This is a genomic window from Psychrobacter sp. (genome assembly GCF_030454045.1).
Taxonomy (GTDB): Bacteria; Pseudomonadota; Gammaproteobacteria; order Pseudomonadales; family Moraxellaceae; genus Psychrobacter.
Genome location: NZ_JAKDJE010000015.1, coordinates 1 through 50342, shown reverse-complemented (window position 1 = coordinate 50342; position 50342 = coordinate 1). Strand labels below are relative to the sequence as shown.

Here is a 50342-nt window from a genome sequence, read left to right as displayed (position 1 = left end):
GGAAATCTAGTGAGTAAGTCATGGTCTTTATAATAACAATTGAATTTGTTAATTAGTTTATAACATTTTTAAGTAGGATTGACTATAGTTCACTCTTAGATAAATGGATAAACGATGGTTAAAGACTCATTGCCTATACAATGAGCCTGGCTATTAAGTAATATGACGTGAAGGCAAATAAAATAAGAGAGACGATCAATAACCTATGGTTTCTTATGTTTATCGTTACGCATTTATTAAATCCAACCTTCTTCCAAAAGATGCTCAGTATTACTGATTTTAAACTCACTACATAAGTCATAAAAGGTCATTGGATCTTCAACATTATCGAGCATCTCACGTTTATTGAGCGCCACAAATAACGCCAGTGCATAAGCCGCACTATGGATAGATTTTTTGGGATTAAAGGTGATATCGGTAAAGGCTTGATATTGCATTACTTCCTCATGTAACTGAGGGTTTTGTTTTAGGGCATTCACATATAGCCAATCATAAAACACAGTCAACGGCTCCGTGCCCCACTCCATACCAAAATAATTGTAGCCGATGATTTCACCCGAGGTCATTAATCGCTCGTCCTTTCTGGCTTGTCTTGGCGGTGCTGTCAGCAAATCAATGTAAGGGCCACCATCTTCAAAGACCATGCTGGATTGAAAAGCATTTTCGACACTATATTGATTACCGTCATGCTCATCAGTGATCTTTAAGCTGAACGGACTCAGCGGAAAACTCAGCTTATTGCCAGATTTGCTGGATAATTCCAAAACATGGTTAAAGCCATACTTTTTGCGAATGACTTGATGCATATCATTGATAGATTTTTTCTTTTGTCTGGTCGCAAATCCCACATGACGCTCAAATCGAACCATATCTGTTTTTACCAGATTGTCGCTGTTGACTCTCGGCATAAAGACAGGCTTATGCTCTACCCCATTTTGTCTGTGTGGCATAGGGTGATCTTTTTGTTCCATAATAGGCTGCCTTATATCCATCGTCTTTTATAAATTTTCAGTTATCTTTTCGGTTATCACTACTTCGTCGATAAGCGCGGAATCTAAACACCGCGCGCGAGGCAGTGTATCTTATTATGCCGCATTTATCTGCCTTATTTTAGAGCTGATATTTCCCTGTGAATGCTACTCAATAAAAAATCGACAATAAATGCCAAAATAACTCGAATATAAGACTCTTTAAATTTGCACAGAACAGTACTATGACCCTGATTTTTATATTCTATGCACGTACAAGGTGATAATTTTTGTCATTATTTCTCTACATCCCTTGCCAATTAATTGATACAGACAGAAAAAATAAATTTTTATGTGTCCAAAAAATCTGTAAAAACGAGTTTAGGGGTCATATCAGGGCTATGATCGTATGACCTACTCTATATTTACTCGTTATGTGCTATAATTATCCCCAAGTGAGCCTTGGGGATAATTGTCACATAAATCCTTTTATATAAAAGGCCTGTAATATTACCATCACAAATATCGGTGTCCATATCAGTGTCCAAATACTCTTTGGCTTTTTACAGGAGAGTATTTTCATAAGTTATCGAATTTGCATAAACCATCACGCATTTACCTCATAAAAATTACGGATAAGAACATGGCTGTCGACAACATAAATGATATCAATAAACTTGAATGTCGAGATAAGGATTACTCGGTCAGTGTCTCAGGTATCGCGGGCCTAAGTCTACGTGTCTATCCAAACGGTAAAAAAGAATACTACCTGCGCTACTCTCATCCACATGTCGATGGTAAGCGACCTAGAATGATGCTAGGCAAGGTTGAGAACATCAGTCTATATGAGGTCAAGTACAAAGCAGAGACCATACTTAATACGGTCGCAAACGGCTCTGACCCCAAAGCCATACAGCAAAAAGAGCAAGTGAATAAGTATGCCCATCTAAAGAACGCCACGTTCGCTGACATTGCGCAAGCATGGCGAGATCACAAAACATCCAGTCGTCAGCAAAGCAAATCAAAAAAACCTGCGTTTAGTGAGTCGACACTCAAATTTTGGGATTTGTGCTTGGGATACATGTGCCGTGATATTGGCGATTTAAGGATGAATGATATCACCAGTGAGATGATATTAAGTGTGTGTGAAGCAATCCAACATAACGACAATCAAGCGACTTTCGTTGGCGCCAGTACGCGGCTTTATACGGAAAAAGTATTTTCATTCGCTGTCGCACGAGGATTATGCGATAAAAATGTAGCGATTGACACCCGTGGCGAGTTGGCACCTGCCAATTCAGGCAATCACTTGCCAGCTATTACCAAGGCCGATCAGTTTGCGACGCTGTTACATGATATGTCCAATTTTAAAGGGGCAAGCAAGCTCACATTAGAAGCCATGAATTTATTGCCTTATGTGTTTGTACGTAGTATTGATTTACGCTCTATGCGCTGGCAGGATATCGACTGGGATAATAATACATGGGCATTCTCCCCGACCAAAGGCGAAGGTCGCGACGACATGGTATCGCACTTAGTCGTGCCATTAGCGACGCAAGTGATTGCACGATTACGAAACATTCAATCTATCACAGGACATAAAGAGTATGTCTTTGCCTCAATGCGCGGCTCAAGCAATGCTTATATTAGCAAAGCCACACTGGTACAGATATTTCACCGGCTTGGCTACAAAGACGTGCAATGCGCGCATGGCTTTCGGGCCTCGGCCAAAACCTTGCTTATGGAACAGCCAGAGTTACGCTACTCAGACATCGTCACAGAATTACAGCTGGGTCACAGGATAAAAGACACGCATGGCGGGGCTTACAACAGACTTGATGAAATCGATACTAGGGTACAGATGATGCAAGATTGGGCGGATTATATAGATAAGCTGCGAGATTACGCTAAGACGTAAGCCAAGTGAGCTCGCGCTAAGAATTGTTTGAAAAATAGACGGGGCGTTAAATACACTATAATATGACGAATATCAATTGATAAAAAATTGCTTTGAGCGTCAGACATAACTACCCATTCATGTTAAATTGTAAAAAACGGTAGGGATATCTGTAGAGATAAAAAGTCTATGATAGCCCTAATATTATACTCGTTAACACTGTACTCACTCATTTAATAAGAAGGTTAAGGATGACTTTAGATAATAACGTACTACGTAAACGCACCAGCTTATTGGGTTCATTGCTAGGCGATGCTATTTCTCGCCAATCTGGAGAGCAGACAATAGAGACCATTGAGACCCTGCGTAAAGGTTTCATTCAACAGCGCCGTGAGCCAAATGAGGCACATAAACAGCAGCTTATCGACTTTATTGCGTCTTTGGACAATCAAACTTTAAAAAACGTCATACGCGGATTTTCTATCTATTTTTTCCTAGCCAATCTAAGCGAAGAGAATTACTTGCGTGAGCAGCGTCATAAGCTGCGTATGCAATCGGAGCAAAGCTGGGAGGGGTCATTTCGCCGTACCTTACTTGAGTGCCGTGAGCGCAATATCGAGCCGGCTCAAATGCAGGAGCTTATTGATCAGCTCAAATTTACACCTGTATTTACGGCGCATCCTACCGAAGCGCGCCGTCGTACCACAATGAATATCTTACAAAGTCTATTCACGCACAGCGATGCTTTAAATAACCTAACAGAAAACAGCTTCGCCTATGAGCAAGCCAAAGAGCAAACCGCGCAAACGATTGACTTATTATGGTCGTCAGATGAAGTGCGCACGCGCAAGCCATTGGTCTATGACGAGATTAACAACGGCCTGCATTACTTTAACGCCAGTTTGTTCAATGCCATTCCCAAAGTATATCGCAATATCAAAAAAGCCATTGTCGATATCTATCCAGAGCTGACCGACTATCCACTGCCTGCCTTTATGAGCTTCGGTTCATGGATTGGCGGTGATAGAGATGGCAATCCTTTTGTGACGTTTGAGACCACAGAACTTGCCGTGTTGATGCATGCTGATACCGTACTGCGTCACTATCAAGTGCTACTCAAAAAACTGCGCCGCCAGCTGATTCATAGTGACACTATTGTCACCGTGTCTCCCGACGTATATGCCAAGATCAAAAGTTATGATGAGCTCGATCAGCGTGTATTTGACTATAATCTAGATGACTATGGCAACGAGCCGTATCGTCGATTGCTTTCTTTAATACTCACTAAGGTCAATGCCACCAATCGCCGCATTCAAAGTAAAGGGACTGATATTGAGGCTGAAAAAGACGCCTATGCCAATCCAGAAGATCTATTAGAAGACCTACGCATTATCCGCCAAAGTGTCGCTACTCACGACAAGGCGCATGCAGATGGGCTGTTGCTCGATGTGATTCGCCTGGTAAAAACTTGCGGCTTTCATTTGGCGGCGCTCGATATCCGTCAAGAGTCGTCTTATCATGGTGAAGTGATTGCAGATATCTTTGCGAGTGCCTCCAATCTGCCTGATTATCAAACGCTAAGCGAAACCGAACGTCAAGAGTGGCTCACACGCTTGTTAGAAAAACCGGGTACGCCGCTCATCTATACCGATAATTTAACAGACAAAACGCGTGAGCAATTGTCACTGATGAATTCGGTCGCCACCTTACGCAAACTGGTGGGACAGGCGACTTTTGGCAGCTATGTTATCTCAATGACGAACAATGCCAGCCAGCTACTAGAAGTGTTGCTGTTAATGCGATTTGCAGGCTTATGTACGATTGATGCTGACGGTCAATTGTCTGCTGACCTACCTGTCGCACCGTTGTTCGAAACCATCGAAGATCTTAAAAACATCGATAAAATCTTGCCTGCCGTGTTAGACAATCCACTATATCGCGGATTGCTACAGAATACAGATAATACGCAAGAGATCATGCTAGGTTATTCGGATTCATCAAAAGATGGCGGTATCATCACCTCGGCTTGGCAGCTGTATAGTGCGCAGCAAACCATTAATAGTATTGCTGAGCAATATGGTATAAAAACACGATTATTCCACGGACGCGGCGGTTCGGTGAGTCGTGGCGGCGGCTCAACGCACAAAGCCATTGCGGCACAGCCGGCTGGCACGTTACATGGTCAGATTAAAGTGACCGAACAAGGCGAAGTGCTTTATGCCAAATATGCCAATACGGATACTGCCGTGTTTGAGCTGACCATGGCAATCACGGGTACACTCAAAGCCTGCTCGACAAGATTTGTCGTGCAACCGACTGAGTTGCCAGAGTATGAAGCCTTGTTTGCACGGTTAGCAGAAGCAGGCGAACAACGTTATCGAGAGCTGACCGATCATACAGAAGGGTTTTATAAATTCTACTCACAAGTGACCCCAGTACAAGAAATCTCTTTACTGAACATTGGCTCACGTCCTGCCCATCGCAAAAAAGGCTTGCCAAGTAAAACCACATTGCGAGCGATTCCTTGGGTATTTGGCTGGTCGTTAGCACGCTTTACCCTACCTGCTTGGTATGGCGTTGGTAGTGCTCTGCATAGTGTCAGAGACAACGAGATTTTGATGAAAGAGATGAATGCGCGCTGGCCATTTTTTAGTGTCTTTATCAGTAATATTGAGATGGCTTTCACCAAATCTGAGATGAATATTGCACAAGCATATAGCCAGTTGTGTGATGACGAGGCGCTACGCGAACAGATCATGAGTGAGGTGCTCGATGAGCATGAGCTGACTTCTTCCGGTCTGAATTCTTTGCTAGATCAAGAAACGCTTTTATCTGGTCAGCGAAACCTTGCGGCATCTCTGCAGTGGCGAGACGCTTATCTAGACCCGATTAACTATATACAGATTGAGCTGTTGAAGCGTGCTAGACAACAAAATGAAGATACGACAGATAACCATAAAGATGGCGATCTCAATGTAGAAGACCCATTAATCCGTAGTATTAACGCACTGGCAGCGGGTTTACGTAATACGGGGTAAGAGACGATACGACTGACCAACCAACGAGAATATTCTGATAGATTGCTACTGTCATAGTTATTTCAGTGTGCTTGCCAGCACGATGGTGATAAAAAAATGTACCGTCGCCTATTATTTTTCCGTGGCACGGTATAAGGTACTATATGTCTCTGCTTTAATTAAAATGCGCCTAAACCTAACTATTCTAATCGTTAGTCTCACGATACAACGTGGTTTGTGACTCTTGCCTAAAGTCTTCATAGGTAATGGCAGCATCACTCTCTGGAGCTGGAGAGGGTTCTATAGGCTCAACTTCAGCTGCGGGCACGTTTTGTTCGCTATTGTCTGCATTAATCGATTGTGCTGACACTAACGGCTCCTCGACCGTATTGGCGTCATTAGGTAATGGATCGTCATCGCTATTCACTACAGGTTCGGCGCCGACCACTGGCGTGCTAGTGGTAGCCGCAGGCGCTGTCTCATTTAAGCCACTATCATTGCTAACAGTAGTATCAGAAATAGAAGTCGATAAAAATCCTGTAAAAATAAGGGCAAGTACGACAATAGCAATAAGTAGTAAACCAAAAATCATACCAATAATGAGCGGTTTTTTACTACTGGCCGCTTTCTTTTGTGGTTTTATAGCATCCCTATGATCTGGTTCCAATGGGTTGGATTTAGTATCTAAAGGGTCATCGATCGTTGTGTTAGATAAAGGCATCGCTTGATCGAGAACGACAGAAGATGGCTTTTTTTCTTCATTATTCTTACTTAAATCACTATTTAAGTTATGGTCAACACCAGCATAATTATCCATTCGTGTATCTGACACCTTGTTTTGTGTCGATGCATTTTGACCTGAAAAATCAAAAGTAGCGTTTGTTGTGCCGATGTCGGCAAACTCTAATCTTGGCTCTTTATCGTTATTTTCATCTTCGAATAGTTGCAACTCTTCTACGCTTAGAGGCTCAAAAGCAGGTAACTTACTGGCCGTTTTTAAGGATGTTGAATCATCATTATCATTTTGGGTATCATTTTCAGCGCTTTGGACTCGACTGATAAAACGTTCGTAAATATTGTTTTTGACACGCTTACGCGATTTTTTCTGAACGAGTTGAGACAACTCTTCGTCAAAATCAGTACCGATGTCTTTTTTTTCGTCGTTCATAAAATAAAACCAAGCCAGTTTATGCTACTGACAGTAAATGACTGATAAAATGAAGTTGTGATTTTTATTGCTAAAATGTAACAGCATCACTAGTCCCCAATATAGTTGCTCACTCCCCTATCTTCAAGCACAATTTATTTTAGGTCGCTAATATTTGCGCAGCTCGTCTTAAGTTAAGTAGTGAGGTAGAAGCTTATTAAAAACGGCTTGTATAGAGACAACATATACCATAACAGGCTTAATAACATGGATTTAAAACAGCTTAATGCATTTATTGCTGTCGCGAATTTGCGCAGCTTTAGTGCAGCCGCAGAAAAGACAGGACTGTCACAGCCAAGTTTGAGCCGCCTGCTTAAACAGCTTGAGACCGATATGGATGTCGTGCTTATCGATCGTTACCACAGGCCGTTACATCTGACTGAAGCGGGCGAATTTTTTTACGATAAGATAAGCACCATACTGACAGAAATCGAGACCGTCACGAGTATGACCCAGCGTTTATCAACGCCAAGTAGTGCGCTAAACATCGGCTTTGTGCCGTCAGTATTATATGGGTTACTCCCTGAAATCATCGCCATGCTCAAGCAGTCCAATTCTGATATAGAGGTCAACCTCAAAGATATCAGCTCTTATCAGCAAATGGAGGCACTCAAATCTGGTGAGATTGATATCGGTTTTGGGCGTTTTGCCCATCAAGATCCATGGATTCAACAAATATTACTGCGTCATGAGCGCTACGTGGTGGCCTTACCAAAGTCGCATCCTCTTGCCCATGTAAAGGAGCAGCGATTGATAGATTTGGCAAATAATCGCTTGATTTTATACCATCAAACGCATTTGCCGATTGCCACCACACTACCAACATCAGAGTCCATCAAAGCAAAGCAGGAAACTAATACAAAAACCAGACGTGTCACCAATAAAAAATCTGCACTTAGCGAGCCGATTACGGAGCCATTGTTACATTTGTTTGCACAATACGGTATCTCACCCTTTATGACTACCACGGTGAGTGACTTGCAAGTAGCTCTAGGCTTAGTCGCTGCGGGCGAAGGTATCACGCTTGTACCTGCCAGCTTAACCACAGTACGTACAGAACAAATCAGCTATCAGCGTTTGGTACACGAAAACGTCACCTCTCCTATTTATTTGCATACTCTCAAAGATTTTGTGCATCCAAGTATCTCTGAGTTATTGAATGCTATCTATCAGGTCTATGAAGAACGAGGCATCACCTACCGGCGACAAAAATTTGTGTAACGTCCTTAAATGACCAGATATTGCGTGGATATTGTGTTATAAAGAAACGCCAAAAATAATCTGCCCTAATACTTGATATTATCAGATTAATATGCTAACCAAAAAGAATGGCAATGCAAACAAATAGTAATAACTATCACTGTTAATAAATAGAATAATCATTCTCCTGAATCGTATTGGTGTGCTAAAGTCGATACAAGACTAATCGTTTTATAAAAAAGCATGTATAAAGCGATTGTCTAATGATCACTGGCAAACTGACACAGGTAAGTGATGATTTGCCGTTTTAACCATTTCGAGGTATTCATGTCCACACAACCACTCAACAACCCAAGTACCACTGACGATATCGTTACTGAACAGCAAGAAGGCTTTAGTTGGCGTATCTTTGGCCCAGGTATTTTGATGGCGACCGCTGCAATCGGTGGCTCGCATCTGATTTCATCGACGCAGGCTGGTGCTATATATGGCTGGCAGTTGGCGATTATGATTGTTTTAGCCAACGTTTTTAAATATCCATTTTTTCGCTTTGCAACCGACTACGTTTACGATACGGGTGAGAGCTTGATTGCAGGCTACGCCAAACGCTCAAAGGTGTATCTTTGGGTATATTTTATCCTCTCTATCTTATCAGCGGTCATCAGTACGGGTGCGGTATCGCTAATTGCAGCGGTGATTTTGGGCTTTATGCTACCCGCCTCTCTTGAGTTATCGACGATGGTGCTGTCGATGATTATCGTGGCCGTCTCTTGGTTCTTTTTGATCGCTGGTCATTATAAATTGCTCGATGGCGTGACTAAGTGGATTATGATTGCCTTGACGGCAGCCACCGTTGCTGCGGTCGTGATTGCTGCTGGCAAGCCCACGGTTATGGCAGCAGATTTTATTGCTGTGTCTCCTTGGAACCTAGCGACATTAGGTTTCATCGTCGCATTGATGGGCTGGATGCCAGCACCGATTGAGTTTGCCGCAATTACTTCTATGTGGACCTCTGCCAAAGTCAAAGCTGATCACACCACACACAAGCAAGGCTTGCTCGACTTCAACGTTGGTTATGCCGTTTCAGCGATTCTAGCCTTGTTTTTCTTATCGCTTGGTGTGTTTGTCCAGTATGGTTCAGGGCAAGAGATTGAGTTGGTCGGCGGTGCTTATATCAACCAGTTAATCAATATGTATACGACAACCATCGGTGAATGGTCACGATTGCTGGTGGCCTTCGTCGCCTTCATGTGTATGTTTGGCACGACAATCACCTGTGCTGACGGCTATGGACGCGCTAATGCTGAGTGCTGGCGTTTGCTAAAAGGTGAAAGCGAAATCAATAAAAAGCAAATCGCTTTTTGGACGACATACGCTATCGGTGGCGGGCTGGTGATTATTACGTTCTTCACGGGACAATTGGGCGCGATGCTTAAGTTTGCCATGATATCCGCGTTTGTTTCTGCGCCTATTTTTGGTTGGTTAAACTACTCATTGGTTAAGAAACATAAAAAACTGTCAGCAGGTATGAACGCTCTGTCTATCGCAGGCTTGGTATTCTTGGCAGGATTTGCTTTATTGTTCTTAGCCAATTTGGCAGGTTTATTTGCTTAAATTTAGTCTTTTTTAAGCTCATGATAAATAAAGCCCTAATAGCTCAGCTGTTAGGGCTTTTTGGTGGAACAGGGAAATTTGTAGAGCCATGTATCTATTGTAATTGTAACTAAATGTAAAAATATACCGTATAAAAATTTGGCAATTTGAGTAATATGAATACTTACTCTAGCCAAATGTTAAAAAATACATAATGCTATTCATTTTATGAATACTATTAAATTAACTACAATTAATCATTAAATTTAATAAATAATAATCTACAAGCCAACCTTTGCAGACGTGGATAATTGGGTATAATCAGTGACAACAATAAGATTATTTTCTATCCATACAAGCTCATGAAAGGATACTCACATGACCTCACTCTCAGCAGGTGCACGCTTTCGCAGTGCGCTTAAACAAAAAAATGATAATAACCAGCCACTACAAATTGCAGGCGCGATCAACGCCTATACCGCGATGATGGCGACCCAAGTCGGTCACCAAGCGCTGTATCTCTCTGGTGGCGGCGTGGCAAACGCGTCATTTGGTTTGCCTGACTTGGGTATGACCAGCCTTGATAATGTGCTAGAAGACGCTCGCCGTATTACGGATGCAGTCGATACGCCATTATTGGTTGATATCGATACGGGTTTTGGCGGCGCGTTTAACATTGCCCAAACTATCAGAAAAATGGAAAAGGCAGGCGTGGCAGCGGTACACATCGAAGACCAAGTGGCGCAAAAGCGCTGTGGTCATCGTCCTAACAAAGAAATCGTCAGTATCTCAGAAATGGTCGATCGCCTAAAAGCGGCATTGGATGCCAAAACAGATCCTGATTTTGTGGTGATGGCTCGTACTGATGCGCTATCGGTCGAAGGCTTAGATGCTGCTGTCGAGCGTGCCGTTGCTTTCCAAGAAGCGGGCGCAGACATGATTTTTGCAGAAGCGCTGACCGATATCGAGATGTACCACAAGTTTACCGACGTACTCGATATTCCATTGCTCGCTAACATGACCGAATTTGGTCAGACTGATCTGTACACTACTGATCAGCTGCATGGTGTGGGCGTTGATATGGTGCTCTACCCGCTGTCTGCCTTTCGCGCCATGAATAAAGCGGCACTGAATGTCTATCAACATCTATTAGATGACGGCACGCAAGAAAAAGTCGTCGATACCATGCAGACACGCATGGAGCTTTATGATTTCTTAAACTATCACGAGTTTGAGCAAACCTTAGACAAGCTGTTTGCAGATAATAAATAACCATAATAAGCAGCATTTTTCACTGTAATAACTTATAAAACGCTACCCACAAAAGGAATGTAAACATGGCAGCACAAAACCAATCAACAAAAGTATTGTCAGGCGCAGGACTTCGCGGACAAGTTGCTGGCAAGACAGCATTATCAACCGTTGGCAAATCGGGCTCTGGTCTGACCTATCGCGGCTATGATGTATCAGAGCTGGCGGATAAATGCATCTTTGAAGAAGTCGCGTATTTACTGCTATACGGTAATTTACCTACGCAAAGCGAGCTTGATGCTTATCAGGGCAAGCTCAAAAGCCTTCGCGGCCTACCACAAGCATTAAAAGACGTGCTTGAACGTATCCCAAGCGAGGCGCATCCAATGGATGTGTTACGTACAGGCTGCTCTATGCTTGGCAACCTTGAGAGCGAAACGGACTTCGCTGAGCAAAACGATAAAACCGACCGTATGCTGGCAGCTTTCCCATCTATCATTAACTACTGGTATCGCTTTAGCCATGACAACGTGCGTATCGAGACTGAGACGGATGATGCGACCATCGGCGGTCATTTCTTGCATCTGCTCAAAGGCGAAAAGCCAAACGAGCTACACGAAAAGGTCATGAACGTGTCGCTTATCCTTTATGCAGAGCATGAGTTCAACGCATCAACCTTTACTGCGCGTGTCTGTGCGTCTACTTTATCTGACATCCATTCTTGTATCACTGGCGCAATCGGTTCACTACGTGGTCCATTGCATGGCGGCGCGAATGAAGCGGCGATGGATATGATTGAGGGCTTTAGCTCAGCTGACGAAGCCGAGACAGAGATGATGGCCATGCTGGCACGTAAAGATAAAATCATGGGCTTTGGTCATGCCATCTATAGCGAATCAGATCCACGTAACGTCGTCATCAAACAGTGGTCTGAAAAACTGGCTGCTGATGTTGGTGACGAGGTGCTCTACCCTGTATCTGTGCGTGTTGAAGACGTGATGTGGCGCGAGAAAAAATTGTTTGCCAATGCTGATTTTTTCCATGCGTCAGCCTATCACTTTATGGGTATCCCGACCAAACTATTCACACCTATCTTTGTCTGCTCACGCTTGACTGGCTGGGCCGCTCACGTGTTTGAGCAACGTGCTAACAACCGTATCATTCGCCCAAGTGCTGAATATACCGGTGAAGAGCTGCGTCCAGTACCAGAGATGAGTGCGCGTTAAGTTGATTTCTTTTAAGTAGCTATTGTTACGTACTTATTATCAGCTAGCGGCAGTGCTAGCTGATACAGGTATGTCGATTGAGCCTAGCTATTATATTTTTAGGTTTGATCGTCATACGCTATTTTTTTTATAGATCATGCCATCTTAACTTTCAATATCGATTCTTTAGCAAAGCCTGCAATAACGAACGATGATTTTGCTAAAGGAATGAATTTTTATCTAATATCGACGTTTAACTACTTATTATAATTAGCCAACCGCCAAAGGTGACTTATGGACAACGCCCTCGTACAACCCATGAATGACGAATTCAAAAAACAGCTTCCTGATACTGACCTTTACTACTTTGACACCCGCGAAGCGGTCGAGCGTATCGAGGAAGGTGCTTATGACAAGCTACCATTTTGCTCAAAAGTATTGTGTGAAAACCTCGTACGCCGTTGCCCACCAGAGGATTTAACGGCAGCACTAAAGCAGCATATCGAAGGCAAGCAAGATCTTGATTTTCCGTGGTACCCTGCCCGCGTCGTTTGTCATGATATCTTGGGTCAGACGGCCTTTGTTGATTTGGCAGGCTTGCGTGATGCCATTGCTGAGCAAGGCGGTGATCCTTCTAAAGTAAACCCTATCGTGCCGACTCAGCTTATTGTTGACCATTCATTGGCCGTTGAGCACGCAGGCTTCGAAGACGACGCCTTTGAGAAAAACCGCGCGATTGAAGAGCGCCGCAACGATGACCGTTTTCACTTTATCAACTGGTGCCAGTATGCCTTTGACAATGTCAACGTCGTACCACCGGGTAACGGCATCATGCATCAGATTAACCTAGAGAAAATGTCACCTGTCGTACAAGTCGTACACAATAAAGCGGGTGAAGAAGTCGCGTTTGCCGATACGTTGGTCGGTACGGATAGTCACACGCCGATGGTGGATGCGCTAGGCGTTATCTCAATCGGTGTTGGCGGTCTAGAAGCCGAAAGCGTGATGCTGGGTAACCCTTCTTATATGCGCCTGCCTGATTATGTGGGTGTTAAATTAACAGGCAAACTGCAAAAAGGCATCACTGGTACGGATCTCGTACTGGCGATGACTGAGTTCTTACGTGATGCAGGCGTGGTCTCTACTTATATCGAATTCTTCGGTGACGGTGCACGCCAGCTAAGTGTCGGTGACCGCGCCTCTATCTCAAACATGACGCCTGAATATGGCGCCACTGCTGCGATGTTCTATATCGATGAGCAAACCATTGACTATCTGCGTCTGACGGGTCGTTCTGAGGAACAGATTAAACTGGTTGAGCAGTATGCTAAGCAGACAGGTCTATGGGCTGATGGCATGGAAAAAGCCGAATATGCACGCGTCCTTGAGTTTGATTTATCATCAGTCGGTCGTAACATGGCAGGCCCGTCGCGTCCCCATGCGCGTGTATCTACTGATGATTTGGTGGCCAAAGGCATCGCCCACGCGCCTGATCAAAAACTCCCTGAACCAAAAGATGGTCTCATGCCAGATGGCGCAGTGATTATCGCGGCGATTACCAGCTGTACCAATACCTCAAACCCTCGCAACATGGTTGCCGCAGGTCTTGTCGCCCGTAACGCGAATGCCAAAGGACTATTGCGTAAACCGTGGGTTAAGTCATCACTCGCACCCGGATCAAAAACGGTCAAGATGTACTTAGAAGAAGCAGGCCTGATGCCAGAGTTGCAAGAGATTGGCTTTGACGTGGTTGGCTTTGCCTGTACGACGTGTAACGGCATGAGCGGTGCACTTGATCCTGACATCGAAAAAGAAATCATCGACAATGATTTGTTCACTACGGCAGTGCTATCAGGTAACCGTAACTTTGATGGTCGTATCCATCCGTATGCCAAGCAAGCATTTTTGGCATCGCCGCCACTGGTTATCGCTTATGCCATCGCTGGTAACATTCGTTTTGATATCGAAAAAGACTCATTGGGCAAAGACCAAGACGGCAATGATGTGTATCTAAAAGACATCTGGTTTGATGATGAAGAAGTGGATGCCATTGTTGCTTCTGCTGTTAAGCCTGAGCAGTTTAATGCCGTATATATCCCAATGTTTGATGAAGCCAAAAAGGATACGGGCAAGGCGTTAAGCCCATTGTACGACTGGCGTGAAATGACCACGTATATTCGCCGTCCGCCGTATTGGGAAGGTCAAATGGCAGCGATGAACAAACTAAAAGGTATGCGTCCGCTTGCCGTATTAGGTGATAACATCACAACCGATCATATGTCGCCATCAAATGCTATTCTTGGTACGTCCGCAGCTGGCGAGTATTTGGACACTATGGGCTTGCCTGCCGAAGACTATAACTCATACGCGACCCATCGCGGCGACCATTTAACCGCGCAACGTGCCACCTTTGCCAACCCTAAACTATTGAACGAGATGGTACGCGATGAAGATGGTGAAGTTATCCAAGGCTCACTGGCGCGTGTTGAGCCAGAAGGTCAAGTCATGCGTATGTGGGAGGCGATTGAGACCTACATGAACCGTGAGCAGCCGCTGATCATCATCGCAGGTGATGGCTATGGTCAAGGCTCAAGCCGTGACTGGGCGGCCAAAGGCGTCCGTCTCGCTGGTGTGGAAGCGGTTGTCGCTGAAGACTTTGAGCGTATTCATCGTCAAAACTTAGTTGGCATGGGCGCGCTACCTTTACAGTTTGAGGAAGGCACGACTCGCCATACGTTAAATATCGATGGTACAGAAACCTTTGATGTCACAGGTGAAGTCTCGGCTGGCGGGTTGATGACTTTAATCATTCATCGTGCCGATGGTAGTACCACTGAGACACCTATTATCTGCCGCTTAGATACGGCTGATGAAGTAAAAATGTACAATGCTGGCGGTATGCTACAACGCTTTGCCAAAGAGTTTATCGAAGGTACGCTTGATATTGTCTAAGGCTATCCTGTAGGTTTTAACGTGATAAATAGCAGAGTACAAAATTCGCCGATGTTGTATAGCCTTATATGACATCGGCTTTTATTTGCTTTTACGTTCTATACACTGAGTTTTATCACTTACTCCTAAGTACTAGATAGTAGCTAAATATTGAGTTTACTTAACCAATGGCGTAATATGTACTATATATTGTACAAGTCATACATAATGTCATGAAAGGAGTAAGCCATGAGAGTCGTTAGTTTTTCAGAAGCCAGAAAGCACCTAAAGTCTGTTCTAGACACGGTAAACGATGATGCCAACGCCACTATCGTGACCCGCCGTGATGCCGATGATGCCGTCGTTATGTCGCTTGATTACTACAATAGCCTGATGGAAACCGTCTATTTGCTAAAATCTCCTGCCAATGCAGCGCACTTAGCGGACTCTATTGCCCAATATAAAGCTGGCAAAACGGTTACGCGTGAGCTAATTGATACGGCAGAAGATAGTGATAAAGGTGATGGTAGCAGCGATAATAATGAACATACGGATAGCGATATTGAAAGTGCTTGAGCTCAAAGACTGTAATCCATCCAAAGGCAAAGGGTCTAACAATGAGTGAACAACTAGCATGGACAGACGCTGCGTGGAAAGACTATCTGTACTGGCAAACACAAGATAAGAAGACACTCAAGCGTATTAACAAACTCATCACCGAATGTAAGCGTAATCCGTTTGAAGGCATTGGCAAACCTGAACCCCTAAAAGAAAACCTATCCGGATTTTGGTCAAGACGTATCGACGACGCCAATCGTTTGGTATATGCCGTCGATGATAACTATCTGACGATTATCTCTTGTCGCTATCATTATTAATGAGCGTTCTTAGTCGTTCGTGTTTACTTGCTGATGACGCCATACCCAATCTTATAATAATATAAAAAGGACTCAATACAGTGACCCAAACCAACTCTCAATCAAAAGCTTCTTTCGCCCCGCAAATATCCGTCCCCGCTACCTATATGCGTGGCGGCACTTCAAAAGGCACATTCTTTAAATTGTCTGATTTACCTGAGCGTTGCCAAGTTGCTGGCGAGTCACGTGATAAGTTTCTGCTACGGGTCATCGGTAGCCCTGATCCTTATGGTAAGCAAATTGACGGTCTCGGCAATGGCAGCTCTAGTACCTCAAAGACCGTTATCTTATCGGCCTCAGACAGATCCAATCACGATGTGAATTATCTGTTTGGCCAAGTTAATATCGCAAAGCCCATGATTGACTGGGCGGGCAATTGTGGCAACTTAACTGCAGCCGTTGGTGCCTGTGCCATTAATATGGGACTAGTCGCTGCCGACAAGATTGCTAATAGCATCGATGAGCATGCAGATAGCGGCATTTGTGAAGTACGCATTTGGCAAGAAAATATCGGTAAAACGATTATTGCCCATGTGCCCCTCTATAAAGATGCAAATGACAAAGTACAGGTTCAAGAGACGGGCGACTTTGAATTAGACGGTGTGACCTTCCCAGCGGCTGAAGTCAAAATTGAGTTTATCGATCCTGTAGATGCCACCAGCGACATGTTCCCTACTGGTAACTTGGTCGATGATTTCGATGTGACGGGCTGTGGTCTAAATTCTGACAGCGTCAAAGCCACCTTTATCAGCGCTGGTATCCCGACCATATTTATGAACGCAGAAGATCTGGGTTTTACCGGTACTGAGTTGCAAGGCGACATCAATAGCGATGGTGATCTACTCGCCAAGCTTGAGAAAATCCGTGCTACAGGCGGCGTAGCGATGGGATTGTTCCAAGATATCTCTGAAGCACAGACTAGCCAGCATATTCCCAAAATCGCTTGGGTAGGTGCAGCACAAAGTTATACGGCCTCTAGTGGTAAGTCGGTCGATGCAAGCGAGATTGATTTAGTCGTACGTGCCATGAGTATGGGCCAACTGCATCACGCCATGATGGGGACAGCAGCAGTCGCTATTGCCGCTGCCGCGACCACGCAAGGCACGCTTGTTAACAAAGCTGCTGGTGGTGGCGAGCTGACAGAGGTACGTTTTGGTCATCCATCAGGGGCATTGCTCGTCGGTGGTAAGACTGAGTTGGTCGATGGGCGCTGGCAAGCCAAAAAAGTGTCGATGAGTCGTTCAGCAAGGCGTATCATGGTTGGTGAAGTTTTTGTGCCTTCGGATGCGTTTTAAGCGTCGTCATGGCTTGCTTTAATTTGTGATAGAGTTTTATGCCGACATCTCCCCAACCACGCCGCGCACAGTTAGACAAAAAACCGCCAGTCGAGAAAAAAGAACGGCGGGCGCTGCTGTGGGATATCCTCAAAAAACTGGCGGTATTTGCTAAGCCTTATCGCTTGCTTATCATCGCCACCTTAGCGCTGACTGCTCTAGGCTCCTTTACCGCGCAAGTTAATGCCTTTGTACTACGTTATGCCGTTGATACCTTGACCGAAGTCGCTACCCTCGCTGAGCCTTGGGAAGCTGGCGTGCGCATGCTGACCATTATCAGTGCGGTACTCTTAACCAAAGAGATATTATCGATATTCATCTCGTTTGGGCAACGCTTCTTCGGCGAAAAGATTCGTATCAGTCTATCACGTGATTTATCGCAAAAAATCATTGAGCGCATCTTGACCTATCGGATGGCATTTTATACCAGTAGTGAAAACGACAGTGGCAAGTTGCAAACCCGTATTGACTATGGGGTTAGCAGCTTAACCAGTCTGGTACAGAACTTTTTTATCGATATGCTACCGCTGTTTGCCAATGCGATCGTGGCGCTTATCATTATGTTTTCGACCAATTTTTGGATAGGCTTGGTCGGTCTTATTATTATTCCCATTTACTTTTTTATCAGTCAAAAACAAGCCAAGCGCCTACAAGGTTTTCGTCGGCAGATGCGTGGGTTTCGAGAAGCCAAAAGCGGTTTGGTGATCTCTTTGATTAATTCGATCAGCGTGGTGAAATCCTTCGTCCGTGAGTCCATTGAGGCTGAGAAGCACTTAGCCATTCAAAAGGAAATGACTGATAATCAGCTGCGTATTCGCAGTATTGGGTTTGTTTATGATGCCATCAAAACCTTTATCGAGCAGATTGGTGTGGTAGTTATTATCTTGCTCACCGCTTATTTTGTCCTACAAGGTGAGATGACCATTGGTATGATTTTGTTTCATGTCATGCTGTTCCAAAACGTTGCCGCCCCTATCCGTCAATTACACCGCATCTACGACCAGATAAATAATGCATTGACCTATGCCGAAGGGTTTTTTGATATTTTAGAAGATGACAGCCAAGTTGAGAGCATCGCTGGTATCAGTAGCGACAACCTAAAAGGCCATATTGAACTTAAAAACGTCGATTTCACTTATCCAAACGGCACACAAGCGCTCAAAGACGTTAGCTTCACTATCAAGCCCAACCGTATCACGGCACTGGTTGGTCTCTCTGGTGCTGGCAAAAGCACTATCATCAACCTATTGGTTAAATTCTACGCGCCAGACGCTGGCACGATATGCTTGGATGGGCATGATTTGACCGATTGTGACACCCATGAGCTGCGTCAGCGTATCGGCTTGGTATTACAGAGCAATCATATTTTTTCAGGGACAATCAGTGAAAATATCCGCTACGGCGATATGAATGCCAGCAACGATGACATCATCGTTGCTGCAAAAAAAGCCTCTATACACGAGCAAATCATGTCGCTAGCAGAGGGTTACGAGAGTACGGCCAAATCTTTATCAGGCGGTCAGCAGCAGCGTATCGCGCTGGCAAGGATGTTTTTAAAAGATCCGCCCATTGTGTTTTTGGATGAGCCGACCGCCAGCCTCGACGCTATCGCCAGTCAACAAGTAAAAAAGAGCCTAGATCTGATCAAAAAAGACCGTACCGTGATTATGGTCTCGCACAATATCGCGCAAATCATCGATGCCGATGATCTGGTGGTCATAGAAAATGGCGAAGTGGTTGAGACAGGTACACATGAGGTACTTTATGCCCAACGCGGCAAATACTTTGAAATATTTAGTGCCATGTCTGATAGCTTAAATTTAGACAAAATCAGCCAAACCATCAACAGTTGATAAGTAATGAAATAATAGTATTATAGAGCGCTTTTACATACCCTCTTTAGAGTATCAGAAGATTATATCCATATTAAGGAATAGTGAGTAATGGCACAATCGATAGAACCCAATATTGCAGATTTAGCGAATGGTTGGCTCAAGACCTACAAATTAGACTATAAATTAGAGCAAGAGTTTTTAAACACTGAGATAGAAAAGGCGCTGTCTGATTACTTCACTAAAAATGGTGGAACAGGTGCAAATCGTCCTGATGCTAAGCTGCTATTACAAGATAAAAATTTGAATTATTTTCCAATACTTATTGAGTATAAAGGTTATAAAGGGAAACTAGAAAAACTCAACACTGACGGTCAAGTTGAAAATCAAACTGCTAAAAACCAGCCAAATTTTAAGAATATTAACTCATTCGCAGTGAATGGCGCAGTACATTATGCTAACGCCTTATTACATCATACCAGTTACACCGATATTATTGCTATTGGTATGACGGGCTATAAAGATGAAGGTGGAGAGATACAGCATGAAATTGGGGTCTACTATGTCTCAAAAAGCAATCTTGGCGCAGGCCAAAAAGTTGGAGAGTTTTCGGATCTATCGTTTTTAGCACCGCAAAATTTTGATAGTTTCATAGAAAAAGTAAAAACACTGACCCTATCGCAAGTAGAAATTGATAAATTAAAGGCTCAAAGAGAAAAAGAGATTGATACGAGTTTAGTCCGACTTAATAATGATATTTATCAAAATGAAAAAGGCTTAGGTGAAAATGACCGCGTTTATTTGGTTGCAGCTTCAATCATCGCAACGCTCGGCATACCAGGAAAAGTCACTCCACTTGAAAAGTCTGATTTAAAGTCTTCTATCGAAGAAGGTAGTCGTGATGGTGACATCATCCTAAGAAAGATAAAGGCTTTTTTGAATGAAAAAAAGATACCTAAGGAAAAGAAAGATCTGATTGTTAGAACATTAGAGAATACTTTAACCACAGAAAATATTAATAAAGTCATCAATGGTGAAAGCCAGCTCAAGCGAGTGTTTACTAAAATTGTCGATGACTTAGGCATATATTATAAAATTGGCTTAACCACTGACTTTACAGGTAAGCTATTTAATGAGATGTATGGCTGGCTTGGTTTTTCACAAGATAAGCTCAATGATGTGGTACTTACACCGTCTTATGTAGCAAATCTATTGGTCAAGCTGGCTCGCGTCAATAAAGATTCTTATGTGTGGGATTTTGCTACGGGTTCAGCAGGTCTACTAGTTGCTGCCATGAACGAGATGCTAGACGACGCTAAGCGCACTATTACTTCACCTGATGAGCTGGCGCAAAAAGAAATCGTAATTAAAGCGGAACAATTGCTAGGGTTAGAATTATTATCAAGCGTGTACATGCTCGCTATTCTTAATATGATCCTAATGGGTGACGGTAGCTCCAATATCTTAAATATGGATTCATTAGCTGATTTTGATGGTAATTATGGCTTTGGTAAGACCGAGGACAAATTCCCTGCTGATGCGTTTGTACTCAATCCGCCCTACTCGGCAAATGGCAATGGTATGAACTTTGTAGAGCGTGCACTTGGCATGATGAATAAGGGCTACGCGGCTATCATTATTCAAAACTCAGCAGGCTCAGGTAAAGCTATAACTTATACAAAGAAGATACTAGCCAAGCATACGCTCATCGCCAGCATCAAAATGCCAATAGATATATTTATAGGTAAAGCCAGCGTACAAACTAATATCTACGTGTTCAAAGTCAATGAACCGCATCACAAAGATGAGCCAGTCAAGTTTATTGATTTCTCAAACGATGGTTACACGCGCACCAATCGTAAAAAGGCGAGCAATAACTTAAAAGATACCAATCAAGCAAAAGAGCGTTATGAAGAGCTTGTCAACCTCGTCCGTTTTGGTAAAAGCCAACTCAATATCTTTACTGAGCAAGAGTATTATGAAGGTACAGTTGACCCCAATAATGGTGCAGATTGGAATCAATCCGCTCCTATAGATACTAAGCCTACTTTGCAAGACTTCAAAAAAACGGTCAGCGATTATCTAGCGTGGGAAGTGAGCAATATTATCAAGCAACAAAACGAGGATGATGCACCGGGAAAGTAGATACCTCACTTAACGAGCAATTAGATAATGTTGAGTGGGGTGAGTTTAAAATTGGTGATTTATTTACGGTCAGCACTGTCAAAAGCTTTGATGAAGGTAAATTGGATATTATTAAGGAGAAAAAAAAAGGTTTAATTGAATTTGTAGGCAGAACTAGGGTGAATAATGGAATAAAAGGCTATGTAAATGAGTTGAATATTAAACCTAATCCTAAAAACATTATATCTGTAAGTCAGATTGGAGCTATTGTTGCACAAATTAGAAAGCAAGAATGGTATGCAAGCCAAAATATTTTTTCGTTAAAAGCAAAAAATGATGAGAGCAATTTGATTTCTTTATATGGCGTAACAGCTATTAATAAATCTCTTAAAAACAGTTTTTCTGACGGTTATGGAAACTATCCTACACTTGCAAAGCTAATTAAAATAATAATAAAGCTACCAGTTAAAAATAATAAACCAGATTTTGAATTTATGGATAGTTTTATAGCTGATATTGAAGCTGAGCGTATGTCAAAGCTAAACTCTTATCTTGTGGCGACAGGACTTAAAGACTACACTTTAACAGCTAAAGAACAAAAAGCATTAATTGATTTTGAGCAAGCAGAATTTAAAGAATTTAAAGTCACTGATATATTTGATGTAAATAACTCTAAAAGCATTTTATCAAGAGATATTATTGCAGATAGTGGCACTACGCCGTATCTTTGCGCCAGTGCTGATAACAATGCGGTAAGTACCTATATTGCTTACGATAAACAGCATATAGATACAGGTAATTGCGTGTTTATTGGTGGGAAAACCTTTGTAGTGACCTATCAAGAACATGATTTTTATTCTAATGATAGTCACAATCTAATTTTACATCTAAAAGATGCTGAAAAAAGTAAATCAAATCAGTTGTATCTTGCAACCTGCGTCAAAAAAGGCTTGTCACATAAATACTCTTGGGGAGATAGCATCAGTAATAGAAAAATTCAAAAAGATATAATATCCTTGCCAGTAAAAAACGAACAGCCCGATTACGCAATCATGGAGACGCTCATATCCGCCATGAAAAAACTGGTGATAAAAGACGTAATTTTATACGTGAACAATAAAACGCAGCAGTATTCTCCAAATATTTTGAATAACTCGTCAGAAGCTAGACCATTATGAATTGTGAATTTTCTATCAAAACCTTTGATGAGCTGACCTCAGTTGACCTTTACCATATCCTAAAAGCACGCTCGCAGGTTTTTGTCGTCGAACAAAACTGCGCCTACCAAGATATGGATGAGGTCGACTTTGACTGCTTGCATCTGATTGCCCATCAAAACGCTGCCTTGGTCGGCTATTGCCGCATTGTCCCGCCTGAATTCAACACCCTAAAATCCAATCTATCGGTCGCCGACCCTACGATCAAGACCAACCACACTGCCATGCCTGCCATCGGTAGAGTGCTTGTGTTATCAGAGCACAGAGGTGACGGCCTAGCACGCCAAATAATGACTCAGGCTATTGCTCATTGCCGCAAAAAATACGGTAAAAAGCGTCCGATTATTATCTCGGCACAGGCCTACCTGCTTAGTTTTTATGAGTCTTTGGGTTTTGTACCTGAAGGTGAGCATTATCTTGAAGATAATATCGAGCATGTGAAGATGGTGCTATACGTTGCTAAGAAAAAAAAAGTAAGAAAAGAAAGTGTGGATACTGCGTCAACCACGACCAAAGTTTTAAGCTTCCTGCTGTTTATTATAGCAGCGCTGTTTATTTTAGGTCTGCTCTATTTGATGATTTAAACGGCCTACAAAGTTTTACTTCTTAACACAATTCAGTCTGGTTGTTCCATATTGAGTATGCTACTTTTGAATGATAACCGCTTTAAAAGGATGACTGCGAGCATGGGTCAACAAAGCGAAAAATTAGCACACTCAAGGAAGAGGAACCACTATGTCCACGACAAATGACGCCACCGTAGAGAGCAATATCCGTCCAGAATATGACGATGAAATCCAAAAAATCGCCGATTATGTGCTCAATTATTCCATAGATAACGAGTCACCAAAACCCACTGATGCATGGCGTACTGCACGCCATTGTCTCATGGATACCATCGGCTGCGGACTACTGGCACTGCGCTTCCCTGAGTGTACCAAGCATTTGGGGCCTGATTGCCCTGATCAAATAACGCCGCATGGCGCTCGCGTCCCTGGCACCTCCTATAGACTAGACCCCATTAAAGCCGCTTTTGACATCGGCTGTATGGTGCGCTGGCTTGACTATAATGATACGTGGCTCGCTGCTGAGTGGGGTCATCCGTCTGATAACTTGGGCGGCATCTTGGCGGTCGCCGACTATATCAGTCAAAAAAATATCAGCCAAGGGCAAGCATCTCTGACCATGAGGGCCGTGCTTGAGGCGATGATCATGGCGCATGAGATCCAAGGCGTCATGGCACTCGAAAACTCATTCAACCGTGTGGGTCTTGATCATGTGTTCTTGGTAAAGTTGGCCTCAACTGCGGTGGTCGCCAAACTCTATCAGCTGCCACGCGAGCGCATCATGGCAGCGATCTCACAAGCCATCGTCGATGGTCAGGCACTGCGCACCTATCGTCATGCACCCAACGCGGGCAGCCGAAAATCATGGGCGGCAGGTGATGCAACCAGCCGTGCGGTACGTCTGGTAGATATCACCGCACGTGGTGAAATGGGTGTCCCTGGCGCACTAACCGCACCGCAATGGGGGTTTTATGATGTGCTGTTTAGCCATACCAATAAAGATCTTGCAACCAAACCTGAAGACGAGCGTCGATTTACCTTTCAGCGTGACTTTGGCAGTTATGTGATGGAAAACATCTTATTTAAAATCAGCTTTCCCGCTGAATTTCATGCGCAGACTGCTTGTGAAGCGGCGGTTATTTTGCATCCACATGTGAGAGGTCGAATTGATGAGATCGAAAAAATTGTCCTAACCACGCATGATTCAGCAATTCGCATCATCTCAAAAGAGGGCGCGCTTGCTAACCCAGCTGATCGGGATCACTGCTTACAATATATGGTGGCTGTGCCACTATTGACAGGCGATTTGATGGCGGAGAACTATGAGGATGACTATCACGAAGAGCATTTATCAATCGATGAGCTACGCGAAAAAATGGTGGTAGAAGAAGACGCACAGTATTCAAAAGATTACCATGACCCCAGTAAGCGCTCTATTGCCAATGCCATTCAAATATTCTTCAAAGATGGTAGTAGCACAGAAAAAGTCGCCATCGAGTATCCTATCGGTCATAAACGCCGCCGTGCCGAGGGCATTCCTATACTTGAGGCAAAGTTCCGAGCCAGCTTGGCTACTCGCTTTATCGACAGTCGGTGTCAGCAAATCATTGAGCTGTGTGACGATCAAGAAAAATTGGAGCAAACGCCAGTGAATGAGTTTATGGACTTATTTATGGCTTATTAGTGTTTTAACAAGATAACCACCCTATCATTTGTATCATTACCAAGGTATCGACTCTCCTGCCCAATCGACAAAACTGCCTGATTGGGCAGCCGTCATTCCTGATAGCACTTCCAATAAACACTCGGCGCTATACGCTGGCGAGAATAGATGTCCTTCAGCGACGTTGCCTTGAAACGGCGCGGACAGTTGGGTATTCACGGTACCCGGTTGCATAACGACTACGCACACCTCTTTGAGTGATCGGCCCCATTCGATACTCAAGTTTTTCATCCCCATATTGAGTGCCGCCTTGCTCATTCTATAACTATACCAGCCGCCAAGTTGATTGTCCGTGATACTACCGACACGAGCTGATATGGTCGCAAAAATAGCTGGATGCTCAGCGCTGCGTTCAGCTTTGGCGAGCAACGGTTTGATATGCTTGGCTATCAGCAAGCTTGCTAGTGCATTGATTTGCATGTTCTGTAAAAAGAACTCCGTTTCAATCTGCCTCAAGGCCTTTTCTGGCTGCGCAGTCTTGGTATGTAATAATCCTACGCAGTTGATTACCCAATCGACATGACCCATTGTCTGCTTGATGGTGTCGGCCGCTTTTTGGATACTTTCTTCATCACTGATATTCATGGGTAACCAGTGTAGATTTTCTGCTTCAAAGTTCGGCTCACTGCGATGATAAGTGGCGAATACTTGTGTACTATGTCTTTTAGCAGATGCGCCGTCAGTTTGATCGGCCGCTGACTCTTGTACCAGCTGCTTGACCATGGCCTGACCAATACCGCCCGTTCCGCCGATGATAAGATAGGTTTTATTATTCATGTCGTTATTCATATGCTACCCTCACTCTTTTTATACAGCTCTTAGCACGTGTTGGTTTGTTTATTCATTTTGGCTGATTTTACGAGTGTTTGCTATGATAAAAATAATAGACATTATTCTCATTCTATATACGCTACAATAATTTTTAGCGATTAAACCCGCATTTTTTGCTTTCCATTACTTATATTGACGTTCTTATACGGATATCAGCGCCTTATGCTATCACCCCAAGACCAACTGACCGAGCTGGTACGTGCCTTAGAGACTGATCAGCACGTCTTTGCCACTGACCCGTTACTGATCACGGAAAAGCTACAGAGCGAGGATGGCACACCTATCCAAAAGCTGCATCGACGGGCCTCACGCATTGATAGCAATGGGGCGCTTGCGCGGGTACTGGGTAAGATTGAGGGTCGCATAAAAGGCCTCGTGATTGTGATGAGTGTGGTGTGGTGTATCTCAGGGTTTTTGGGATTGTTCACGCTATTGCAGTCCAATGTGGTGAACTTCTTTTATGTATTGGTTTGCTTGCTTGGTTTTCATACCATTATGCTTGGTGGCTGGCTGGTGATGACACTCATCAATCGAGACCAGCAATCGCCCAGTTGGTTTGCCAGCTTTGTCAGTCCCAGCTATCTCATACGCGGTAAAGACGATGTGACCAAGGCGGCCGTCGATCTGTATGAGCGCCAATTGCAGCACAGCGGTATGCGCTGGTATTTGGGCCGGTTTAGCCATCAGTTATGGCTTGCGACGTTGACTGGCATGCTGCTTGCGATTATATTCTTGTTGGTTGTGCGTCAGTATAGCTTTAGCTGGGAGTCGACCCTACTCTCTGATCAGGCGCTGGTGAGCTTAACGCAAATACTCGGCTGGCTACCAGGCATGGTTGGTTTTGATGTGCCAGACAGCACAGCGATTGCACAAAGCAGGTTGGTCACAGAAGCGATGCCATTGTCTGTGGCGCGGCAGTGGGCAGGATTGCTAGTCGGTAGCTTGCTGATGTACGGTATTGTCCCGCGTGCGATAGCATGGGTATTTTGTGCCTTGATGTTCCGCCGCAAAAAGATGCGCTTGGATATCAAGCAACCGTATTACCAAAAGATCATAAATTTTTGGCAGCGTCAGGTGGTTGATGCCGATGACTTTACGGAAGCACCCGCACCTGTCGCGCCCAAAGCGGCGGTAAGTGCAGGCAAGAAACTGGTCGCCTTGCTTGAATATCCTTCAAATCAGGATAACTGGTGGCAGTCAGGGCTTGATGGCAGTCATCATGGTTTTCAACAATCAAGTGAGGTTGAGGATTTTGGTATTGTCGATGACCGTGATGATATGGCACGGCTAAAAAACTACTTAGACGAGCACCCTGTGCAAGTCCTATTAGGTATCCATAGCAAAGCGCTGCCTGACCGAGGTACGCTACGCAAACTTGATCAAATCGCCGCTCATGCAAAAGATGGTCTTATTGTACAGCTGCTTAGTGATGCTGATTTGACACATGAGGATGAACCAGTGGATAAGCAAGCTGTACGCTATCAGCAGTGGCAAACAGCGCTCTCTGCGCGAAAAATTGGCTTGGTAGATATTGATTCTTAAAGTTTTTGAATGCGATACTTAATAGTAATTATTTTTATAAAAGGGACGAAATAAACCAGTAATATAGAAAGTAGTTATCTCTTGGGTAACAAGGATGTTTTATAGTGGCTAGGAGCCAAATATGTCAACAGACAACACCCTCTTAACATCAGGTGAGTATGGTCAGATATTGGATAATTACAAAGAGGCGTTAAACCAAAGTATCTTAACCGCTGCACCAGAGTCATGGCAGCCAATGCTGGCAAGTATCTTACCTGCTCACTGGCAAGAATGGCTGTTACCGCTGGCTGGTGGCCCATTTTTCTTATTGTTTTTGGCAGAGTGGTTTTATCAGTCTAAGCGTGGGAAAAATGAAAGCTTTAGCTGGCGCCGTGCGATGACCAATTTTAGCCTGGGCGGCTCTTATCTCGGATTTGAATTGATTGTCCAAGCACTTATTGTGCTGCCTATTTGCTTGTGGCTATATCAATACCGACTATTCACTATTGAGGTGACATGGCTGACGGCCATACCCATATTTGTCGCGGTTGAGTTCAGCTATTACTGGTTTCACCGTGCCTCACACCGCATGAATTGGTTTTGGTCAGCGCATGTTGTGCACCATTCAGATGATAAGATGAATTTATCCACCGCCATGCGCCAAAGCCTGCTGTACTCGGTGACAGGTTGGTGGTTATTTTTCGTCCCGCTGATGATATTGGGTGTGCATCCTATCTGGGTATTTTTCTTTTATGCATTAGATTTGATTTATCAGTTCTTTATTCATACCGAGACGGTGGTGAAATTTCCAAAATGGGTTGAGTATATCTTTGACACCCCATCCAATCACCGCGCCCATCATGGTACCAATAGTGAATATATTGACCAAAATTATGGCGGCGTTCTTATTATTTTTGATCGTTGGTTTGGCACTTATGTAGAAGAAGACGCCGTCAATAATCCCGTCAAATATGGGGCTGTTGGTGAGACCAGTCACGATAATATTGTTGGTCTGATATTTGGGGTGTTTTACCGAATGTGGCAGCGGTTTTTTCGTGCCAAGGGTATTAAGAAAAAAATCAAGGTACTACTGCGACCACCTACAGCAATCTCATAGCGTATCATGGATACATAAAATACAGTTTACGATATGGACACTACGCATCCAGAACCAACATGCCACCAGATTTGTTTTACAATAAATGGCTAAAGTTTGATCATCAATAACAATAAGACGCGACTATGAATAATGACAATAAAAACCAAAATCACGAGCATCACACGCCTACAGGTCTTTTTGCAGACAAGGCGTTGCCCAGCGACTCAAATAATAACGCCAAGACCTCGCATTCGACAGTGTCAAAAACGGCCGCCCAGTCTAGGGTAACTCATGATAATCAATCTATATCAACTGAATCAGTACCGCCAGCCACCACCAATGTGACAAAAAAAACCATCGCCAGTGGTGAGGCGCTAAAATTGGCGGTCGTGGGACACACCAATACCGGTAAGACCTCCATATTGCGCACGTTACTGCGTGATGTCTATTTTGGTGAAGTCAAAAACGAAGCGGCCACCACGCGTCATGTGGAACAAGCCAAACTCACAGACAGCCAAACGGGTGAGGTGCTAGTAGCACTATACGACACACCAGGCCTAGAGGACGCTTCAGGGCTGATGGACTGGTTGGAGGACAACACCGCCAGTCGCCGTGATGGTATTGAGCGTTTGCAGCAGTTTTTGGCATCAGATATCGCTCAAGGTGCAGATAGCGGTGTTCTAGACAGCTATGATTATAGCCAAGAAGCAAAAGTGATTCGTCAGCTGCTGGCAAGTGATATGGCCATTTATGTCGTCGATGCGCGTGAGCCGGTATTGGGCAAGTATAAAGATGAGCTAGCGATTTTATCGTGGGCTGCCATTCCGGTGATGCCTGTCTTTAACTTTACCGACAGTCAGAATGCCAATATTGATGATTGGCAAACCATGCTGGCAAGACGCAATCTACATATTTCCACACGTTTTGATTCCGTTGCTTTTGAATTTGAAGATGAGATGCATCTTTGGCAAAACCTAGCCACTATGCTCACTCATTCTGAGATGCTTGAGCAATTGATGCAGCGCCGGACTGAAGATTGGGCGCAGTTGTATGATGAGGCCAATATTATTATTGCTGACTTTTTATTGAATGTCGCTTCTTTTGTACGCGAGATCAATGAAGATGACGACCCGATGCCTGTATTAGAACAAATGCAAGAAGCAGTTAGACAAAGTGAGCGTGCAATGCAGCACAATTTACTTAACCTCTATAAGTTTTATGACAATGCCGTTGCAGCCACCCCACTTGAATTACAAGCCTATCAGCAAGATCCATTCGACCCTGAGCTACTCAAGAGCTATGGTATCCGTACCACTTCTGGCGCAGCAGCGGGCGCGCTGTTAGGGTTGGGTATTGATGCAGCAGCGCTAGGTACGACATTGGGCTTGGGTGCAGCGATAGGCGGTATCGCAGGCGGGTTATTGTCTAATACCAGTAGTATTGCCGATAGAATCACTGGGGTAAAACGCTTATATATCGATCCTGCCACTCTAACCTTACTCGCCACGCGCGCGATAGATTTGCTTACCGCGCTGCGCCATCGTGGTCATGCAGCAACTGATGCCACGCAATTGCTATATAAAGGGGAAAAAACCAATATTGAGCAAGCGTTAGATGACGACGGCCATACCGTCACGCCATGGCCGACACACAAACTACCAAGCGAGCTCAAAAAAGCGCGCGGCAAACCGCAGTGGTCATCGCTTAGTAGCGGTAAATCCGAGCAGGCTCAGCTATTACGTGCCGATATGGCGTGGTCGCTGGCGAGCAAATTACAATCACGTGAGTCTGAGTGACCAGCTAGCATGAAGCCTCTAGCAAGGTACTTAATGCATCTGTACCGCGTACGTCTGTTTTTTGCAAATAGATTGGGTATAGCGAATAATTGGGAAAACTGCTTTCAATATCTTGCAGTAGCTGTTGCTGGCGCTCGGCGCGATGCTGCCAAAACGCATCCGCCTGCGTCGGTTTGATTAGTTGATTGACTACTATCGCCGCTGGCGGCAGTTTACTGTCCTCTAATTGTGAGACAGCGCGTTTGGTCTCAGCCAGTGGTAACACGTCGGCCGTCATAACCAACACAATTGCCGTTTGTGTACGATCATGCAGCAGCAGTCCTGCTTGACGAAATAACTGCTTGCGCTTTTCTAGCACGGATACCGCTTGCTCCCAGCGATCAGGCTTTTTTGCGGCAAACGGATTGGCCACATGGTTCTTTTGAGCGCTATCCGTTTGACTGCTTTTTTGATTGTGACTGTCTAAATGGTTCGCCACCGAGCGCAATTTGGCTTGCCGCCTTTGCTGTGCCAATAATCCATCTGTCCACGCGCCCATCATCTCAGGCAATACCAACAAACGCAATGTATGGCCAGTTGGCGCGGTATCAAATATGATATGTTCATATTTCTTATCAGAGTTGGCATCTGCGGCGCAGACGAGATGCTGACACATGGACTCGAGCATCGCTGCTTCTTGGGCGCCGGGTGCTGATTTTGATAGCCTCAGATGCTCACGAATTTTGGGCATCATATCTGGATTGGCATAGGATTTAATCGTACGCTCAACTTGAGAAAAGTGCTCGTCAACGATTACATCAGGATTTAACTCAATGGCATCTAAATAAGGTGATATTGCTGTTTTTGCGTTATTAAGCTGTGTATCCAACACGTCGCCCAAGCTGTGTGCTGGATCGGTTGAGACAATCAGCGTCTTTTGCTGCTGGCTTGCGTAATAACTGGCAAGTGCGGCGGCAGTAGTGGTTTTTCCCACACCGCCCTTACCGCCGATAAATATAATCGGTTGTGCTTTTAGTTGTTCTACTAATGTATGTAGAGGATGTAATGCCATATTTTTATCTCATTTCTTATATTATTTTTATTTTTCAATCATAAATAAACGATTAGCAGCAGCCAACATGGTCAAATGGGCATCTATCCATACCCATGCGCGTGTGCCATTCGTGAAAGTTTTCTAAAAATAACGGCTGTAACTCTAAGGTATAAAAGCTGGCAGGATTATCAATGCCTAAGCTTTCAGCAAACATCAGCAGCATAAAGAAATCTTCTTCATCACGGGCAGCACGTGCCATCGTTTGGCGATAAGGTGCATGATAAAACTCATTGAGTCCTGCCACAAATCGTTGCCACCATGGCTGAGTACTCTCTAGTGGTTGGGCGTTTTCTATATCATTTGATGTGTTTTTATTTTCCATAATTCGCTTATACCCTACTTATTTCTTATTACCTATCATGCCTATGTGATACAAAAAACGCCAGCAATTGCTGCTAGCGCTTTTTATTTGATAGAAGGTTTTGATGTAATAGACACTCAAATCTGTTTAGCGTTTAAATGTCACCGCTTTTACCTTTGTGTATTGACCACTCTTTACGCAGTACCGACAGACTCTCAAACGTCACCAAAATCGTTGCGATCAAGATAATGATGTCCATAATGATCAGCAGCCAATTGCCATCAGTGAAGAAAGTTTTGAGCTGAATAAGTAGTGCAAATACCGTCATGACTAGCAAGAACGACAATGGCGCTAAAGTGTACCAAACTGGTTTGCCTTTACGTAACAAGATAACCGTTACGATCATTAGTGTTAACGCCGCCATTAGCTGGTTAGTCGTACCAAATAGTGGCCAGATAATCATACCACCAGCACCATCAATACCGCCCGCGCCGAATGCTAATAGCAAGCAGCTGCCGACAGCAAGCAGGGTTGCAACGAAGCCTTTGTTCAATGCAGGCAAGTTATAAAACTCACCAAACTCTTGGAAAATATAGCGTTGCAGGCGTACACCAGTATCCATCGTGGTACCAGCAAACAATGCTGCCATTACTGTAAGCATCGTCTGTGATAGCACGATATCGATACCGACACCAGCGTTTAGAATGGTTGCACCGCCATCAATAAACGCGCCAATAGAGCCGTCGCCAAATTTTTGATAAACCGCTTGCCAGTCTCCAAGGGTCGCAAAACCTGCCGTGGCTGCCAAAATCGCGCCAAGTGCTAGCATACCTTCGCCCAGCGCCCCAAAGTAACCAACAAAACGTGCGTCTTCTTCTTTGTCAATCTGCTTAGAGGTCGTCCCTGTCGCCACCAATCCGTGAAATCCTGAGATTGCACCGCAAGCAATGGTCACAAACAACAATGGCATGAGTGATGGTGTGCCAGCTGGCAGCGCTGTGTTTACTGCTGGCGCGACAATATTTGGCGTACCAATGAAAATCGCGGCGTACAATAGAATCAAGCCAACGAACAACTGCAAGCCATTGATATAATCGCGCGGTTGCAGCAGCATCCAGACAGGCAACAATGATGCAATTGCCGCATAAGTAAACAAAATGAGAATCCAAACCGCATTATCAGGCAAGCCAAAGACCGTTTCAGGCAACACAATTGGGAACATAGGGCCAAGATAGATCAGACCGTATAAAGCACTGACCCCGATAAGAGAGACCCAAATCAGATTCATCTTGTAGCGATAGATACACTGACCAATGACAAAGGCCACCACCAATGCGCCCCAAACAGGCAATACAGCAGATGGCGTTTTGATCATCATGTTAGCGATAGCAACACCAAACACCGCGTTGACCATCAATAGTAATAAGAAAATAACCACCATCATCAAGCTACGGACACGGGTCCCCATGACCGTACCAGCAATAGAGCCAATTGACTGACCTCGATTGCGCATACTTGCCCAAATGGCCGACATATCATGCACACCCGCCATAAAAATCGTACCGAGCACCACCCAAATGATGGCTGGTACCCAGCCCCAAATCACGGCAATGGCAGGACCAATAATCGGTGCAGCGCCTGCCACCGAGGTAAAATGGTGCCCCCATAGTACATATTTATTGGTAGGAACATAATCGACCCCGTCTTTCATCGTATGCGCTGGCGTGGGACGGCTGTTATCCAATGCTAAAATTTTAGTGGCAATGAATTTTGAGTAAAATAGGTAGCCGCAAAGCATGGCAGCTACACCGAATAAAAGTACAATAGCACTATTCATCTCATCTCTCCCTAGACAGGTAGTAGGTAGTCTTATAAGTTCAAGCTTTTTAAATCAAAATATAAAAAATATGCTAAATTAGTGTGCAGTGAGTGACTCCTCTCACCTGTCATCGTATAAATCGTCGGAATCTTGCGAGACTAGTATTCATCGGTAAAATCTGGAACTTTACTATTCAGGCACATCGCTAATTAGCATATATTGTGGTGAGCCTTTGTCAAAAATTCTGGTTAAATGGTAACCGATTTCACGACAAATGTAACGTTCGTAAGGCATGAAAAATAACAATTAAAGGAAGCATAATGGCACATTATTTTGGATTCGTACCCTCAGATAAATTAAAAGCATTAATCAGCGAGGCCGAACAAGTCGTTGCTTCAAATGAGCAAGTAGAATATTACCCTTACCGTGATGCGCTCACACATCAGACTGCACGAGATCTGACAGATAATTTGCTTGTGGGTTTGGTTGAAATTATTCCAAATCCTGAGCGTCAAGCGGCCATGCGCAAGATTGTTGCCACCATTGAACGTGCCACAGATACCCTACTCAATATCTTGTTGGGTAAAGAAAGTAACGAAGATGTGCTGCCAAGCTTTCACTTTTTGAGAGATCAGGCAACTTTTATTGATAATGAAGGCGTAAAACGTATTGGATTTAAATTGTCAGAAACAGATGCTAGAACTATCGTTGAAGGCTTTGCTGCTATCACACCAGAGCACGTAGATAGAGCCAAGTTTAAAACAGCGCTCAAAACCATGAATGACGCGACATTAACCCATTTCGTCAGCCACTACGCTGAAACGTTAAAATTAGGTATGATCAAACGCAAATCAGTGCCAGTTGCCAAATCTGCGATTGATAAAGGAATGAATATGGCGCTTAACAAGCTACTACCTGATCTACCAGATGACTCGCTCAATCGTTTGGCGAATTATTACCGTCCATTTATCATTGAAAAACCAGAGTAATTGCTAAATTTTGATAAAGTGGTTATATAACATTGGGAAAATTTACCAAAACTTGTTAAAATACTTGGCATTTTTCACCAAAGGTGCGCCCGATGACCCAAATCAGCAATCAAGAAATCGAAAAAACATTACGTAACTCAGAGTGCCTGATCAGCAGTATAGAAGTAGCGGCTGCTTATGAGCGTTTGGCTGCTCAGCTCAACCTACACTACGCTGGTCTGAACCCAATTGTGATGGTTGTCATGAACGGTGGATTAATTCCAGCTGGTCAACTATTGACGCATCTGACATTCTATCATCGTATGCACTATATCCATGCGACACGCTATCGTGACAATGAAGGTACTGACGATCTTGATTGGAAATTCAAGCCTGATGTGAGTATCGAAGGCGAGCATGTCTTGTTGATTGATGATATTTTTGACGAAGGCATCACTCTAAAGGCTGTTGTCGAAGAGCTAAATAAAGAAAAACCATTATCTCTCGAGTCTTGTGTGCTGCTAAACAAGCAGCATGACCGCAAAGTTGCCGATTTTGATGTTGATTTCGTCGGTATTAATGTCGCAGATCGTTATGTCTATGGCTGTGGTATGGACTTCCATGGTTACTTGCGTCACCTACCAGGTATCTACGCTATCAAAGAAGATAAAGTTTAAACCTGATATTTTAGTATTTAATAACATCTTAGTTCAAAAAAGCATCCAAATAGGATGCTTTTTTTGTGCTCAGAGTAACAATTATGAATACTAAAACTGCAAACTTAAACCTGTATGTCTTTCGGTCGGTGTTTGGATAGCTTTCTCAAAAGCGTGTTTTGTACTGTATATCGTCACTTGTTTTTTGGCACGAGTCACCGCTGTATAAATAAGCTCCTTGCTTAATAATCTTGCATGACTATCATCAAACGTAATTGCGACATGATCAAATTCAGATCCCTGCGACTTATGAATCGTCATAGCGTACGCAGTAGCAACCACCTCCTCGTTGAGTAGATTGACCGCAATCCCTTGGGTCTTATTTTCAAAAAACACTTCCAATTGATTTCGTTCATCTGATGTTTGTAAGCAAAAACCAATATCACCATTAAATAACCCCAATTCATAGTTATTCTGCAAAATCATAATAGGGCGACCGTGGAACCATGCATTTTGACCTAATGGAAGCTTTAGCTCAGCAAGATGCCATTGGGTGAGATAATTATTGATGTAATGATCGCCCCACTCACCATTGTGACCAGCAGTTAATACTCTGAACTCACTAAATATTTCCATCAATGATGCAATAGTGCTTTTTATTGATTCTGGCATAGATTTTTCTATCGGGTTTCTCAGTAAATTTTTAACTTTTTTTATATATGTTTTATAATTTTGGGAGACTTTTGAGACAGTTTTTTCATTGCTTAGGCTATTTTTTATCTGATTGCTTGGCACAGAGTCTACTTGCAACGTATTAACGTATTGGAAACTCAAAGCATCGTCTTGCCTTAATAATTGCCAAATAGTTTGAGGGTTCGTCTCTGCTCTATTGATTTGGGTAGCCAGCTTGCCAATACCTGAGTCCGCGCCAAATCGGCGACTCTCAGTCAGCTCTGCATGAATGGATTGTAGCAATGGTATGCGGCATAAATCCGCCAATACCGCCCCTGCATCGACTGCTGCCAACTGGTTAGCATCACCTAACAGTATGAGCCTTGCTCCTGGTTTCACTGCACTCACCAAGTAATTAGCCAACTCAACCCCTAGCATCGACGCTTCATCAACAATGATAATATCTTCGCCAAGTGGATTATCGGCATTGTAACGAGGTCTGCCCGTCCGCCCAATACCTAGCAAACGGTGAATGGTTTTGGCTTCTTGCAGCTGCAAATCAATGCCCGCTGTATCCAAAGCAGCCTGTAAAGACTCTTGCATACGCTGTGCGGCCTTACCAGTTGGTGCGGCTAGTGCTAGACTCGCACTATCCGTACTAAATCTAATATTTTCAGAACCCTCCCCTCCACTCTCTGTCGCTTGTTGCAGTGCAATAACTAACTGAGCAACGGTGTATGTTTTGCCTGTCCCTGGACCACCAGTAATGATACTAAACGCGTTGTTATTAGCGACATTAATTGCCTTTATTTGATTTTCGTGAAGACTTTCAGGTATTGTTATTGGTAAAGGATTTACTTTTTGATTCAAGATATTGTTAATATTTTTTGCCAAATTAAATTCGGCCTGCCATGCGCGATGTAGCCAAAAAGTAATGGATTCTTTTGAATCTTGGCTGTTAGTTATGCTGTAAATGATAGGTTGGTTATTATTGCTTAGGCTATTTTCTTCACTGCTACTATTGGTGTTAGCATTAACCTCAGCAAATAAAGCATGCTTATTAACTAGGTTCATGAAAAAAGTAAGATCGGTATTTTTCAGTAGCTGAAATACCGTCACAATCGTATCAAAACGCTTGTTTAGCATGTCCTTTTCATGATTACTCAGCGCCAACTGCATCCATAGCTGATCCCGCTTATCAAATAATGTGTTTAGCAATACAAATATCGATGTTTCGGCGGTAGATTGATCTTCTGGTTGAGTATTTGATTTGGTATCTATGAGCGCAAAGATTGGCATTGCTAGCATCTCTAATAACTGTTGCTGCCAAGTGTATAATGTGACCGACTCATTATTGATTTCACCTTGCAATACCGCTTCATTCTCAGAGGACTCAATGGTCAATACGGTATGCCCCTCTTCCAAATGAGTCGCTAACATCATGAACAATGCGTTAAATAAATAATCGTCTTCTTTCTTATCGGCCTGTTTGCTCTCATTATTCGCTTTTGCATACGTTGCGTCGTACGCTATACGCGTTTGCCCACGGCGTAGCAAAATATAATCACTGATACTACTGGCCCAGCTTTCTTGCAATCCAATTACTGTACTGCTTTTATTATTATTGCTCATGATATATTTGTCTCTATTTTGACCTGTTTGATCTTTTTAGAATCTTTGATTAATGATAGTCGTTAGGTATGATCTACTAATCAGGCACACCAAATAGCGCATCTAAAGCTTTGATAAAATCGACTGGAATATCCCAAGTCACGAGTCCATAAAGACCGTTATGTGGTAATTCGCTCGTTTTAATAGCCTCTTGTGATACGGTAGCAGCTGCTTGAGCGTTAGGGTTATATACCCCTCGTAAAAAGACATATTCTACCGCCCCTAAATACTTAGCCTCATTGCCTACATAATCAGTGATTCTCATTGAAAGAAATCGATGCAGCGCTACTTGGTAAATTGCTGCCTGCAGCCAATATCCTGCTTTGGACATGGCTTTTTTGAGTGTAGTTTCATTATAATCGCCTAGGCTATTTCCTAGAAAATTACTCTTATAATCGACCACATAATACTTGCCAGCATACTCATAAACCAAGTCGATTTCACCGCGCAAGTAACGATACAAGTGCGCGCTATTTTGCGGCATAAGATGGACATGTTTGTCTGTCTCATCCGGTAGATACTGTTGAAACAGTTTACTGATATCTTCTGCTTTAAAGCGCTCTGACAATCCCATATTGAATTCTAATTCGGCAAATCGCTGATTTGCATCCAAAGCATATAAGGGTTGATTGGAGGCCAATAGCGGGGTACCCAGCACTTCTTCAATCCAAGCAATCAAGGCCTCATGCTTTGTCGTATCTATCGACTCAGAGTCAAATGAGTCACGATCTCCTTCCCCCTTTACCTGTGACCTACGGCTTTGATGTTCAGCACTGCTGTACACCAGTGGTAGTTGATAACTACTGACGGCTCTATCGATCACGCCAGACCACTGCGGTTTGTTAGTGAAGTCAATTTTTTCAAATATCTCATGCAAAAACGTACCTGCATTAGCACCCTTTATGAAAGTAAAGCGAATATCCTCTTCTGACTTGAGACTTAGCTCATTAATTTTTTCAAGAGACGTATTACTGTCAAGGCTACTATTAGGATAAGGTTCTAACGACATTGCAGCGTCTGCCATATTAATATCTATCGCATCATCAATACGCTCATCTACAACAGCCATCGCTTGTGTTGATTCGTCTAGCTGACGAGCCAAAGCCGTAAAGCTGGTCTTAGCCCAACCATGAAAATAACTCGTTTTCATGACCTCAGCAAAAGGAACATACTCAATCGCTTGTGTCGTAGGTTCGATGGTAAGCTTGGTATCTGTTGACGTTACTGTTTTAGAATAATGACTATCATAGAAATCATTAACCTTATGACCTCTGAGCATACCTACCGTGCCTTTTAGCCTATCAGGTAATTCAAATTTTGCATCTACAGAGTCAAACCAATAAAATACTGGCCTTAATTCAGGATTTGTATTCTTCTTAGGATCTCGCAACACCACATAAAGTTGTTCGCTAGCCCGCGTAAATGCCACATAACCAAGTCGGCGCAGCTCATCAAAGCCTTCTTTTGTTTCGATATCAGTATAATAGTCCTCTACCGTAGCAGAGCCTTGCAATGGTGAGAAGCGGCGCTGATTACCTATAAACTGACCCTCTGTGGATTGCTGCACTAACGCTGAAGGCGCTTGCTGGACGTTATATAAATATAGACCATACTTCTCATTATTACCTGATTTCCTACTGGCATCTCCCATACCTAGTACATAGACTATCGGAAACTCAAGTCCTTTTGACTTATGAATGGTCATGAGCTGCACGCCAGACTCTGTGGGTAGCGGATACTGCTTCGCCCAGTCACTATTGGGTGCGGCCTCTATGTGCTGCCTAAACCAAGCCAACAGCTCATGCTCACCCATGCCTACGCCATACTGTGCCAACACGTCCATCACATGACGTAAATCCATGATATATCGATCACCATTTGGATGAACGGCCAGTGCTTGCCAAACGCCTTGTGACTGTATGGGGCTTTTATCCAATAAATAGTGTAACGCCGATAAAATACCAAAATGCTGCCAACGCTGTGCGCCTTCTTTTAGATACGTAATAAAATCTTGATAGCTCTTTTTATGTTCTCTATTTTGAACATCGCTACTATTTGGATTGATACTATTAAGTCTGTCGTCACTCTCAGCCACGCCTGACTCATGATCTGTCATCATAGCTTGGACATCTTTGATGCTCAGACCGTACAGATGGCTGGTCAACACTCGATTGATCATGTCATGGCGATACGGATAGAGCATGGCACTAAGTAGCGCTGCGACATCTTCTGCCATAATCGTCTCGAAGATACTGACATCACTGGTAGTCAAGGTTGGTACGCCCAGTTTTACCAGCTCGTCTTCAACCTGCTTTAAATCTTTTTTGGTTCGTGCCAGCACACCGATGTCACTGGGCTGAATCGGCCTATCTTTTAATGTTTGACCACTGCTGAGCAAGCTAGCAATATGACGAGCGGTGATTTCATACTCATCATAATCAAGCTCACCATCTTTACCATTAGGCAGGTGCAATACACTCACTGGCTGAGCAGAAAGCACGTCTGTCACCAAGCTACTATCTTTTGCGTCTGAATCCCTAAACCAAGATAGTTTACTCTTGGCTTCCTCACCTTCTTTTTCTTTCCTAGCTCTCGTATGCTGGTAATAAATATCACTGCCCAACTGTGCCAGCTTGTTTTCAGCAGTCGTTGCTGTCGGCATACCAAACCAGCAGTTTAGTGCATGAATCACACCTGCATTTGAGCGACGGTTGGTGTTGAGCGTCCAAATGGTACTTTTGTCAAACTGCCCTTTCATATAATTATAGTTGGTCACGTCACCGCCACGGAACCCATAGATCGCCTGCTTCGGATCACCAACCAGTAGCAAAAACTCATGGCTGGATTTTTTGGTGGTGGATTGCTTGTCATTATCCGACTGTTTGCGTTTACGCTTTGGCAAATAAATGCTCTCGATCATAATGGCCTGCTCGCCATTGATATCTTGCGACTCATCAATTAATGCAATGGGGTAATGGTGACGTATATAACGTGCTAGCTTATCGCCTTGCCGACCTGTTAATGCTTGGTTCAAGCGCACCATCTGTAGACTAAAGGTGGTCTCCCCTCGCTCCTCTAAGATAACGGGCAACCTATTACGTACCGCAAGTACAATATGACGGTTAAGGTTGGCTAGGATAGTGATTATGTATTCATCCAACTTTTTGCTTTGTTCGATATATCGTTTGAAATCACGAACAATCTGTAACTCGTTAAATATTAAATTAATTCTTTTACCGTCTTGTGGTACACGGAACTGATTACCAATATTGTCAGTTTTTAGAAAAGCTTGAATCAATCTTTCTGGATATTTACTTGAGCATATAACCCTATATGCAGCTGCGCCAAAATCTTCTAATGCTTGAATAATTTTAGGCCATGACTCTCTATTGTTTTGCAACTGTCCTTTTAGAACTTCATAATACTCACCGTCAGGTTTGAAGAAAATATCAAGCTCATCGCTGCGTTCAATAATAGTATTTATAAGCCGCTCGTAACCCTCAAATGAAAAGTCACTCACAACAATCTCATCAATCGGCGCAGAAATAAAGTTCAGCGAGCGAGAAACGAATTTTTTATGATCACCTACTGCTGTCAGCTTACCTTGCTGATCCATAAGCGCATACAGTTTGGGCTGTTCGTGATGTAAGCGGCTTTGAAACTGGCGCAGCTCATCATGAATAATACTGTCCGTAACCTGCTCGATACTGCTGTCTTCAATGATTGCCATGCCTTGCTGATGACCGGTTTCACTACTGTACTCGGTCAGCCACTTTTGCGCCAAGCTATCGAGCGTCCCGACAAACAGCTTATCCAACGTGGTTAATACTAATGCGGTACGCCGGATCGCCTCCGCCATCGGATAGCTATACACATGATCTAATAGATAACCGACTAAATGTAGGTTAATGGGATCGTCCATAATAGCGTTTAAGCGTGCATGTTTGGCTTGCTCTTTTAACCAATCTTCACGCGCTTTTTTTACCTGTGCGCGCTTTTTCCTAGTCACCTGCTGAGCATGTTTATGGTCATGGTCAATAACTTGATTGAACTCATCAACGTCTGTCTGAGCAATTGGTTCGATACTGGAATCACTGTTTTCTAGTTTATCCTTGTTGTTATTGTTATCGTCACTATCAGGCAGTACCTGCAATAGGTTGGGATATAAGCGGTCTTTATTACTGGCATCTACGCTTAAGTTATTGACCCATTGTAGCAACTGATAAAAATCCACCAGACGATCGTGAATACGCTGACGCATCTCGGCAGCGGCGGCTCGCGTAAAAGTCGTGGCAATAATTTGTTCCGGCGCACGCCGCGCCTCAATCAGTAGGCGCAGTACAATGCCTGTCAGCGTCCACGTTTTACCTGTACCTGCTGAGGCTTCGATAAGGTGTCGACCCGTTAATGCAACTGCAACCGCTGGTGCTATTTCTTCTTTTTCCTCAACTATAGCCCCTGAGTCACCCGAAACATCTGGATGATCGTCAGATAAATTTGGTTGTACAGTAGATTCAATAATATCGGTTGTGTCAGTAAAATCTGTCATATAAGCGCATACTTTTAATTATTATCTATAAAATCTAGAGGATAAAAAGAAAACTAAAAACAACTGCTATAGCTAATTGTCTAACCCATCTAATGCGGTAAACATCGGCCTATACAGTGGTTGCGCCAAGGTGGTCAACGCTGCTGATAAGGCTCTAAAGGCATCTTGATCACGCAGTACATATTGCCAAATGGCATGCTGCGAGCAAGTATCGTATACCGTGTCTGAGTTATAATTAGGTCTTAGCCAATCTGAGAAGTCTGCTCGTTTTGGCCAATAATTGCTATTTTCATTATCATCTGCTTGCGATTTTGAGCACTTAGCCAGATAATTGAGCGCATACTCAGGCAGTAATGTGATGGGGGTTTGACCCGATAGATTGCCAAAAATCGCCCACTTTACTAGTTCTATCAATGCATCCTCATAGACGATTGGGCTTAGCTTAAATGCGATGAAATTTTTGTAGGCATCTACTTTTGAGCTGGATTTATTAAAGCGCCAAATACTCATGCCATCATTTGCTGCCACTTGCTCAGCCGTGGTGCATCTGGCTATTTGCCAGTATAGATGGGACAACCAAAACTTAAGGAGATGTTTTGGACTGGCAGAATTGGGCAGTATATTTAACCACTGCTTAGGTGATTGCTCGGCATAGGTCATGCCTGCCTGAATATGAGCGTTTTTATCATTGTTATCTGATGATACTGATATTGGTGATAGCCTTGGCGTCAAAAGCGGCACTAGGCCTTTTATTTTGATAGATTTTGGCAGTAATGTAAGCCATGCGTCTGTGTCTATTTGACTGTTTGCGTCGTTATTTACACGATTAAGTATAGCTGCCAGCTCTATCTGAATGGGGTGCTCTGCGGTGGGTGTCAGTAAATGCAAAGCTGTCATATCCTCTGTTCTACTTATATTAGGTACGACACATTCACCAAAACCATTAGTAATCAACTGCTCTTCAAACTCTAGGCACTGCTGCTGTAATTGTTGTTGTTGATTGGGCAACGTGGTTTGGCGCGCCACCCCTGCTGGTATAATTTTTTGATACATCAACGTTGAGCTATCTTGCTGGACCGTATTGTCAGTACGCTTATTGGCGGCCAGCTCTTTAATCAAATGATCTTTAATCTGATAAGTTGTCAGGTGATCCAAAAACAATGGCTCTTGATGCGCCATCGCTTCCTCACCTTGTACCACATGCACTTTTTGAGACCGTAAAAACGCTTTGGCAGGATGGCGCACTTGATACACCAGCATACCCTCAATATCTATCTCGCCAATATTAAATACGGTATCACGCATCATTCGGGTGAGCGCCTGAGTCCTATCGCTCATATCATTAGCAGCAGTAGAAGTATCGAGTCCCAGCATATTGGCTAATGTAGACACGATTTGATGATTTACGTTCCCCATTTCACCCAAGCGATGACCCAGCATTTGAGCAATGGCTTCGTACTGTGTTTTTGTGGGTAAGCCAATCAGTTGTGGATGCTCGCTAGATCTTCTTTTCTGTAGTGTCTCAAACACAGCCTGCCATAGCGGCGCTGGAGGAAATTGTTTTTTCTGAGCCAGCTTGGTTTTGCGCATGGCTTTATTTAGCAACCTATCTAGCTCATCGGCTACAGCAGTATCAAGGTTACTATCGCTAACATCATCAGACGTATTGCTTGGATCAACATTGATATTGGACGTATCAGCCTTTTGCTCAGAAGCTCCTTCAATATCTGCTTCAAACAAGCTCTTGTGAAAAGGTAGTGCTGGATGCTCAGTGACCAGCCATTGCTTTATGAGCTTTGGTAAATAACGCTTAAAGCTTTCTGCCGTTGAATCAATACTTTCAGGCAAAGTATCAAGCGAGTTGACCTGCCACTGCACCTCACCTTGTAAGAACTGTAATAGTTCACTCACAGGATTCGCTGGTAGATGCTCGTGAGTGTCAGTCAAGCTTTGACCATTGTAGAATATCCAGCATGCACTACGCGCACATAGTAGCGCATCCAAAAATGCCCCATTATCATCGTCCTCGCTGACTCTATCACCGCGCCGTGAATTGGTCGCTTTCATCAAATCATATCGGTTGTCTCGGTCGCGTCCAGGAAACTCAGAGAGATCCATATTGAGCATGACCACCAGCTCAAAAGGGACGTTCCGTAGTGCACCAAATCGACCAAAAGTAATCACACCAGTCGGCTCAGCACTGACTTGCTGGCTTTCAAGCTCAGCTTCGATACTGTCTAGCATAAAGCTCAGCTTTAGCGGTAATTGCTCGACCCCTGCCAGCCTTTGCTCCACCTCTACCCTACTGCTATCACCACTAGAGTATTGTCTATAATGACGATTGGCACGTAAGCTCGATTTAAAGCCATTCATCGCATTATAGATAGCGCGCATCGTACGCGTTTGATCGACATCGCCAAAGTATCGATGGATAACTTGGGTCTCAATCTGATCTAGCCAATCTTCCGCCTTCATTTTTTGTGTATGGTCATCACGCCTTGCCACCAAACCAGCATAGATACGACAAAGCGCTTCTACAATCATGGCATCATTTAGACTCACTTGCGCGAGTGGTAAGCTCATCTCAGGTACAGCTGTACTTGGCCATTCATCTTCATGCAAAGGGTATAAACAATCACTCAGACCCGCCTCTGGCATAATTAAACCCAAAGTCAGTCTGTCTAACGCTTGTGCGAAGCTAAAGCGATAATCATAGTCATTGACGTCTAGGGTCTGCTTTAGATGCAGCTCGTCAAACCCGCGGATAAATCCAGCTTCCACCAACAAATCACAACCACGGCTCATTTGCTCATGGGTCAACCCAAAACTCTCAAATAAGGGTGGCAGCATCAGCCAATCTAAAACCTCAGCCGCTTCAAAACGAGCGCTATGACTGCCAAGCAGCTTATAAAACCCAATAATCGCTTCCCATAACTGGCGAATATCGGCATCGACAACACCAGTCACCTTCGCAGGCAAGGTCAGGCCATCTTGTCCCCTACCATTGACGAAAATAGAGCTAATTAGCGCATGATGACGCTCAACATCAGGTAGCAACACCACAATGTCTGATATATGGCGTTTTTTTTCACCAGATTTGATGGGCTCATTGAGCCAGCGTCCAATCATAATGCGCAGTACTTCAAGTTGGCGCTGTAAATTATGACAAGAATGAATGCTTAGGCTATTATCTTGAGAAGAGATAGCCCAAAAACGGTCTTTTTCAAAGTGCTTATTCTCTAGCACATCATCGTCGTACCATGACGTTTCTTGCTCAAAATCCAATGCTATTTGGTTGCTGACGGCCTCTGAGACTTTTGCGGCTGTCGCTTGTTGGGTTGATTGCTCGTCAAGCATCAACACATCGTTTTGCAAACGGCGCAATAAACTTGGGCCGTTTTCTGCTGCTTGCAACCTATCATCGTCATCACTGTTACTGGCACTGCCATCGATGACGCTACCAGTTTCATCATCAAACCTATCACTAAAGTTATCTTGCCACTCCACCAGCGCCTCTTGGTATTGCTCATTACCTGACAAATTGGCCAACATAGCAAAAGTATCACGAGACTGTTTGCCTAAACGCGACAGTAAACTGTGCCCGTAATCACGTAAAAACACGCTTTGGGGATTAATAATCTGCTGACGCTGTAGCCACGCTTTATCAACAATATCTGCCCAAAATAACTTTGAGGGATTGTAGTGTAGTAACGTGATGTCCATATATTTTGACAAGCGCTGCAAAAAATCAAGCTCAGTCTGTGGCAATTGCTGAATAGTAAAAATACGCAGCACTGTCGGCAACTGCTCACGTTCATTTGCTTTATCATCTTCTAAGGCTGACCAAAAGGTATCCTCAATGGCCACACGGTGCTGATGTACATCCGCAAATAAATGCGACCACAAAAAGCGCTGCGCAATCTCAAGCTCTACATAGTGCGCCACTAGCCACTCAGGCGTACCGCGTGCATACTGATCAAAACGTAGGGACAACGCATCTTTATCTGCGATTAGCTTGTCTACATCAAGTGGCTTGTTATCCGACCATAGCGCCAGCCAATCCTCACGATGAGTCAAGTAACGGTTAAACACCCTTGCCAAATCACTTGCCAGCTGCCAAATGCGCGCGTCTTGTTGCGCCTTATCTTGCTTGACCCCTTCTTGCGGCTCGTCAATCAAAGATGCCAACAATGGGTTCACAGGATGCGTGTCATCATTGACAATCAATGCTTGATAGTAAGTTAGGTAGCCGAACAGTCGCCACTGCATCACCGTTGGCGATAGCACGGCAACTTCAGGTACATTCAAGGTTGCTGCTTCAGGATTAACCTCTAACAAATAGGCATTATGGCGAGTTAGCACATCCTGCATGAGTGTCCACTGATACTGACCCCAAAATTTGGTACGTACCAATGTACTGATGCCAGCACGGCTAGCAATGGTTTTATCCAACCAATCGCCCAATACCATTGACGGTACAATAACAATAAAAGGTTCAAAAATGTTCTGACTCTTTGACTGATATTGCACCAGTAGCTGGTCAACGAGATTTTCGGTACGATGTGACTGAATGATAGTAAACATAGACAATAATCTGATTAGAATAAGCGTAAGCGCTGAGGGCTACTGTTGGTTACAGCTAACCTGTCAATCACTACGCTTGTAATAAAAGTGTCACAGAAAGTAGCAATGAAGCCCGAATTGATACTCATCAATACATCTTTGGCAGTCGTCACTGTAATACATTTCTGCTAGCATTATATGATGTACAATACGCTTTCATAAGCCACGTATATGCTCTGTCAGTGTGCCACTGATGTTCGATGTTTACCAGTATAGATATCAGTATTATACTATCTTGCGACATCTAATGTCGTTTTGTAGCACTGCTCATAATTATGATAATAAAATATACATTGCCGCTCTTTTAAGTTATTTTCTATACCTTATCTAGACCTAATATCCATTATCACGAGATGATTTAACATTATGCCTTTGCGTCCTATTGATGCCATCTTTGTTCATCCGAAACAACGTTTATACGTTGTTTACTATCGTGGTGAGCTATGGCAATTACCGCGTATGAAAATCGATGATAAATCATGGCAAAACAGACGTCCTTATACTGACGACAGTGGTTCGCTTTATCTCAGCATTCACCAAGCCATTAGCGATCCTGTGTTGGCACAAAAATTACGTACATTAGATTTGCCTATTGCAGTGCGTGGTAGCACCTTATCGCGTTTTGAAGCGTGGTGGGAGGCGCATGGGTTTAAATGGCTAAAAGACAAGCTTATGATCGGTCAGTCGCCTTTGGCTGCACATCAAGCGACAGCTTATACAAAAGCGATTGATAGCCAGCCTGCATCGCCCGGTAATAACCGTACTGAGAATAAAACCCCAGCGTCTATGCCTTCTTTTGTGAATACAGATGTGTTTGCAGAGATGCTGACAGAGTTAACCAATGAAGTACTCGATCAAAAGCTTTGACGCAAGCCATATATCACCTATAGTGTCTTATGTAAATTTTGAACTGAATCCATTAATAAAAGAGCGGTAATACATGAAAGACTACAAGCTGCTACTGGCTGGGCTAATTTTATTGCTGCTAGCAATTTTTATCGCTCTGATTGCATGGTTGTGGACCCACAATCGTAAAAGTATAGATCCGCTACCTATCATGGCAAGTGAGAATGAATCTGCCGCTGCCAAAGGCGATAAGACTGCCAAAACTGTGCCTGATAGCATCCTGTATGTCCGTGCAGCAAAAAGCCTGCAAGTGCCATTAGACGATATCATTGTCAGTTTTGAATCTCGTTATCCTCATATTCAAGTGTTAGCAAGCTATGTGCCGCCAAACACACTTTTAACCTTATCAAATAAAGATATTGCTGTGAACAACGACAGCGACGCCGCTTTTAATACAGACATCATTATCGCAAATGATAGGCTATCAACAGAACGTCTCGCGCCACTACAAGCAAAGCTGACAGCGTCTCAACACCAAGATAACCAGAGTAAGGTAAACGCCAATACAGTTATTACAGAGGATGAAACCGATAGCGAAAATACTGATAGTGAAAATGCTAATAGTGAACAGGCAACTGCCGAGAACGATAATAAAGAGGCACGTACACTAACCTCCTTCAATTATGCCTTGAAAGATAAGCAAGAACTCGAAGGCGTTATTTTGACAGACCGTACGGTTGCCGTTAGTTTTCGCAACTTCTTACTCTCAAGTACGGGCCAAGGTATTTTAGAGAAATACGATTATTATAATATTAATGGTTATGAGAATAGCGTAAACGACTTGTTTCAACCAACATCACGGGCAAAAAAGGCATCAGGCGATAATCCAGTAGATGTCGCTGATGCTCTTAGCAATGGAGATAAATGACAAATTGCCTCTATTTGTCTTTTGTTGATTGCTTTTATGACTGCTTTTTCCTACAATGTCACCCCATAATGCGCCTATAGCTCAACAGGATAGAGCAGTTGCCTCCTAAGCGATCGATCGGGGTTCGAGTCCCTGTGGGCGCACCAACCATTGTATTTATACGTAACCTCGCATTACCTCAATCCTTTTAAACTCCTATTATACCTAGTTATCAGTCTTTATTAAACACTTGTCATTACCTACTAGCACCTCTACAATGTTGTTAAATGAGTTGTTAAATAATATGCAACGTCATTTTTTGTTGTTAATTATGCAGTGAGGTTGTTGTTAAACCTCCCAACACCTTGAGGTATAAGCCATGACGAGAAAACAAAACTACCGGTTAACTGACGCTGGCGCGAAAGCAATTGCTAAACAGTCCACACCTACCAAAGTTACACGCCATGGTGATGGCAACAATTTATATCTGATACAACATCCAAATGGCTCGTTATTTTGGCAGATGACTTATCGCTATCAATCTGACAAAGACCTTAAGCCAAAGCAAAAAACCTATCAAATAGGAATCTACAAGCCAGCTAAACAAGCCATTGATTCTACATTTAAACCAGAAGTGTCACTAAAAGAAGCAAGGCTAGCACGTGATAAAGCTCAGGCACTGCTCAGTGATGGCGTTGACCCAACTGCACATAAGAACCATGAGAAAAATGACTTTGAGCAAAAAGATCTATTTAGAGTCATTGCCAAAAGTTATATTAATGAGAAATCCAGCACGACGCCTAAGAATATTCAAAAGCTTCATAACTATCTAGATAAACATATCGCACCGCATATTGGTGACTACCCCATTGCCTCTATCACGGCTCAAGACGTCATCAAAACTGGACTAGCCATCCAAACTTACTTTGAAGAACGAGGCAAGTGGACGACCGATACGTCACACAAGTGCATTGCTCTGATTAGCTCTGTTTTTGAATATGCTATTAATACTTTGGGCTACGACATCATTAATATCGCTTATGGTCGTAATAAAGCATTAAGACCTCATAAAGCTGAGCGTATGAAAGCGATTGAGCAGCACCAATTCCCTGAGCTACTACGCAATATTGATCAATACGGTGCAGACAATCCAAATGCGCATCAACAGACTATCGCTGGCATGCAACTGATGACATTGTGTTTTGTCAGAACGAAAGAGCTAAGGTTTTTTGAGTGGTCAGAGATTGATTATCATAAAAATGTTTGGCGTATCCCAGCACATAAAATGAAAATGCGGCAAGATCACATTATCCCCTTGTCACCACAGGCAATGGCCATTATCGAGCGTATGCGACCTTTGACAGAAAAGACTGGTTACGTATTTTATAACTTTGAGCGTAGCAAACCGTACAGCGATGTATGGTTCAATCAGGCATTAAAACGTATGGGCTACACGGGCGACCCTTACCCTAAAATGACAGGCCATGGCTTTAGGCAGCTTGCCAGCACAGGACTATACGAGTTGCAGTTTAGTCAAAACCTTATAGAAATACAGCTAGCCCACCTTGAGCAGTCCAGTGTAAAAAAACGTTATGACTTGTCAGCCCATCTAGCAGAACGGCAAATGATGATGAACCAGTGGGCAAATCATTTAGATGACCTTCGAGCTGGCAAGGCTGTTAATTTTGACTTAATGACGCCAGATGAAATTACTAAAAAAATGCGTAGTCGTGATGAGCAAGCGGTCGATATAGCTTTGCATGATAAAGATGTTTTAATAAAAAGCTTACAAGCACAAGGTGTGTCGCCTGATCTATTAATACAGATCGTTAAACAAATTAAATCAAACTAATTACAGCTTTCCTACATGTCAAAATAATATTAAATTAAAGTTATACGTCCCTGATAAATTTACCAGCTACTAGAATTCTACATGCTTTGTCACGCAATCACATATAGTCAATCCTACTTAAAAATGTTATAAAATAATTAACAAATTCAATTGTTA

Annotated in this window: 31 protein-coding genes, 1 tRNA gene and 2 pseudogenes; 25 read left to right on the top strand and 9 right to left on the bottom strand. The window is 43.5% G+C overall.

Annotated elements, in window-relative coordinates; translation table 11 throughout:
* Positions 1-236 precede the first annotated feature (236 nt).
* Complete coding sequence (locus L0G63_RS04725; protein ID WP_301449595.1) at positions 237-950, bottom strand: hypothetical protein; 714 nt, start codon at positions 948-950, stop codon at positions 237-239.
* A gap of 661 nt (positions 951-1611) precedes the next feature.
* Between L0G63_RS04725 and L0G63_RS04720 the strand changes: the two genes are divergently transcribed.
* The gene (locus tag L0G63_RS04720) at positions 1612-2886 is read left to right on the top strand and encodes an integrase arm-type DNA-binding domain-containing protein (protein ID WP_301449590.1); all 1275 of its coding nucleotides are present in this window, start codon (positions 1612-1614) and stop codon (positions 2884-2886) included.
* A 230-nt stretch (positions 2887-3116) separates the two neighbouring features.
* On the top strand, positions 3117-5903 hold the full coding sequence (gene ppc / locus L0G63_RS04715) for a phosphoenolpyruvate carboxylase (protein ID WP_301449589.1): 2787 nt from the start codon (positions 3117-3119) through the stop codon (positions 5901-5903).
* Positions 5904-6087: 184 nt separating this feature from the next.
* Here the strand turns inward: ppc and L0G63_RS04710 are convergent, their stop codons facing one another.
* Positions 6088-7050 (bottom strand): hypothetical protein, encoded by a 963-nt coding sequence (locus L0G63_RS04710; RefSeq protein ID WP_301449588.1) that lies wholly within the window; start codon positions 7048-7050, stop codon positions 6088-6090.
* 246 nt (positions 7051-7296) lie between these two features.
* Here L0G63_RS04710 and L0G63_RS04705 point away from each other — a divergent pair, with 246 nt between their 5' ends.
* The 14 genes and pseudogenes from L0G63_RS04705 to L0G63_RS04640 all read left to right on the top strand — a co-directional run bounded on the left by L0G63_RS04705 (position 7297) and on the right by L0G63_RS04640 (position 24943).
* Positions 7297-8310, top strand: a complete 1014-nt coding sequence (locus tag L0G63_RS04705) for a LysR family transcriptional regulator (RefSeq protein ID WP_301449587.1) — start codon at positions 7297-7299, stop codon at positions 8308-8310.
* 405 nt (positions 8311-8715) lie between these two features.
* Positions 8716-9903, top strand: coding sequence for an NRAMP family divalent metal transporter (locus L0G63_RS04700; RefSeq protein WP_301449594.1), 1188 nt, complete (start codon positions 8716-8718; stop codon positions 9901-9903).
* A gap of 357 nt (positions 9904-10260) precedes the next feature.
* Positions 10261-11154, top strand: coding sequence for a methylisocitrate lyase (prpB, locus tag L0G63_RS04695; RefSeq protein WP_301449586.1), 894 nt, complete (start codon positions 10261-10263; stop codon positions 11152-11154).
* A 65-nt stretch (positions 11155-11219) separates the two neighbouring features.
* Positions 11220-12359 (top strand): 2-methylcitrate synthase, encoded by a 1140-nt coding sequence (gene prpC / locus L0G63_RS04690; protein ID WP_301449585.1) that lies wholly within the window; start codon positions 11220-11222, stop codon positions 12357-12359.
* Positions 12360-12656: 297 nt separating this feature from the next.
* On the top strand, positions 12657-15290 hold the full coding sequence (acnD, locus tag L0G63_RS04685; protein WP_301449593.1) for a Fe/S-dependent 2-methylisocitrate dehydratase AcnD: 2634 nt from the start codon (positions 12657-12659) through the stop codon (positions 15288-15290).
* A gap of 228 nt (positions 15291-15518) precedes the next feature.
* Positions 15519-15767, top strand: a pseudogene (locus L0G63_RS04680) (type II toxin-antitoxin system Phd/YefM family antitoxin); the annotation flags it as partial.
* Between the two features lie 119 nt (positions 15768-15886).
* The gene (locus tag L0G63_RS04675; RefSeq protein ID WP_037025847.1) at positions 15887-16147 is read left to right on the top strand and encodes a Txe/YoeB family addiction module toxin; all 261 of its coding nucleotides are present in this window, start codon (positions 15887-15889) and stop codon (positions 16145-16147) included.
* Between the two features lie 80 nt (positions 16148-16227).
* Positions 16228-17481, top strand: coding sequence for a 2-methylaconitate cis-trans isomerase PrpF (prpF, locus tag L0G63_RS04670; protein ID WP_301449584.1), 1254 nt, complete (start codon positions 16228-16230; stop codon positions 17479-17481).
* A 38-nt stretch (positions 17482-17519) separates the two neighbouring features.
* Positions 17520-19373: an ABC transporter ATP-binding protein gene (locus L0G63_RS04665; RefSeq protein WP_301449583.1), complete on the top strand. Its 1854-nt coding sequence runs from the start codon at positions 17520-17522 to the stop codon at positions 19371-19373.
* Positions 19374-19463: 90 nt separating this feature from the next.
* A complete protein-coding gene (locus L0G63_RS04660; RefSeq protein ID WP_301449582.1) occupies positions 19464-21497 on the top strand; it encodes a class I SAM-dependent DNA methyltransferase in 2034 nt (677 codons plus the stop codon).
* 38 nt (positions 21498-21535) lie between these two features.
* Positions 21536-22006, top strand: a pseudogene (locus tag L0G63_RS04655) (restriction endonuclease subunit S); the annotation flags it as partial.
* A complete protein-coding gene (locus L0G63_RS04650; protein ID WP_301449592.1) occupies positions 22007-22654 on the top strand; it encodes a restriction endonuclease subunit S in 648 nt (215 codons plus the stop codon).
* On the top strand, positions 22651-23277 hold the full coding sequence (locus L0G63_RS04645; protein ID WP_301449581.1) for a GNAT family N-acetyltransferase: 627 nt from the start codon (positions 22651-22653) through the stop codon (positions 23275-23277). Before L0G63_RS04650 ends, L0G63_RS04645 begins: the two co-directional genes overlap by 4 nt.
* Positions 23278-23428: 151 nt before the next feature.
* Positions 23429-24943 carry a bifunctional 2-methylcitrate dehydratase/aconitate hydratase gene (locus L0G63_RS04640; protein ID WP_301449580.1) on the top strand — a complete coding sequence of 505 codons (1515 nt, stop codon included), beginning with the start codon at positions 23429-23431 and terminating at the stop codon, positions 24941-24943.
* A gap of 36 nt (positions 24944-24979) precedes the next feature.
* Here the strand turns inward: L0G63_RS04640 and L0G63_RS04635 are convergent, their stop codons facing one another.
* Positions 24980-25771: an SDR family oxidoreductase gene (locus L0G63_RS04635; protein WP_301449579.1), complete on the bottom strand. Its 792-nt coding sequence runs from the start codon at positions 25769-25771 to the stop codon at positions 24980-24982.
* A 204-nt stretch (positions 25772-25975) separates the two neighbouring features.
* Here L0G63_RS04635 and L0G63_RS04630 point away from each other — a divergent pair, with 204 nt between their 5' ends.
* The 3 genes from L0G63_RS04630 to L0G63_RS04620 all read left to right on the top strand — a co-directional run bounded on the left by L0G63_RS04630 (position 25976) and on the right by L0G63_RS04620 (position 30229).
* The gene (locus L0G63_RS04630) at positions 25976-27355 is read left to right on the top strand and encodes a DUF2868 domain-containing protein (protein WP_301449578.1); all 1380 of its coding nucleotides are present in this window, start codon (positions 25976-25978) and stop codon (positions 27353-27355) included.
* A gap of 121 nt (positions 27356-27476) precedes the next feature.
* Positions 27477-28451, top strand: coding sequence for a sterol desaturase family protein (locus tag L0G63_RS04625; protein ID WP_301449577.1), 975 nt, complete (start codon positions 27477-27479; stop codon positions 28449-28451).
* A gap of 125 nt (positions 28452-28576) precedes the next feature.
* Positions 28577-30229, top strand: a complete 1653-nt coding sequence (locus L0G63_RS04620) for a DUF3482 domain-containing protein (RefSeq protein WP_301449576.1) — start codon at positions 28577-28579, stop codon at positions 30227-30229.
* A gap of 4 nt (positions 30230-30233) precedes the next feature.
* On the opposite strand, the gene L0G63_RS04615 is transcribed toward L0G63_RS04620, so the two are convergent.
* The 3 genes from L0G63_RS04615 to L0G63_RS04605 form a co-directional block, all read right to left on the bottom strand.
* Positions 30234-31280 (bottom strand): ArsA family ATPase, encoded by a 1047-nt coding sequence (locus L0G63_RS04615; RefSeq protein WP_301449575.1) that lies wholly within the window; start codon positions 31278-31280, stop codon positions 30234-30236.
* Between the two features lie 52 nt (positions 31281-31332).
* Entirely contained in the window at positions 31333-31644 is a 312-nt protein-coding gene (locus tag L0G63_RS04610) for a cory-CC-star protein (protein WP_301449574.1), read from the bottom strand.
* A 133-nt stretch (positions 31645-31777) separates the two neighbouring features.
* Positions 31778-33460 carry a carbon starvation protein A gene (locus L0G63_RS04605; RefSeq protein ID WP_301449573.1) on the bottom strand — a complete coding sequence of 561 codons (1683 nt, stop codon included), beginning with the start codon at positions 33458-33460 and terminating at the stop codon, positions 31778-31780.
* Between the two features lie 302 nt (positions 33461-33762).
* Here L0G63_RS04605 and L0G63_RS04600 point away from each other — a divergent pair, with 302 nt between their 5' ends.
* Positions 33763-34431, top strand: a complete 669-nt coding sequence (locus tag L0G63_RS04600) for a hypothetical protein (RefSeq protein ID WP_301449572.1) — start codon at positions 33763-33765, stop codon at positions 34429-34431.
* 92 nt (positions 34432-34523) lie between these two features.
* The gene (locus tag L0G63_RS04595; protein WP_071001542.1) at positions 34524-35087 is read left to right on the top strand and encodes a hypoxanthine-guanine phosphoribosyltransferase; all 564 of its coding nucleotides are present in this window, start codon (positions 34524-34526) and stop codon (positions 35085-35087) included.
* Between the two features lie 90 nt (positions 35088-35177).
* Here L0G63_RS04595 and recD read toward each other — a convergent pair whose 3' ends face one another.
* The 3 genes from recD to L0G63_RS04580 all read right to left on the bottom strand — a co-directional run bounded on the left by recD (position 35178) and on the right by L0G63_RS04580 (position 46542).
* Positions 35178-37373, bottom strand: coding sequence for an exodeoxyribonuclease V subunit alpha (recD, locus tag L0G63_RS04590; RefSeq protein WP_301449591.1), 2196 nt, complete (start codon positions 37371-37373; stop codon positions 35178-35180).
* 73 nt (positions 37374-37446) lie between these two features.
* Positions 37447-41958, bottom strand: a complete 4512-nt coding sequence (locus tag L0G63_RS04585) for a UvrD-helicase domain-containing protein (RefSeq protein ID WP_301449571.1) — start codon at positions 41956-41958, stop codon at positions 37447-37449.
* Positions 41959-42030: 72 nt separating this feature from the next.
* Positions 42031-46542, bottom strand: a complete 4512-nt coding sequence (locus L0G63_RS04580; RefSeq protein WP_301449570.1) for an exodeoxyribonuclease V subunit gamma — start codon at positions 46540-46542, stop codon at positions 42031-42033.
* Positions 46543-46947: 405 nt separating this feature from the next.
* Here L0G63_RS04580 and L0G63_RS04575 point away from each other — a divergent pair, with 405 nt between their 5' ends.
* From L0G63_RS04575 to L0G63_RS04560, 4 genes are all read left to right on the top strand, one after another.
* Positions 46948-47448: a hypothetical protein gene (locus L0G63_RS04575; RefSeq protein WP_301449569.1), complete on the top strand. Its 501-nt coding sequence runs from the start codon at positions 46948-46950 to the stop codon at positions 47446-47448.
* 73 nt (positions 47449-47521) lie between these two features.
* A complete protein-coding gene (locus L0G63_RS04570) occupies positions 47522-48355 on the top strand; it encodes a hypothetical protein (protein ID WP_301449568.1) in 834 nt (277 codons plus the stop codon).
* Between the two features lie 70 nt (positions 48356-48425).
* Positions 48426-48501 (top strand) — tRNA-Arg (locus L0G63_RS04565).
* Between the two features lie 212 nt (positions 48502-48713).
* On the top strand, positions 48714-50186 hold the full coding sequence (locus L0G63_RS04560) for a tyrosine-type recombinase/integrase (RefSeq protein ID WP_301449567.1): 1473 nt from the start codon (positions 48714-48716) through the stop codon (positions 50184-50186).
* Positions 50187-50342 lie beyond the last annotated feature (156 nt).

Bases quoted from the DNA above. Each gene is read 5' to 3' on its own strand.
- L0G63_RS04610 (WP_301449574.1), bottom strand. From the start codon at position 31,644: ATGGAAAATAAAAACACATCAAATGATATAGAAAACGCCCAACCACTA.
- L0G63_RS04665 (WP_301449583.1), top strand. From the start codon at position 17,520: ATGCCGACATCTCCCCAACCACGCCGCGCACAGTTAGACAAAAAACCG.
- L0G63_RS04640 (WP_301449580.1), top strand. From the start codon at position 23,429: ATGTCCACGACAAATGACGCCACCGTAGAGAGCAATATCCGTCCAGAA.
- prpC (WP_301449585.1), top strand. From the start codon at position 11,220: ATGGCAGCACAAAACCAATCAACAAAAGTATTGTCAGGCGCAGGACTT.
- L0G63_RS04585 (WP_301449571.1), bottom strand. From the start codon at position 41,958: ATGACAGATTTTACTGACACAACCGATATTATTGAATCTACTGTACAA.
- L0G63_RS04595 (WP_071001542.1), top strand. From the start codon at position 34,524: ATGACCCAAATCAGCAATCAAGAAATCGAAAAAACATTACGTAACTCA.
- L0G63_RS04645 (WP_301449581.1), top strand. From the start codon at position 22,651: ATGAATTGTGAATTTTCTATCAAAACCTTTGATGAGCTGACCTCAGTT.
- L0G63_RS04700 (WP_301449594.1), top strand. From the start codon at position 8,716: ATGGCGACCGCTGCAATCGGTGGCTCGCATCTGATTTCATCGACGCAG.
- L0G63_RS04710 (WP_301449588.1), bottom strand. From the start codon at position 7,050: ATGAACGACGAAAAAAAAGACATCGGTACTGATTTTGACGAAGAGTTG.
- L0G63_RS04625 (WP_301449577.1), top strand. From the start codon at position 27,477: ATGTCAACAGACAACACCCTCTTAACATCAGGTGAGTATGGTCAGATA.
- L0G63_RS04720 (WP_301449590.1), top strand. From the start codon at position 1,612: ATGGCTGTCGACAACATAAATGATATCAATAAACTTGAATGTCGAGAT.
- L0G63_RS04650 (WP_301449592.1), top strand. From the start codon at position 22,007: ATGTCAAAGCTAAACTCTTATCTTGTGGCGACAGGACTTAAAGACTAC.
- L0G63_RS04600 (WP_301449572.1), top strand. From the start codon at position 33,763: ATGGCACATTATTTTGGATTCGTACCCTCAGATAAATTAAAAGCATTA.
- L0G63_RS04615 (WP_301449575.1), bottom strand. From the start codon at position 31,280: ATGGCATTACATCCTCTACATACATTAGTAGAACAACTAAAAGCACAA.
- L0G63_RS04580 (WP_301449570.1), bottom strand. From the start codon at position 46,542: ATGTTTACTATCATTCAGTCACATCGTACCGAAAATCTCGTTGACCAG.
- L0G63_RS04675 (WP_037025847.1), top strand. From the start codon at position 15,887: ATGAGTGAACAACTAGCATGGACAGACGCTGCGTGGAAAGACTATCTG.
- ppc (WP_301449589.1), top strand. From the start codon at position 3,117: ATGACTTTAGATAATAACGTACTACGTAAACGCACCAGCTTATTGGGT.
- L0G63_RS04570 (WP_301449568.1), top strand. From the start codon at position 47,522: ATGAAAGACTACAAGCTGCTACTGGCTGGGCTAATTTTATTGCTGCTA.
- L0G63_RS04725 (WP_301449595.1), bottom strand. From the start codon at position 950: ATGCCACACAGACAAAATGGGGTAGAGCATAAGCCTGTCTTTATGCCG.
- L0G63_RS04705 (WP_301449587.1), top strand. From the start codon at position 7,297: ATGGATTTAAAACAGCTTAATGCATTTATTGCTGTCGCGAATTTGCGC.
- L0G63_RS04575 (WP_301449569.1), top strand. From the start codon at position 46,948: ATGCCTTTGCGTCCTATTGATGCCATCTTTGTTCATCCGAAACAACGT.
- L0G63_RS04630 (WP_301449578.1), top strand. From the start codon at position 25,976: ATGCTATCACCCCAAGACCAACTGACCGAGCTGGTACGTGCCTTAGAG.
- L0G63_RS04635 (WP_301449579.1), bottom strand. From the start codon at position 25,771: ATGAATAACGACATGAATAATAAAACCTATCTTATCATCGGCGGAACG.
- acnD (WP_301449593.1), top strand. From the start codon at position 12,657: ATGAATGACGAATTCAAAAAACAGCTTCCTGATACTGACCTTTACTAC.
- prpB (WP_301449586.1), top strand. From the start codon at position 10,261: ATGACCTCACTCTCAGCAGGTGCACGCTTTCGCAGTGCGCTTAAACAA.
- L0G63_RS04560 (WP_301449567.1), top strand. From the start codon at position 48,714: ATGACGAGAAAACAAAACTACCGGTTAACTGACGCTGGCGCGAAAGCA.
- L0G63_RS04660 (WP_301449582.1), top strand. From the start codon at position 19,464: ATGGCACAATCGATAGAACCCAATATTGCAGATTTAGCGAATGGTTGG.
- L0G63_RS04605 (WP_301449573.1), bottom strand. From the start codon at position 33,460: ATGAATAGTGCTATTGTACTTTTATTCGGTGTAGCTGCCATGCTTTGC.
- L0G63_RS04620 (WP_301449576.1), top strand. From the start codon at position 28,577: ATGAATAATGACAATAAAAACCAAAATCACGAGCATCACACGCCTACA.